57 protein-coding genes (2 of these 57 only partly in view) are annotated in these 57,671 nt (G+C 34.4%); 1 reads left to right on the top strand and 56 read right to left on the bottom strand.

Features of this window, described 5'->3' with window-relative positions; translation table 11 throughout:
• The 56 genes from ispH to I6760_RS12000 form a co-directional block, all read right to left on the bottom strand.
• Positions 1-253 carry the 5' portion of a 4-hydroxy-3-methylbut-2-enyl diphosphate reductase gene (gene ispH, locus I6760_RS12275; RefSeq protein ID WP_196594683.1) on the bottom strand. The gene continues 596 nt to the left of window position 1, outside the view, so the window shows 253 of its 849 coding nt (coding positions 1-253); the start codon lies at positions 251-253; its stop codon lies beyond the left edge, outside the window.
• Between the two features lie 50 nt (positions 254-303).
• Positions 304-903, bottom strand: coding sequence for a lysophospholipid acyltransferase family protein (locus tag I6760_RS12270; protein WP_196594682.1), 600 nt, complete (start codon positions 901-903; stop codon positions 304-306).
• A gap of 12 nt (positions 904-915) precedes the next feature.
• Positions 916-1,575: a (d)CMP kinase gene (cmk, locus tag I6760_RS12265; protein WP_196594681.1), complete on the bottom strand. Its 660-nt coding sequence runs from the start codon at positions 1,573-1,575 to the stop codon at positions 916-918.
• A gap of 26 nt (positions 1,576-1,601) precedes the next feature.
• Complete coding sequence (aroA, locus tag I6760_RS12260) at positions 1,602-2,903, bottom strand: 3-phosphoshikimate 1-carboxyvinyltransferase (RefSeq protein WP_196594680.1); 1,302 nt, start codon at positions 2,901-2,903, stop codon at positions 1,602-1,604.
• Between the two features lie 133 nt (positions 2,904-3,036).
• On the bottom strand, positions 3,037-4,269 hold the full coding sequence (locus I6760_RS12255) for a BaiN/RdsA family NAD(P)/FAD-dependent oxidoreductase (RefSeq protein ID WP_196594679.1): 1,233 nt from the start codon (positions 4,267-4,269) through the stop codon (positions 3,037-3,039).
• Between the two features lie 2 nt (positions 4,270-4,271).
• A complete protein-coding gene (locus I6760_RS12250; protein ID WP_196594678.1) occupies positions 4,272-4,997 on the bottom strand; it encodes a pseudouridine synthase in 726 nt (241 codons plus the stop codon).
• Positions 4,998-5,106: 109 nt separating this feature from the next.
• On the bottom strand, positions 5,107-5,691 hold the full coding sequence (locus tag I6760_RS12245; RefSeq protein WP_196594677.1) for a DUF6115 domain-containing protein: 585 nt from the start codon (positions 5,689-5,691) through the stop codon (positions 5,107-5,109).
• A 17-nt stretch (positions 5,692-5,708) separates the two neighbouring features.
• Positions 5,709-6,038, bottom strand: coding sequence for a hypothetical protein (locus I6760_RS12240; protein WP_196594676.1), 330 nt, complete (start codon positions 6,036-6,038; stop codon positions 5,709-5,711).
• A gap of 18 nt (positions 6,039-6,056) precedes the next feature.
• Entirely contained in the window at positions 6,057-7,676 is a 1,620-nt protein-coding gene (locus tag I6760_RS12235; protein ID WP_196594675.1) for a FapA family protein, read from the bottom strand.
• A 340-nt stretch (positions 7,677-8,016) separates the two neighbouring features.
• Positions 8,017-8,775 (bottom strand): FliA/WhiG family RNA polymerase sigma factor, encoded by a 759-nt coding sequence (locus I6760_RS12230; protein ID WP_196594674.1) that lies wholly within the window; start codon positions 8,773-8,775, stop codon positions 8,017-8,019.
• Between the two features lie 91 nt (positions 8,776-8,866).
• Positions 8,867-9,232, bottom strand: coding sequence for a hypothetical protein (locus tag I6760_RS12225; RefSeq protein WP_196594673.1), 366 nt, complete (start codon positions 9,230-9,232; stop codon positions 8,867-8,869).
• 3 nt (positions 9,233-9,235) lie between these two features.
• On the bottom strand, positions 9,236-9,721 hold the full coding sequence (locus tag I6760_RS12220) for a chemotaxis protein CheD (RefSeq protein ID WP_196594672.1): 486 nt from the start codon (positions 9,719-9,721) through the stop codon (positions 9,236-9,238).
• 1 nt (position 9,722) lies between these two features.
• The gene (locus I6760_RS12215; protein ID WP_231036570.1) at positions 9,723-10,328 is read right to left on the bottom strand and encodes a chemotaxis protein CheC; all 606 of its coding nucleotides are present in this window, start codon (positions 10,326-10,328) and stop codon (positions 9,723-9,725) included.
• 21 nt (positions 10,329-10,349) lie between these two features.
• Positions 10,350-10,826 (bottom strand): chemotaxis protein CheW, encoded by a 477-nt coding sequence (locus I6760_RS12210; protein ID WP_196594670.1) that lies wholly within the window; start codon positions 10,824-10,826, stop codon positions 10,350-10,352.
• 19 nt (positions 10,827-10,845) lie between these two features.
• Positions 10,846-12,897 (bottom strand): chemotaxis protein CheA, encoded by a 2,052-nt coding sequence (locus I6760_RS12205; protein WP_196594669.1) that lies wholly within the window; start codon positions 12,895-12,897, stop codon positions 10,846-10,848.
• A 23-nt stretch (positions 12,898-12,920) separates the two neighbouring features.
• On the bottom strand, positions 12,921-13,964 hold the full coding sequence (locus I6760_RS12200; protein WP_196594668.1) for a protein-glutamate methylesterase/protein-glutamine glutaminase: 1,044 nt from the start codon (positions 13,962-13,964) through the stop codon (positions 12,921-12,923).
• A gap of 13 nt (positions 13,965-13,977) precedes the next feature.
• Positions 13,978-14,667 (bottom strand): flagellar brake protein, encoded by a 690-nt coding sequence (locus tag I6760_RS12195; RefSeq protein ID WP_196594667.1) that lies wholly within the window; start codon positions 14,665-14,667, stop codon positions 13,978-13,980.
• 17 nt (positions 14,668-14,684) lie between these two features.
• Positions 14,685-15,569: a MinD/ParA family protein gene (locus I6760_RS12190; protein ID WP_196594666.1), complete on the bottom strand. Its 885-nt coding sequence runs from the start codon at positions 15,567-15,569 to the stop codon at positions 14,685-14,687.
• A 4-nt stretch (positions 15,570-15,573) separates the two neighbouring features.
• Entirely contained in the window at positions 15,574-16,902 is a 1,329-nt protein-coding gene (flhF, locus tag I6760_RS12185) for a flagellar biosynthesis protein FlhF (RefSeq protein WP_196594665.1), read from the bottom strand.
• Entirely contained in the window at positions 16,903-18,972 is a 2,070-nt protein-coding gene (gene flhA / locus I6760_RS12180; protein ID WP_196594664.1) for a flagellar biosynthesis protein FlhA, read from the bottom strand.
• Between the two features lie 33 nt (positions 18,973-19,005).
• On the bottom strand, positions 19,006-20,145 hold the full coding sequence (gene flhB, locus I6760_RS12175; protein WP_407947302.1) for a flagellar biosynthesis protein FlhB: 1,140 nt from the start codon (positions 20,143-20,145) through the stop codon (positions 19,006-19,008).
• Positions 20,099-20,881 (bottom strand): flagellar biosynthetic protein FliR, encoded by a 783-nt coding sequence (gene fliR / locus I6760_RS12170; protein ID WP_196594663.1) that lies wholly within the window; start codon positions 20,879-20,881, stop codon positions 20,099-20,101. The genes flhB and fliR overlap by 47 nt, the downstream gene beginning before the upstream one ends.
• A 76-nt stretch (positions 20,882-20,957) precedes the next feature.
• Positions 20,958-21,227 carry a flagellar biosynthesis protein FliQ gene (gene fliQ / locus I6760_RS12165; protein ID WP_196594662.1) on the bottom strand — a complete coding sequence of 90 codons (270 nt, stop codon included), beginning with the start codon at positions 21,225-21,227 and terminating at the stop codon, positions 20,958-20,960.
• A gap of 10 nt (positions 21,228-21,237) precedes the next feature.
• Positions 21,238-21,954, bottom strand: coding sequence for a flagellar type III secretion system pore protein FliP (gene fliP / locus I6760_RS12160; protein ID WP_196594888.1), 717 nt, complete (start codon positions 21,952-21,954; stop codon positions 21,238-21,240).
• A 50-nt stretch (positions 21,955-22,004) separates the two neighbouring features.
• Positions 22,005-22,556, bottom strand: a complete 552-nt coding sequence (gene fliO / locus I6760_RS12155) for a flagellar biosynthetic protein FliO (protein ID WP_196594661.1) — start codon at positions 22,554-22,556, stop codon at positions 22,005-22,007.
• Positions 22,556-22,918, bottom strand: coding sequence for a response regulator (locus I6760_RS12150; RefSeq protein ID WP_196594660.1), 363 nt, complete (start codon positions 22,916-22,918; stop codon positions 22,556-22,558). Before I6760_RS12150 ends, fliO begins: the two co-directional genes overlap by 1 nt.
• Positions 22,919-22,988: 70 nt before the next feature.
• Positions 22,989-24,233 (bottom strand): flagellar motor switch phosphatase FliY, encoded by a 1,245-nt coding sequence (gene fliY / locus I6760_RS12145; RefSeq protein WP_196594659.1) that lies wholly within the window; start codon positions 24,231-24,233, stop codon positions 22,989-22,991.
• Positions 24,226-25,239 carry a flagellar motor switch protein FliM gene (gene fliM / locus I6760_RS12140; RefSeq protein ID WP_196594658.1) on the bottom strand — a complete coding sequence of 338 codons (1,014 nt, stop codon included), beginning with the start codon at positions 25,237-25,239 and terminating at the stop codon, positions 24,226-24,228. The genes fliY and fliM overlap by 8 nt, the downstream gene beginning before the upstream one ends.
• 68 nt (positions 25,240-25,307) lie before the next feature.
• Positions 25,308-25,811 carry a flagellar basal body-associated FliL family protein gene (locus tag I6760_RS12135; RefSeq protein WP_196594657.1) on the bottom strand — a complete coding sequence of 168 codons (504 nt, stop codon included), beginning with the start codon at positions 25,809-25,811 and terminating at the stop codon, positions 25,308-25,310.
• Between the two features lie 73 nt (positions 25,812-25,884).
• On the bottom strand, positions 25,885-26,085 hold the full coding sequence (locus I6760_RS12130; RefSeq protein ID WP_196594656.1) for a flagellar FlbD family protein: 201 nt from the start codon (positions 26,083-26,085) through the stop codon (positions 25,885-25,887).
• A 114-nt stretch (positions 26,086-26,199) separates the two neighbouring features.
• Positions 26,200-28,191: a flagellar hook-basal body complex protein gene (locus I6760_RS12125; RefSeq protein ID WP_196594655.1), complete on the bottom strand. Its 1,992-nt coding sequence runs from the start codon at positions 28,189-28,191 to the stop codon at positions 26,200-26,202.
• Between the two features lie 79 nt (positions 28,192-28,270).
• Entirely contained in the window at positions 28,271-28,654 is a 384-nt protein-coding gene (locus I6760_RS12120) for a TIGR02530 family flagellar biosynthesis protein (protein WP_231036272.1), read from the bottom strand.
• Positions 28,655-28,686: 32 nt separating this feature from the next.
• Positions 28,687-29,178 carry a flagellar hook assembly protein FlgD gene (locus tag I6760_RS12115; protein WP_196594654.1) on the bottom strand — a complete coding sequence of 164 codons (492 nt, stop codon included), beginning with the start codon at positions 29,176-29,178 and terminating at the stop codon, positions 28,687-28,689.
• Between the two features lie 12 nt (positions 29,179-29,190).
• Positions 29,191-30,816 (bottom strand): flagellar hook-length control protein FliK, encoded by a 1,626-nt coding sequence (locus I6760_RS12110; protein WP_196594653.1) that lies wholly within the window; start codon positions 30,814-30,816, stop codon positions 29,191-29,193.
• Between the two features lie 29 nt (positions 30,817-30,845).
• Positions 30,846-31,493: a MotE family protein gene (locus I6760_RS12105; RefSeq protein WP_231036270.1), complete on the bottom strand. Its 648-nt coding sequence runs from the start codon at positions 31,491-31,493 to the stop codon at positions 30,846-30,848.
• Positions 31,494-31,552: 59 nt separating this feature from the next.
• The gene (locus I6760_RS12100; protein ID WP_231036268.1) at positions 31,553-32,173 is read right to left on the bottom strand and encodes a lytic transglycosylase domain-containing protein; all 621 of its coding nucleotides are present in this window, start codon (positions 32,171-32,173) and stop codon (positions 31,553-31,555) included.
• Positions 32,173-32,634: a flagellar export protein FliJ gene (locus I6760_RS12095; RefSeq protein WP_196594651.1), complete on the bottom strand. Its 462-nt coding sequence runs from the start codon at positions 32,632-32,634 to the stop codon at positions 32,173-32,175. The genes I6760_RS12100 and I6760_RS12095 overlap by 1 nt, the downstream gene beginning before the upstream one ends.
• A gap of 64 nt (positions 32,635-32,698) precedes the next feature.
• On the bottom strand, positions 32,699-34,018 hold the full coding sequence (gene fliI, locus I6760_RS12090) for a flagellar protein export ATPase FliI (RefSeq protein ID WP_196594650.1): 1,320 nt from the start codon (positions 34,016-34,018) through the stop codon (positions 32,699-32,701).
• A complete protein-coding gene (locus I6760_RS12085; RefSeq protein ID WP_196594649.1) occupies positions 34,002-34,877 on the bottom strand; it encodes a FliH/SctL family protein in 876 nt (291 codons plus the stop codon). Before I6760_RS12085 ends, fliI begins: the two co-directional genes overlap by 17 nt.
• Complete coding sequence (gene fliG / locus I6760_RS12080; RefSeq protein ID WP_196594648.1) at positions 34,870-35,886, bottom strand: flagellar motor switch protein FliG; 1,017 nt, start codon at positions 35,884-35,886, stop codon at positions 34,870-34,872. The genes I6760_RS12085 and fliG overlap by 8 nt, the downstream gene beginning before the upstream one ends.
• 21 nt (positions 35,887-35,907) lie before the next feature.
• Positions 35,908-37,503, bottom strand: a complete 1,596-nt coding sequence (fliF, locus tag I6760_RS12075; protein ID WP_196594647.1) for a flagellar basal-body MS-ring/collar protein FliF — start codon at positions 37,501-37,503, stop codon at positions 35,908-35,910.
• Between the two features lie 66 nt (positions 37,504-37,569).
• Entirely contained in the window at positions 37,570-37,878 is a 309-nt protein-coding gene (fliE, locus tag I6760_RS12070; protein ID WP_196594646.1) for a flagellar hook-basal body complex protein FliE, read from the bottom strand.
• Between the two features lie 11 nt (positions 37,879-37,889).
• Entirely contained in the window at positions 37,890-38,333 is a 444-nt protein-coding gene (flgC, locus tag I6760_RS12065) for a flagellar basal body rod protein FlgC (RefSeq protein WP_196594645.1), read from the bottom strand.
• An 18-nt stretch (positions 38,334-38,351) separates the two neighbouring features.
• A complete protein-coding gene (gene flgB / locus I6760_RS12060; RefSeq protein WP_196594644.1) occupies positions 38,352-38,777 on the bottom strand; it encodes a flagellar basal body rod protein FlgB in 426 nt (141 codons plus the stop codon).
• 570 nt (positions 38,778-39,347) lie between these two features.
• Positions 39,348-40,124, bottom strand: a complete 777-nt coding sequence (codY, locus tag I6760_RS12055; protein WP_196594643.1) for a GTP-sensing pleiotropic transcriptional regulator CodY — start codon at positions 40,122-40,124, stop codon at positions 39,348-39,350.
• Between the two features lie 128 nt (positions 40,125-40,252).
• Complete coding sequence (hslU, locus tag I6760_RS12050) at positions 40,253-41,635, bottom strand: ATP-dependent protease ATPase subunit HslU (RefSeq protein ID WP_196594642.1); 1,383 nt, start codon at positions 41,633-41,635, stop codon at positions 40,253-40,255.
• 12 nt (positions 41,636-41,647) lie between these two features.
• Complete coding sequence (hslV, locus tag I6760_RS12045; protein ID WP_330997973.1) at positions 41,648-42,184, bottom strand: ATP-dependent protease subunit HslV; 537 nt, start codon at positions 42,182-42,184, stop codon at positions 41,648-41,650.
• Positions 42,185-42,475: 291 nt separating this feature from the next.
• Positions 42,476-43,795 (bottom strand): methylenetetrahydrofolate--tRNA-(uracil(54)-C(5))-methyltransferase (FADH(2)-oxidizing) TrmFO, encoded by a 1,320-nt coding sequence (gene trmFO / locus I6760_RS12040; RefSeq protein ID WP_196594640.1) that lies wholly within the window; start codon positions 43,793-43,795, stop codon positions 42,476-42,478.
• 31 nt (positions 43,796-43,826) lie between these two features.
• Positions 43,827-46,055 (bottom strand): type I DNA topoisomerase, encoded by a 2,229-nt coding sequence (topA, locus tag I6760_RS12035; protein ID WP_407947301.1) that lies wholly within the window; start codon positions 46,053-46,055, stop codon positions 43,827-43,829.
• The gene (dprA, locus tag I6760_RS12030) at positions 46,055-47,152 is read right to left on the bottom strand and encodes a DNA-processing protein DprA (RefSeq protein ID WP_196594639.1); all 1,098 of its coding nucleotides are present in this window, start codon (positions 47,150-47,152) and stop codon (positions 46,055-46,057) included. The genes topA and dprA overlap by 1 nt, the downstream gene beginning before the upstream one ends.
• Before the next feature lie 346 nt (positions 47,153-47,498).
• Entirely contained in the window at positions 47,499-48,941 is a 1,443-nt protein-coding gene (gene gatB, locus I6760_RS12025) for an Asp-tRNA(Asn)/Glu-tRNA(Gln) amidotransferase subunit GatB (protein WP_196594638.1), read from the bottom strand.
• Complete coding sequence (gene gatA, locus I6760_RS12020; RefSeq protein WP_196594637.1) at positions 48,941-50,401, bottom strand: Asp-tRNA(Asn)/Glu-tRNA(Gln) amidotransferase subunit GatA; 1,461 nt, start codon at positions 50,399-50,401, stop codon at positions 48,941-48,943. The genes gatB and gatA overlap by 1 nt, the downstream gene beginning before the upstream one ends.
• A gap of 57 nt (positions 50,402-50,458) precedes the next feature.
• Positions 50,459-50,746: an Asp-tRNA(Asn)/Glu-tRNA(Gln) amidotransferase subunit GatC gene (gatC, locus tag I6760_RS12015; protein ID WP_196594636.1), complete on the bottom strand. Its 288-nt coding sequence runs from the start codon at positions 50,744-50,746 to the stop codon at positions 50,459-50,461.
• Between the two features lie 118 nt (positions 50,747-50,864).
• Entirely contained in the window at positions 50,865-52,865 is a 2,001-nt protein-coding gene (ligA, locus tag I6760_RS12010; RefSeq protein WP_196594635.1) for an NAD-dependent DNA ligase LigA, read from the bottom strand.
• Positions 52,866-52,954: 89 nt separating this feature from the next.
• Positions 52,955-55,186, bottom strand: coding sequence for a DNA helicase PcrA (gene pcrA, locus I6760_RS12005; protein ID WP_196594634.1), 2,232 nt, complete (start codon positions 55,184-55,186; stop codon positions 52,955-52,957).
• A gap of 184 nt (positions 55,187-55,370) precedes the next feature.
• The gene (locus tag I6760_RS12000; protein WP_196594633.1) at positions 55,371-57,020 is read right to left on the bottom strand and encodes a putative manganese-dependent inorganic diphosphatase; all 1,650 of its coding nucleotides are present in this window, start codon (positions 57,018-57,020) and stop codon (positions 55,371-55,373) included.
• A 175-nt stretch (positions 57,021-57,195) separates the two neighbouring features.
• Here I6760_RS12000 and I6760_RS11995 point away from each other — a divergent pair, with 175 nt between their 5' ends.
• A protein-coding gene (locus tag I6760_RS11995; RefSeq protein ID WP_196594632.1) for a tRNA 2-thiocytidine biosynthesis TtcA family protein crosses the window boundary here: on the top strand, positions 57,196-57,671 show its 5' portion. Its footprint extends 298 nt past the window's final position; 476 of the gene's 774 nt are visible here — the first part of the coding sequence; it begins with the start codon at positions 57,196-57,198; its stop codon lies off the right edge, out of view.

Raw genomic sequence — 57,671 nt, 5'->3', positions numbered from 1 at the left:
TTTCCGAAGCTCTTTTATAAACAGATGGTCCTACACCATGAGATCTTATAATAACAGTGCCCTTGTCTATTTCATCAAGACTATTGACTAATCCAATACCCTCGTCAGCCAATTGTTTTACCATTTGAGGGTTATGTATAATAGGACCCAGCGTAACAACCTGTTTATCCTTTCCAGCCTGTTCACGGGCAAGTTTTATTGCTCTTTTTACCCCGTAACAGAATCCTAGATAATCTGCTAATATTATATCCATATTTCCACCATTAATATTATTATCTTCCATAGTATAACATAAAAATTCCCCTATGTCTTGTAAGAATTTAGCAAATCTTGAATTCGCTGCATGATTTTGTTAGTAAATCTTTGCAGCGCTGCCTTGTCAATCGAATTTTCCTTGTAATAAAGCGGTTCGCCATATATTACTTTTAGCGCAGGACAAAAACTTTTAAATATTCTATTAGTATTTATAACGGCTGTTGGTATTACAGGTACGCCTGATTTTGCAGCAATCAGTGCAACACCTGAAGCAGCACGCTGAAGTTTCCCATCTTTGCTTCTATGTCCTTCAGGGAAAACTCCCATACACTCACCTGTATGCAGTTTATTGATAGCAACTCTGATGGCCCGTCTATCAAAAGTTCCTCTGTGGATGGGAAACGAATGTAATACCTTTAGCATAGTACCAAGAATTGGTATTTTAAATAATTCCTCTTTTGCCATATAGCCAACACATCTGTTTAGAAAACAGCTTATAAGCATCGGATCCCAGTTACTAAGGTGGTTAGCAGCAATTATCACGCCTCCTTTTTCTGGAACATTTTTTACATTATAAGCTTTAGCTGAAAATAATACGGTATATAAGAGATAAAAAAAAGCATGTAAAAATCTATAGCCTAATTCCATTGTTTGCATCTCCTATAAGGATAATTCTAATATTTTGGCAACAACGGCGTCAATTGTCATGCCAGTAGTATCTATCAAAACAGCATCACTTGTTTTGATTAATGGTGCAATAGTTCTTTCACTGTCCATTTTGTCACGCTTTACAATATCCTTTTTTAATTCTTCCAGACTTAAATTATAGCCTTTTTTCTGCATTTCCTGAAAGCGTCTGTTGGCTCTTTCTTGAACAGAGGCCGTTAAAAATATTTTTAAATCAGCATTTGGTAGTACATTGCTGGCAATATCACGACCATCCATTACAACAGCTCCATTTCTAGCCATTAAGCGTTGCAGATATACCATTTTTTCTCGTACTGATCTTAATTTTGCCACTTGTGATACTATTTTATTAACTGCGGGAGTTTTAAGCTCACTAGAAATTTCCTGTCCATTTACATATACTTCTGTCTTATTATTTTTGTAAGATAATCGGACATTTATTTTTTTTACTGTATTTATTATATCATTATCAGTCAGCTTATCTATTGGAACATGCTGCAAAACTTTCCAGGCAACAGCTCTATACATAGAGCCGGTATCTATATATGTATATCCCAGGTAATCAGCAGTCATTTGCGCAACAGTACTTTTGCCAGCTCCAGCTGGACCATCAATGGCAATTATTTTTTTCATCTTTTTCCCCTTTATAATCATAAATTTTACTTATTAGTTAGATTATGAAGTGTTTTATAAAATTCAGGATAAGATATATCTACACATTCTGCTTTATCTATATTTATGCCGCTGCCAGCAGCTCCTGCTATTGCAAGTGACATCGCAATGCGATGGTCATTATGAGAATTGCATTCAGCATATTTTAAGGAGCCATTGCCCTTTATTATAAAGCCGTCCTTTTTTTCTGTAATATTTGTTGATAGCTTACTGAATTCATTATAAACTGTCTTTATACGATCACTTTCTTTTACACGTAGCTCCTGGGCACCACTTATTGTAGTGATACCATCTGCTAATATTGCAGCTACTACAATCACAGGAATTTCATCAATAAGGCGAGGAATTATAGTTGCTTTAATGTCTATTCCGTGCAGCTTAGCAGATTTTACCCGCACATCAGCAAAAGGTTCTCCTCCTGTTCGGCGTAAATTTAAAATTTCTATATTTGCTCCCATTTTTTTAAGTACATCGATAATGCCAGTTCGTGTTTCATTAATGCCAACATTTTTTATAAGGATATCACTATTTTTTATAATTGATCCAGCGACAAACCAATATGCAGCAGAACTTATATCACCAGGAACCTCAATATGCTGGGGGGCAGTAAGTTCTTGAATTGGATTAATTTTTATGTTATTGCCGCTTGAATTTATATCTGCACCAAAAGCTGATAACATTTTTTCAGTATGATTACGGGAAGGATATGGTTCTGTTATAGTAGTTGTACCTTTGGCGTAAAGGCCGGCCAGTAAAATTGCCGATTTTACTTGGGCACTGGCCATGGGCATTTCATATTCCAGACCAATCAATTTATTTGTCTGTGGTATTACAGTTATGGGGAGTAAGGTATTTCCCCTTCTGCCGACAATATGGGCCCCCATTTTTGCCAAAGGTTTTATTACGCGATCCATAGGTCTTTTACTCAACGAAGAATCACCAGTAAATGTAGTCAAAAATTTTTGCCCCGATAATATTCCCATCATTAGCCTCAGAGTAGTTCCCGAATTACCTGCATCAATCACCGATGTTGCTTCTCGCAGACCGTGCAGTCCTTTACCACAAACACTCATATCTCCGTTTGTTGTTTCCACGATATCAACACCAAGCGCTTTCATGCAGGTAACCGTTGACATACAATCCTGGGCATGTAGAAAATTAGTAATATGGACAGGTGAAGTACATAATCCGGCAAACATTATGCTGCGGTGTGATATAGATTTATCTCCAGGAACAGTTATTTCTCCGTGTAAACCTGTAACTGCTGCTTGAATAGATTTAGTTGTCATGTACACTTACCCTTCAATTAAAATTATTTTGCTATGAATAAATTTTCTCTATTACTTATTCATTATACTATAAGAAAACAATTACTTACAAGTATAAACCCATATGTATGATTGATTATGATAGTAGAAAAAGTCAGCGTACAGCCATTTGTCCAGCAGTATATCCCATAGAAAAAGCCGCTTGTAGATTAAATCCGCCTGTATAGCCGTCTATATCCAGGACTTCTCCGGCAAAATACAGATTTTTAACTAGTTTTGATTGCATTGTTTGGGGATTTATTTCTTTAACCCTTATGCCGCCGCAAGTTACAATAGCTTCCGCTAATGGACGTGTCTTAGTAATGTCAAATGAAAGATTCTGAAGTATTACCGCAAGTTGCCGCCGTTCTTTTTTCGTTACTTCGCTGACTGATTTTTCTGCATCAATATATGATAAATCTAGTATAATGGGAATTAATTTATGTGGTAGTAGATCAGTCATAGCATTTTTTACTTGTTTATGCTTATATTTTTCAAAATCACGCTGTATTCGTAAATCAACCTGATGTGAATTGAGTGCTGGTTTTAAATTTACTGATAAGTAAACTTTTTTCCCTTTATTCATATTGAGCGCGATAGCTCTGCTGGCGGATAATATTATAGGACCTGTTACGCCAAAATGGGTAAACATCATTTCACCAAATAATTCATCACTTTTTTTATTGTTAGTAAAAACACTCAACTTTACATTTCTTAGGGAAAGTCCTTGAATTCCTTTTATCCATGGTGCATCGCTTTCTAAAGGCACTAATGCCGGTGTCAGTGGTGTAATGGTGTGTCCAACTTCTTGCGCTAATTTTATGCCAGATCCATCTGAACCAGTCAAGGGATAACTTGCTCCACCAGCACATAATATAACAGCATCTGCTAATATAATTTTTCCTGCCCATGTTTCAATGCCAGTGACACAATTGTCCTTCAAAATTAGTCTGGCAACACGTGTATTTAAAAGCAGAGAGATGTTAGAGTCGTAAAGCTTATTTTTTAAGCCATTGACAACATCAAACGCACTATCACTTTTAGGAAATACTCTACCACCGCGTTCTACTTTAGTTTTAACCCCAATAGTTGTAAAAAATTTAACAACATCATCATTAAAAAAATTTTTAAAAGCACTGTACAGAAATTTACCATTACCAGGAATATTTTTTATAAAAGTTGTTAAGTCTGCTGTATTAGTTATATTACAGCGTCCCTTACCAGTAATCATTAATTTACGCCCGATCTTATCCTTTTGCTCAACCAAGGTAACCTCAGCTGTTTTAGCAGCTTCTATAGCGGCCATTATTCCTGCAGCACCAGCACCTATTACTAATATTTTTTTCATAATTAAAAACTGATTACTTTTATCAGTTGTTCTAATTCCTCCTGCGATAATAAACGATATTGTCCTCTTTTTAATCCATATAAACTTAATCCGGCAAATTCAATACGTTTCAAGGATATTACAGGATGATTAACTGTCTCAAACATGCGTCGTATTTGGCGATTTCTTCCTTCATGTATGCTGATATGAATTTTACTTCGGTCAATTTGTTCATTATAATTTATAATTTTTACTTCTGCGGGAGAGGTCATTCCATCTTCTAGTTTGATACCATGTCGCAACTCGCCTAAATCAATACTGCTCAATTTACCTTCTATATTGGCAGTATAAGTTTTTTTAACTTTAAACTTGGGATGAAGCAGTTTTTGCATTAATTCCCCATCATTCGTCAGCAGCAACAGTCCTTCTGTATTATAATCCAGCCGGCCTATAGGAAATATTCTTTGTGTGATATTTTTTACCAGTTCCATGATGGTTTTTCTATTATGTTCATCTTTTACAGTAGAAATATATCCTTTAGGTTTATTGAGCATAATATATACTTTTTTCCCCGTTTCTCTTATTATTTTTCCATCAAATTCAATGGTATCATTATTTGGATCTATTGTTATACCCTGCTGATTGATTATTTTCCCATTTACACGCACTCTGCCCTGGCTTATAAGTTTTTCTGCAGAGCGTCGTGAAGCGATACCACAGGCCGCTATATATTTTTGTAGACGTTCCAAAGTATACCTCCATTTATTATCTTAAGCAATACAAAAATTAATTTTCTCTGAAAATTTCCGATATAAAAAGACTAATACTTATTGCTATAAATATTAGTCCTGCGCATAACTATTTATTTTTTTTGTACATTTGTATGATCATATCTACCGCACCACGTCCAATAGAGAGCCTGCGACTTATTTCTCCTGGTTCAATATGTTGATTTAAAAGGGCAAAAACTTTTTTCGCTGTTTCTGATAAATCATCCTGTAAAACATTTTCCTTTACAGCATTTTCTTTTTTATCCGTTGACTGTTCATTATCATTACCAGCTACAATATCAATAGATCCTCCATAAGTATTTTTAGTTGCTGTTGTCAAAGCAGAATTAAAAGTCGTTGCAGCAGTACTTTTTTTCTCGCGGGACATTTTTTGTAATACATTTTTATTTTCATATTCAGCCAATAAAGCATTATAATTTTTTAATTCGACAATTTTCTTATCAAGTTTATTCATGGACAATTCCATTTCATCCATTTTTTGATCCATTTTTGCTAAAATTTCATTGCCAGTTTTTTCTAAATCTTTTTGCAGATGAACAGCACCTGAGTTTATTTTCTTATCATTAGCACTTTCATTTAATGTATTATGTCGTAATATTAAAATAAATATAATGCCAATAATAATTATTACACCTAGTATTTCCGTAAACATTATACACCTCTAAAACATTATAATTTTATATCAATATTATGTCCACGAATAGCATCTGATAATTTGTCTTCAGTATCATCGTCAGCTGTTTGATGTTTTGGTTTTTTTTTATTAAATAATTCATTTCTACTTTGGGCATCTTTTTGTCCATCATTGCGAATTTTATTATCTTCAACTTCATCTTTTGCCTGAACCTGTAATTGCTTTTGTTCTGATTCTTGCTGTAGTTTCTCATTACCAAAGTTTTGTGCAGCGTTGACCTGCTGAGTCATTTTATTTTGCATTTTACCAACTTCAGAACTATTAGGCAGCATCGCCTGTAAATTACCTATAGGATTTACTGACATTTTTTCCCCTCCATAAACTTAATATGGACTAATCTTTACTGTTCCACAGCTTTCATCTGCTAAAAATGTGCAATGTTTAGTTTCCGTCTGAACAGTGTAAAGACAAGAAGATACCACTAATTTTACACCTGGATAGGCTACATCATTAACTCGTATGTAGGCATGTTTCATATTTTGCAGCTGTTTTGATATTATAGAAAGTTCTTTTTCCTTTCTCTCTATTTCTCCGGCTAAGGGGAACTGTGTGCGTTTGAGTTCACTAAATTTCATTTTCTGCATGGTAGTTAATTTGTCGGCTTTTTCATTAAAGATTATTAAAGCATTTTTAATACTTTTTAATTGCTTTTTTGCTTTTTCAATATTACTTGCTAACGCTTTATATTTATTATTAATAATAGGATTAATTCCCACTTCTACTTTTGTAGCAACATTTACTATATTACCCAAAACCTTGACATCAATTGACATTCCGGCAATAGCATATCCACCAACAATCTGACCACGTTTTTCTGTTATAATAATTTGTTTTCCCGCATTTATAAGAGAATGCAATGAAACATCAGAAATATATACATTTCTTTCTGCAGTTATATCAGCATTTTCAACAAATGTAGTATGGATATCTTCCCTGGCCAAAACCTTTCCTCGACGCATTCCCAATATTCCACCATTGACATGAATATTACGTCCCTCCACAGTGCCGCCACTGACAGTTCCGCCTATTTCAATATCACCTTCAGCTTTTACAGAGAACCCATCCTGAATGTTGCCTCGTATAAATACACTACCATTAAAATCTATATTACCTGTCGATAAATCAACATCACTATTAATATCTAATTTAGGATCTACTGAAATTCGATTTCCTTCATCTACTGCTTGTCCATCAATAGCAGCTATTAAAATATTTTCGTTTAACAATTCCGTATTTTTCCCTTTAACAAGAGGAATTGGCTTTCCTGGTCGGCAGGCAATTTCTTGTCCCATAACATTCATGCCTTTTTCTCCTTTTGTCTGAGGAATGCGTTCAGATAGCACATCGCCCTTTGAAACCAGAAAAAATAAATTAAGATCCTTATAATCTACTTTACCATAATTACTTTCACTAGGGCGCCCCTTCCGGGAAAAATCTACATGATTTTTTATATAAGCATTTTTACCGTTAACAGCATGTTTTCCTCTCGCTATTACAATTCTCTGGGTAGGATATTTTATAAATTCCTCAATGGCTTTTTCATTTATTCCATAAGTAATTTTTTTATCACTAAGCTGCTGCAATATATAGTTTTTATCAAAATGAAATGCATCATCGCCGCCTTCAAAATATATAGCAGCTTTCATTCTATCCTTACTTATTTCAATAACTGGAATTAATTCTTTTTTTTCAATTACTTCTTCAGAAGATGCTTCTATACCAGTTATTTGTGTACGGGTACCATCATGTTTTTGTAAAATTTTTAATAAATATTTTATGTTGTAATCTTTTATATTATGTTTTTTTAGGATTGCACATAATAATGTGATATCCGTAAACAAAGGAATTTCATTCTCAGGCGGAAAGATTGTCAAAAAAACTCCTGTATCTAAGAATTCAAGTAAATATCCCTCGCTTTTACTTCCTATTGTGGTATCAGGCATATTAAATCCTCCTAAAGTTAGAACGTCTGGTATGAATATTCAGTGACTAATTCATTCTATGCTTACATCCATATATGCTATATGCTGATGAAATTTTCTTTATTTTTAACTAAGAATTATGACATCCCCAATTAATTGAAAATAAGCTTTTAAGCAATGTATTATATATTTCCCAAAAATAAACATGGCTGTAGTGATACATTCTTACCACTTAATATTATGGCATTTAAAATGGTGACTTTTGGTTTAAAATAACTTATATTAAAATATAAGTTAGCTACCATTATAATCTTAACAGTTTTACAATTTTTCTTATTACCTGTTTCCACTTAGAGATAAATTAAAATAAATCTGCTTTAGAACGTGCTAAATATCCTCTAAGTCTAAGAACGGCTTTTTTATGTAGCTGACTTATGCGGGCTTCTGATAATTTCAATGTAAATCCTATTTCTTTTAAAGTCAATTCTTCAGAATAATATAAAGCTATAACCAATTTTTCTTTCTTTGGCAGTTTATCAATAGCTTCTGCTAATTTTTGTTTTATAAAATCACGGTTTATTTTCTTTTCAATATTATTATCTTGATTTAGAACATATTCACCGCTTATATAATCCTCTAACGGTGTCAGAGTAGCTGCATTAATATTAACCTCTAAACGATGCAAGTCATCAAGATTCATTGACATGGCATCAGCCAATTCTGCTTTTTGCGGCATTCGTTGTAGCTTTACTTCCAATTTTGTATATATTGTTTCATAAAGTTTGATTTTTTTACGTAATGATACTGACAACCAGTCTTTAGAGCGCAGGTAATCAAGAACAGCTCCTCTTACACGACTTTTAGCATAAGTTTCAAATTTTATTCCCAAACTAATATCAAATCGCGCAATTGCATCCATTAAACCAAAAAAACCACTACTTATTAAATCATCGCGCTCTATATGCGCGGGTAAATTATATGCGATATGTCCTACTACAATGTTCACCAATGGTAAATAATTCTCAATCAAGCTGTTCCTTGCTTTTATATTATCATTATTTTTATAATTCTTCCATAAATTAGCAACATCGGCGGCAGAAAGAGGTTTGTCTGTTTGCAAATTTCGTGCCTCCTTAATATACTAGCAAATGTATAATATTCATAGTTATATATTATCTAGCTTCATACACTATATTCAGTACATCGTACAGTTAAGTCGTTTTTGCCAATCCAGCATCACTCTTGATATTTTGTTCAGCTTTTTTTGCAGAATTTACTTCGTCAGGCATATCATTTGAAACTGTTTTGTTGCTATAATGTTTTGCCATATATGGAAGAATAATTGCAAAAAATAATAATAATAAAAGAAAGCTCCAGCTCAATGTAATAATGAACATAAAAATCATTCTTTTAAAAATCACAAACATTGATATATTTTTTGTTATACCGGCAGTTACAACAGCCAATACCGATATACAACCTAATATTATGGATATAATAAGCACCTGGAGCCAGCCATTTTTCAGTCCCCGGATGATCATTGCTCTGATATCCATCATATCTGCCATTTTACTCACCTGTCAAATAATTTTTTCACCCTTATTTATAGTCTTTATTTTATAAAGACCTGTTTCCAAATCTATTTCTACAGTGCGTCCGTATGTTCCACCTAAATCTTCCCCAACTATTTTTATATTACATTCGGTTAAAGTTTTTTTCGCCAGTTCGGCATTTCTTAAACCAATGGACATAATATCAGAAGCACCGGCAAATTTAAACATCTGGGATCCACCAGCTAATTTTGCAACTAGGCGTGATTTTATAGCACCTAATGCCAAAACCTCCTTTAGTAAAAGAGGGATACCCGTGTTAGCAAATTTTGCTGGATTTTCTGTAGCACGGGCCTGTGTACTGTCAGGCAGCATAATATGAACTAATCCACCAATTTTTGCTATTTTATCATATAATGTTATCCCTATGCACGATCCTAAACCATAACTGATAATTTTGCTGGGGGCTTTGCCTGTTTTATAATCGGCTATTCCAACTTTTAATAATTCAGCCATGTTATTTCACTCCTACCGCATTTAAAATTGTTTGGAGCGAACCAGAATCAGGAATTAGGAAAAAATGTCCATTTATTCCGTCATCTTCGGATAAAAACTGTGTTTCAATTACTAATGCGTGATCCCCCATTTGACCTAATTGAACTATTACAACATTTAGAATAGCACCAGCCATATCAACAGCCATAGCAGGAATGGATGGTAATAATGTTAATTTTGTATAGTATGACAATGCATTCAAATAAGCACCTGCAAGTATATTGCCAATTTCCATCAATGCTGACTGATCCATTTCGTCTAATTCGCCATCACTATTTTTGGGCTCGCCTAATAAATGTTCTACCAAATAAAAGGCACTTTCTTTAGGCATTAAAAATAAAACACTGCCCGGCGCTTTGCCATATACACGTAAAAATATACCTGCTACCATAGTGTCAGGACCACCAACTAATTCTGGAACATCAGCTAAAGGAACTACAGAAACGCTAGGAACATCCATATCAATTTTTTTATTTATAAGCTGAGATAATGCAGTAGCAGAATTCCCCGCGCCGACATTACCAATTTCCCTTATAGCATCCAATTGCATAGCTGATAAATTCAACATATTGTCCGACACGTTCTCACCTCATTTATTTTCACTGTTAAGACCTAAAATTTCCGGTAGATTTAACAAAATAACCAGTCTGTTATTTAAATTGCCAATACCAGTTATAAATTTATTAGATTCAGAATGTGCTTCACTTTCTGTAGAAGTTATTTGTTTGGAATTTGTTATATTAGCACTATCTATAGCCAAAACTTCTGTAACTGCATCAACGATCATTCCGACAGTAATATCTTCTAGCTTTACAACAATAATTCTGGTTGCATCGGAATATTCAGCATCTGGCAGACCAATGCGTTTTTTTAAATCAATTACAGGCAGGACACTACCTCTTAAATTCATAACTCCTTTTATAAATTCTGGTGTAAACGGAACGCGAGTTATATCTGTAAGACGCTTTATTTCTTCTACATTTAAAATACTTATTCCATATTCTTCCCGTTTTAATTTAAAGGCAACTATCTGTACTTCACTTGATGAAACTTCCTGCTGATCCATAATAACATCCCTCCTAAAATTACTGCATCAAAATAGCTACATCTAATATAAGGGCAATTTGTCCATTGCCTAAAACAGTTGCGCCAGATATAACTTTTATTCCTGATAATAATTTTCCTAAAGTTTTAATGACTATTTCCTGTTGACCTATGAGTTTATCTACCATAATACCACATTTTTTATCGCCTATGTGTACCACAACTACATATATTTCTTCGGTTTCTTTATTTTCGTCAATATGTTTTACATTAAGTGCTTTATCAAGCCGCACAATAGGAATTATTTCTCCCCGAATGACAATGGTTTCTTTATTTTGAATGGTTTTAATATCTTCAGGAGTAATATTAATTGTACTGTCAATGGCTGCCAGCGGAATAGCATAAATTTCTTCTTGAACATTTACCAATAATGCCTGGATTATAGCAAGTGTCAATGGTAATTTTATCTTAAATATGCTTCCTTCATTTTTCTTGGTTTCAACGTCAATGACCCCACCTAAAGCTTCAATGGTAGTTCTGACTACATCCATGCCTACACCACGTCCAGATACATCAGTTATAACTTCAGAGGTAGAAAAACCTGGCAGGAATATCAAGCGAACTGCTTCAGCATCAGTCATATTATCAGCATCTTCCTGTGTGATAATATTTTTTTCCACAGCCTTATTGCGGATAACAGAAGCATCTATTCCAGCTCCATCATCAGTTACCATAATGATTACGTTATTTCCTTCATGTCTTGCTATAAGTCCAACTTGACCGACACGTGATTTGCCTTTTGCTTCACGATCATCAGGATGTTCTATTCCATGGTCCATTGAATTACGTATTAAGTGAACTAAAGGATCACCTATTTCATCAATAACTGTTCTGTCTAATTCAGTATCTTCACCTTCTATGGTGAGATTTACTTCTTTGTTAAGCTCTTTAGCCAAATCACGGACAACACGAGGAAATCTATTGAATACTTGTCCAACTGGTACCATCCTTACTTTCATTACTATAGACTGCAAATCTCCAGTTACACGATCCATTTGTTCAACAGTTTCTACTAATTCAGCAATACGGTGTGTATTACCTATTTGTTCCAAACGGGTCTTATTAATTACCAGTTCTCCCACTAAATTCATTAAGGAATCTAGTTTTTCAATACCAACACGTACGGACTGACCACTTTTTAAATTATCATGATGTTGAATTGCCTGTTTCTTTTTAACTGGAGCCTTTGGCTTAGAAGCGGCAATAGGTGCAGGAGCATTCTTGGAAGTTTCTTTTTTAGCAGAATTATTTATCTGTATTAAAGTAACAGTTACATTTTTTATTTCTGATATTCTTTCTATTACAGATTCAACTTTTGTTTCTTCTTCACCGGTTAATAATACCAAATCAAAAGTATAATCAAATTTTTCTTGTTCCAAATCTTCGGCAGCAGGTATAGATTTTATTACTTCACCAATTTCATCCAATGCAGACATTACCATATAGGCACGGACTGCCTTTAATACGCATGTATCTGCCAATTCAATTTTAACATGCAAAGCACGCAGTCCGGATTTTTTGGCATTTTCAATAAGATCCATATCAATATCTGTTAAATCAATATCTGTTTTGGGAACATTTTCCTTGGGTACTGCAGCAGCTGCTTTATTTTGAGAAGGTACAGGTGCTGCAGGTTTTGCAGCATTGGCATTACCTGACGCAATAGCATTCAATTTATCTACTAAGGCTTTTACATCGACAGCATCTTCAGGATCACCGTTACTTACATTATCAACCATCTGCTGCAAGGCATCAATACATTTAAATAATACATCGACAATATCTTCATCAGCAGTTAGCTTATCATTACGAATTAGATCTAAGACATTTTCCATATCATGCGTAAGTTCTGCAATTGTAGTGTACCCCATAGTTGCTGACATACCTTTTAAAGTATGAGCACTTCTGAATATTTCATTTATGGCATCAGAATCTGTGGGGTCTTTTTCAAGATCCAGAAGATGTTCATTAAGTGACTGTAAATGATCGCGTGATTCTTCTAAAAACATCTCCATGTATTGATTAGTATCCATTTTTTATTCCCCCAAAACTATATTTAAATTCTTTTTATAGCATTAACTATTGCATTGGCTATTTCATCTATAGGCAATACTTCATCAGCTATACCAAGATCTACAACTGATTTAGGCATTCCATATACTACTGAAGTAGCTTCGTTTTCAGCAATTATGTAACCATGAACTTTTTTTATATGCTGCATTCCTACAGTACCATCATTTCCCATTCCAGTAAGTATTACTGATACAAGATTCTTGCCGAAAGGAACAACTGAATCAAATAAAGCATTTACTGAAGGTCTATGATTTCCTATAGGAGGATTTTGATTTAAAGTAATTATATTGCCGCGAGTATCTTTATTTACAAGCATATGATAATTACCAGGGGCTATATAGACATGTGCTGGTTTTATACTCTCACCATTTTCTGCTTCTTTCACAGTAACTTGTGACATTTGATTTAACCTGTCTGCTAGTGATTTTGTGAAACCAGGCGGCATATGCTGGACAACAACCACTCCACAGGGCAGATCAGCTGGTAATTTTGTGATTACATATTGTAGGGCTTTCGGTCCTCCTGTTGATGTACCGATAGCAATTAGTTTATTGGAACTTAAAGAAGGGAATAATAACTTTTTCCTTTTTGATCCTAGATTAGATAAATTTGCTTGACGCATAGCTGAGCGTAAATTTGCTCGAGTAGCTGCATAACATTTTTCTATTATTTCATTACTTATAGTATCCACGCGTGATATACTGCCACCTGTTTTGTTAATAAAATCAACTGCACCTAGTTCCAAGGCCTTTATAGTTTCATCAGCTCCCGCCTTAGTAAGGCTGCTTATCATAACTACTGGTAAGGGACATTCTTCCATTATTATTTTCAATGCCTTCAATCCATCTAAAACCGGCATATTAATATCAAGGGTAAGAATGTCCGGCTTTAATTTTAAAACTTTTTCTATAGTATCTTTGCCATTTATGGCTGTACCTACTACTTCAAAATCTGAATTTGCCTTAAATAAATCTGACAAAATTTTTCGCATAAAGCTAGAATCATCTGCAATTAAAACACGAATCAATACTATCCCCTCCTTATTTTAGTTTAATACCTTTATTAATAGTTTCTCTTTGTTTTGCAAATAAATGTTTAACTAATTTATTTTGAATTTGCTTTGGTAGATTTATAAATTTACAGCCTAATAAATAGTGTAACTTATCCTTCGTCAAAGAACATCGTTTTACCTCTACAAAAGTAGAAATTCGTCCAACTAAAGGAATAGGTTCTGTATCCAAAACTAATTTTGCTGCCAATTTTATTTTCTTATCAGTCAAAAATGATATACCATTACCACTTATATCTACACTCATTGCCTTAAAAGGCTCTCCCATACTGCCATCGCTATTGGTAATAATCAATTTCAACGAAAGATGGGTTTTAACTCTGACAAATTCTCTATTTTGTGACTTAATTACTGTGTCAGATATATTAACTATCCATACTGGAATAGGAATATTGCTTATTTTATTGTAGTGTGCAGTAAAATTATACACACACTCATCTTCAATAATACGTCCTGCTATAAGTTCATTTTTAAGAGGAATTACAGGGCATAAACGATAGTCCACAGGAAGAGCTAAAGATACTTCATTGTCTTTTATATCTTCTACTCTACTGGTATATGTCTCTTCTATGTCAATTTTTTCTTTGCCAATTTCAGTTATTTCTACTCTTTGTCCGACTTTTAAGATCTTTTTTGTTTTAAAAATATCAAGGCATCTCATAATAATCCCTCCACAAATCATTTGGAAAAAATTAAACGGTGTAAAAAATCATGCCAATTTCGTTTAATTTTTATGTTGCCTCCGTGCAATATTGAGTTTGCTATTTGTGATATGCACTTTGATGCAATGGTATCAGGATACGATAGTAAAAGGGGAATTTGTTTCTTTATAGCATTAACCATATTATGGTCATCATATACCATACCTAAATTTTTTATAGTTACTTTTAGAAATTTTTCTGCTGTCATGCGTAATTTTAAACTCACCTCATCCCCCTCATCTTTATCATAAATCTTATTTATAACAAGCTTTATATTTGGTACCGTTGACCGAGCCATATATGCTTTTATTACCGCATATGCATCCGTAAGAGCTGTGGGTTCTGGTGTAGTAAGCAAAATAATTTCATTAGCTGCAATTAAAAAATCAAGAACATTTCGTCCCACACCCGCACCTGTATCTACCAAAATTATATCAGCAACTTCTTCACAAGCATATAATCTATGTATCAATAGGGATCTATCTTCAATCGATAAATCAGATAATTGTTCCAACCCAGATCCACCTGAAATATACTGGATTCCTGCCGGACCCTTCAAAATAATTTCTTCTAGTGATATATTTCCATTAAGTAAATCCATCATGGTGTATGGTGATAAACATCCCATAATAACTTCTACGTTTGCCAATCCCAGATCCGCATCAATTATAAGTACTTTTTTCCCTAGCCGGGAAAGTGCTATAGCCAAATTCACTGTAAAATTAGTCTTGCCTACGCCTCCCTTGCCACTAGTTACAGCTATTATTCTGGGAGAATAACTAGATTTATCATGTATATGGCTACTTCCATATATTTTTTTATGTTCAATCATTTTCCTTAATTTAGATGCTTGGTCAATCATATATTTACCTCAATAAAAGATCAGCTAAATTTTCTGGTTTCGCCGGAAAAATATCATCCGGTACACTTTGCCCATTAGTAAAATATGACAGAGTGATCGGGTACTCTTCCAGCAAATTGACAATCATACCCACACTGCGTGTTTCATCTGTTTTAGTAAAAATGATTTTATCAGGAGCGCATAAGGAAAATTTTCTGATTATATCTACAATGTCTTTATATTTAGTAGTAGCACTTAAAACTAAGTGTTTTTCTATATTTTCATTAACTGCAAGAAAATCATGCAATTCTGTAAGCTGATAATCATTATGTTGACTTCTTCCAGCTGTATCTATCAATATAAGTTGTTTATCATTATGTTTATCTATCATATTTTTCAACTCAATAGGCGAATAAACTATTTCTAGTGGTAATCCAATTATATCAGAATATGTCTTTAATTGATCAACAGCAGATATTCTATAAGTATCAGCAGTAATTAATGCAGCTCTTAATCCCTGTTCCAACACAAATCGTGAGGCAATTTTAGCCAATGTAGTGGTTTTGCCAACACCTGTAGCACCAATTAAAGCAACGACCTTAGCATGACCTTTTTCCATTTCTATTCCAGCAGAATCACTCATATAACCCCTTAAATATTTTAACAAAATATTTTTAGACTGTAGCGAATTTTTGAAAAGGTTCTTGTTTTCGTCACCATTATTATCTATGTTTAAAATTTCATTTATTAAAGTTTTTTTTATTTCCTGTTCATTTAAAGCATCACTTAATAATATTTCTTTTGAAGCTCCTGTTGAGTTTTGTCCTTGCAAAACTTTATTTAGCATAGTTTTCATTTGTGCTAGTTCTTGCTGAAGCTGTTGTATTTTTTTTTCTTGTTTTTTTTCAACAGAATTACTTTTTTCTAAATCAGTTATATTATTAGAAGCTTTTATTATTTTAGAAGTTTTTGCTGCTTTAGTTTTTGTTTGGAGAATGGGAACCGGCATATCCTTAAGCGAAGACATTTCTCCATTACTTTTATAGTTTTGCAACACTTGCTTTGGCAATACCATTTTTGCTGGTTCAGGTGATACTGTTAAACTGTCTTTATTATTGGCAGGGTGAGAAATATTTGTCTTTTTTGCCGGAAGAATCACTTTCGGCAAAATCTCTTGTTTGGGTATATCTTCAACAGCAGCAGTTATTTCAACCATTTTTTTTCCACCATAGCCAAAAATTCCTCCAGTAGTATATTTTTTTGTATGTAAAATCACAGCATCTGGACCCAATTCCCTGCGAACTTTGTCCATTGCCTTTTTTGCGGTATGTTCTTTGAATACTTTAATCTGCAATTATAATTTCACCACCCCAAGAATTTGAATCTCTACACTTGGCTCTATTTCTGCCTGAGATAATACTATAATTCCCGAAATTGAACGTTCAACTAATTGTCTAAAATATGGACGTACAGCCGGTCCCGTTAAAACAATCGGCTGATATCCCATATCAGTTAATTTTTGTAAAACATTATTCAAGGAAACTATTATGTTTTTTGTTATATTAGGATCAAGATTAATAAATGCACCTCGATCTGTTCGCTGAATAGAAGAAGCAATCTTATTCTCAACATCAGGATCAAGAGAAACACAAGGCAGTGTGTTATTCTGTACGTATTGATTAGTAATCTGCCTAGCTAAAGCGTGTCGTACGTATTCTGTCAATATATCCGTATCCTTCGTTACTCGCGCATAATCCGATAACACTTCTAAAATTGTTCCCATATCACGTATGGATACACGTTCATGAAGTAAATTAGCCAGGACTTTTTGTATTTCTCCCACAGTAAGGAGATCGGGAATAAGTTCCTCTACCACAGATGGACTTGTCTTTTTAATATTATCAATAAGATTCTGCGTTTCTTGTCGTCCGAGTATTTCATCAGCATGTGCTTTGATTTCTTCTGTCAAATGAGTAGCCAAAACCGACACTGCATCTACTACAGTATAACCATTAAGCTCTGCTTGTTCTCTTTGCGCCTCTGTAATCCAAATAGCAGGTAATCCAAATGCTGGTTCTGTTGTTTCAATACCTTCTATTTCTTCTACTACAGTTCCTGAATTCATTGCTAAATAGTGGTCAAGTAATAATTCGCCCTTAGCTATTTCAATTCCTTTTAATTTTATTATATATGCATTAGGCTTTATCTGGATATTATCACGTATTCTTATAGTAGGTACAACCAAACCAAGTTCTAAAGCACATTGACGTCGAATCATTACGATTCGTTCTAGTAAATCACCACCCTGTCCTGTATCAACAAGGGGGATCAAACTATAACCGATTTCCAATTCCATTGGATCTACTTGGAGAAGTGATACCACATTTTCAGGCTTTTTAATGGCCTCTTTATCCTTTTCTTTCTGCTTAACTTGACTTGTAGCTAAACTTGTTTTTTGCGACTTATACAGGAAATAACCTATTGTTAATGCAATTAAAGCTAAGATACAAAAAGGTACTCCTGGTAGACCCGGAATTATAGCCAAAAATAACAAAACTGATGATACAATGAAAAATATCCGGGGATTTCTAAATATTTGACTAGTTAAATCACGTCCTAAATTTGCATTAGAGGCAGCTCTTGTTACTATGATACCAGTAGCGGTTGATATAAGCAGGGCTGGTATCTGATTTACTAATCCTTCTCCTACGGTCAACAATGTATATTGCTGTAGTGATTGGGCAATAGTCAGATGCCTTTGGGCCATACCAATTATAAAACCACCAAAAATATTAATAATAATTATTATGATAGCCGCTATAGCATCACCCTTGACAAACTTACTGGCCCCATCCATAGCACCATAAAAATCTGCTTCACGCTGTATTTTTTCGCGTCTTGCCTTTGCTTCAGCATCAGTAATTGCACCTTGATTTAAATCTGCATCAATAGCCATCTGCTTTCCAGGCATAGCATCTAATGTAAAACGGGCAGAAACTTCTGCAACACGTTCTGCCCCCTTTGTAATTACGACAAATTGTATAATTATCAAAATTACGAAAACAATAAACCCAACTACTGGATTACCTCCAACAACAAAGTTACCAAAGGAAGTTATTATCTCTCCGGCATATCCGTCTAGTAAAATCAATCTTGTTGAAGATACATTTAATGCTAAACGAAACAATGTTGTAATTAACAGCAGCGATGGAAAAACAGAAAAATCCAATGGTTCAACATTATAAATAGTTATCATAACAATAGTTAGAGCTAATGTTATATTTAAACATAACAATAAATCCAGCAAAAAAGTAGGTAATGGAATTATCATCATAATGACAATTGTAACAATGGCTAAAGCAACGACGATGTCACTATATTTATGTATAAAATTTCCTGCTGCTGCAGAAGAAGGTATGGACATAATATACTACTCCTTAAAAGTCTTATTAAAATATTAAGCTAATTTTTTCTTTTTCAAACGGTATACATATGCTAAAACTTCAGCAACGGCTTTATAAAGTTCCTGAGGAACAACATCCCCTATTTCTGTAGATAAATATAATGCACGTGCTAATGGTTTATTTTCAACGATAACTATATGTGCCTCACGGGCAATAGCTTTAATTTTCTGAGCAACAAGATCTTGTCCTTTTGCTATTATAAGCGGTGCTGTCATTCCCTGCTCATATTTTAAGGCAATCGCGAAGTGTGTAGGATTTGTTATTATAACATCCGCCTTAGGAACTTCATGCATCATTCTCTGTATAGACATTTGTTTTTGTTTTTGTTTGATTTTTCCTTTAACCTGCGGATCTCCTTCACTTTGTTTAAATTCATCTTTTATATCTTGTTTACTCATTTTTAATTCCTGTTTATGCTGCCACTTCTGATACATAAAATCAATTATGCCTAGTATCAATAAAACAGCACATATTTCAAATGCCAATTTAAAAATAATATTTACAATTGTTATGAGTGCCATTTGAAGATCCATAAAGATAAGTTTGGGCATTTGAATAACTTCATCTATAATATATAAATAAACAAAATATCCTACAATCAAAATTTTGGCAATAGACTTAAAAAGCTCCATAAGCGAACGCTTAGAAAAGATACGTCCCATTCCTGTTATCGGATTTAAGCGATTTAGGTCAAACGATAATGGTTCCACAGTAAAAATAAATCCAACTTGATAATAATTTAATGCTAGTCCTGCAAGTAAAATAGCAAGCATGACGGGCAATACCGTTTTAGCCAATACTCCCATAGTTTCAAAGAACAAATGAATAATATACTCAGTGTCTATTACAAGTGGCATATTCATAAAAATGAAGGCCATAAACTGAGTTATTTCTTCATACATATATTGGCCATAGCCCCATAAAGTAAAAAAACCAATTAATATGACAATTGATGCTGACAAATCCTGACTTTTAGCAACCTGTCCTTTTTTATGAGCATCAGATAAACGCTTTGTTGTAGGATCTTCAGTTTTTTCCCCCGCAAATAATTGTAAATCAAACTTGGGTTGATTTACATTGCAGCAGCTAATAAATTGCCTGCAGCATGGTCGTAATACTGCCATATAATTCATTAAAAATCACATCCAAAAAAATAACATAAAAAGGCAACATTATGCCGATAACAAATATACCAACAATTATCTGAGCCGGAATTCCTACTACAAATATATTCATCTGTGGCATTGTCCTTGCCAGGACACCTAATCCTACATTGGTAAGTAAAACAGCAAATAAGACTGGCAAAGCCAACTTTATTCCGGTAGAAAAAATATTTCCTACCATGTTTATAACAAACATAACAATTTTACCATCAAAGTGTGCCGTCATAGGAGGGATAAGAGAGAAACTTTCTACTAAAGCAGAAAGAATAATATAATGTCCATTAGTTGATAAAAAAATCAATATGCATAAATTGTATAAAAAACTGCCAACAAGAGGAACAGTTTGCCCTATAGTAGGATCTAAAACATTCACCATGGCAAAACCGATTTGCATGTCTATTAGCTGTCCACTAAGGTTAATTGCTGAAAATAAGACAAATCCTACAAAACCAATAAGCCAGCCTATTATAAGTTCAGTGATTATCAGCATGGAATACGCCAACAGACTATTGGGCAGCATAGCTGTTCCCTGTAAATCAATAACTGGGAATAAAACTATTGTTATAAAAAAAACTGCCCCAGCTTTTATTTGCATAGGTATATTAGTACTGCCAAAAAAAGGGGAAATTAAAAAAATGCCACTTGTTCTTGCCAATACTAAGAGAAACACACCTATATGATTTTGTAACATATCAAATAAGTCCAACAAACAAATCTGCCTTTAAAACAATGTAATTACTATTGTTCGGCTTTTCCTTTCCTAAGATATTAACATTTTACTGCTAGCCAATATAATGTGGCAGATCGATAAAAATACGAGCCATGTAATCGACCATCATTGTAAGCATCCAAGGCCCAAAAATAAGAATAGCAACAAATACAGCTACTATTTTAGGAATAAAAGCTAAAGTTTGTTCCTGAATAGATGTTGTAGCTTGGAATATACTTACAAGCAATCCGACAAGTAAGCCTAGTCCAAGCATTGGTGCTGAAATCAGCAGTACCATTAATAAAGCATTTTGACCTAAATTTATTACTGTATCTCCAGACATATGCAAGCTCCTATTTAAAACTAACAATAAGTGAATTTATTAAAAGATGCCATCCATCAACCATTACGAACAAAAGTATTTTAAACGGCAAGGATATCATCGTAGGTGGTAGCATCATCATTCCCATAGACATCAATGTACTAGCTACTATCATATCTATTACGATAAAGGGAATATATATCATAAACCCTATCTGGAATGCTGTTTTCAATTCACTGATAATAAATGCTGGTATCAATGTAAAAGTTGATACATCAGCTTGAGTTTCCGGACGTTTAGCTTGTGATAGATTAACAAATAATGCTATATCTGATTCACGAGTCTGTTTAAACATAAAAGTACGGATAGGTTCAGCTACTTTTTGCAATGCTTCAGTTTGCGAAATATTCCCTGCCAAATAAGGCTGAATACCATTTTGATTGGCTTGTGACCAGTAAGGTGACATAATATAAAAAGTTAGAAATAATGCTAAGCCAATAATAACCTGTGTTGGTGGAACATTTTGTATAGAAAGAGCATTACGTAGAAAAGACAAAACTACGACAATACGAATAAAAGCTGTGGTCATTACTAAAATTGCCGGAGCAATTGATAAAATTGTCAACAAAGCCATTATTTGTAAAGTAATAGCCATATCATGTGGATTATTAGATGTTCCTATTCCAATATTAATACTAGGTGAAGGTACAGGAGCTGCAAACACCTGCGTTGGAACAGCTATAATCATTAATATTATTAATATTTTAAGGTATTCTTTCAAAACATGAAAACCTTTCTCTATTTATGGTATTTATTCTTAAACAGCCCAGGAATTCTTTTAGAAATTTTTTCTAAAGAATTAAATTGCTGTCCAAATACACCCAATATATCTTTTTGATGTATTTTATTTTCGGTTGCTAAGCGTAATTTAGTAATTTCCTCGTCATCAGTTATTTCTTTTAATAAGGAAATATTATGATCTGTAACTCCTAATATCAGAATATGACCGGCAATATCCACTATGCAAATAGAGCGATTTGGCCCCAGTGAAAAATGTGAGAGTAAAGAAATATTATCACTTTGAGTCGTAGATTTAGCAAAATGACCGCCTAAATAGTGTGATACATAATAGGCCAATCCAACAACAAAGGCAAAAATTGCTATTAAACTTAGCAAATAGCCTAATGTTGATATCCACGAAACACTGGTAGGGTGTGGATTAGTATTTTGATATTGAGATAAATAGCCGCCTGATGAAGAATCACCGGCGGCCAATACCGTATATACAGGTACAAACCAACAAAATAGAAAAATAGCCGCAGATAAAGCAATAGATTTATATTTTTTCATCAGCCTACAACTTTACGAACCGCTTCTAGTACTCTTTCTGGCTGGAAAGGTTTAACGATAAAATCTTTAGCTCCTGCCTGAATAGCTTCGATAACCATTGCTTGCTGTCCCATTGCACTACACATAATAATTTTAGCATTGGAATCTATTTTTTTTATTTCTTTTACTGCTGTTATTCCATCCATTTCCGGCATAGTTATATCCATAGTTACTAGATCTGGTTTTAATTCCTGATATTTTGATAATGCTACAGCACCATTTTCAGCTTCCCCTACAATCTCATAACCATTTTTTGATAAAATATCTTTTACCATCATACGCATAAATGCTGCGTCATCGACTACCAAAACTTTTGTTGCCATGTTATATTCTCCTTCACAATATAATTGTTATAAAAATATGCTTATAAATATTATTTTATTTCAAAAAAAATTATAAATTTTTAGCTCTTTCTGCAGGACTTGCTATATCAGTTATACGTACTCCAAAATTTTCATCTATAACAACAACTTCACCTTTTGCTAATAATTTACCATTAACTAATATATCAACAGGTTCGCCTGCTAATTTATCTAATTCAATAACAGAACCACTAGATAATTCCAAAATATCCTTTATACTCTTTTTAGTAGAACCAAGCTCCACGGTTATTTGCAAAGGAACATCTAAAATTAATCCTATGTTTGCATTATTTACCGAAACAGGACCTGTTACTAATGGAGTAAATTGTGCTGGCTGCACCGGAACATTTGAAACAATAGCTTTTGAACTCGGAGTTGGTGTATGTACTTGCGAAGCTATCTGCGATTGTCCTTGCAGTGGTGTTGCTGGAATCTGTTGCTGTGGAGCGGCAGGCTGAGACACACTTGGTGCCAATGGTGTCGAAGAAGCTGCTGGTTCACTTACTTTTGCCTCTTCATGCATAGCTGAATCCTCTGCCATTTGATGAGTAGATTTTGTCAAATTTTCCACTAATTCTCTTGAAACTTTAACGGGAAGTATCTGCATTATTTCACTATCAATAATTCCTTCAACTTCCATTTTAAAAGAAATTTTTATAACCGGATCTGTTTGGCCCCAAAAATCAGTTACTTTATCAGCAACAGCCATATCAACTACATGAATCTGGGGGGGAGAAATGTCTATTTTTTTATTAAATATCTGTGATAATGATGTGGATACTGAACCCATCATTTGATTCATTGCTTCGCTGACAGCACTCTTACGAATTTCATCTAATTCATCATCAACATTTGTTCCATCTCCTCCCATCATTAAATCAGCTATGACTGCGGCATCTGATGCCTGGATAGCTAAAATATTATTGCCATCTATCCCCGTCGTATAGCTAACGCCTACTATAAGATAAGGCATAGGATAATGCGCCTTTATATCAGCCATTGTTTCCAAGCTGACATTAGGTGTAGTAATTGACACTTTATGGCCTAAGAGCAGTGATAAAGTGGTTGCAGCACTTCCCATTGAAATATTACCAATTTCACCTAAAGTATCTTTTTCAATATCGGTAAGAGATGCAGTATTTTGAAGTGAATTGCCTTCATTTGCTGCTGGTAAATCCTTTTCTTCTGTTGTTGGAGTACTTGCTTGCGGCGCATCCGGAGTAATGCCCTTTGTCAAGGCATCTATTTCCTCTTGCGAAAGCGTTCCATCAGCCATCCTTTTTTTCCTCCTCTTCCTCTTCTTGTTCTATTACTTTTGTTATTTGTACTGCTGACCTTTTTCCTATAGTGCCAGGACGACAATAAAACTTAGGTTTTGCTCCAACTATTACCATGAGGTCATCATTCACTTTACTATCAAGGCGTAAAACATCTCCCATACTCAGAGACAGAAAATCATTTACTGTTATACTCACTCTTCCCAATTCAATACTAACAGGAATTTTTGCCTTGCGTAATCTCTTTTTTAATGCTTTTATTTCTTCAGGATGTTCCTGCCGTCCAGTCGAAGATGAAACCCAAAAGGTAGTAGTCAATTTAGGTACAATAGGCTCTATGACAATATAAGGAATACAAATATTAATCATTCCCTCAACACTGCCTATTTTTATTTGAAGGGTAATAATAACTACCATATCACCTGAAGGAACAATTTGTGTAAATTGTGGATTAGATTCCATGCTTTCAAGATTAATGTCAAAATCTTCCACATCATGCCATGCTTCTTTTAAACTGTCCATTATTTTGCCCATCATTCTTTTTACAACAGTTTCTTCTATATCTGTCAATGTCCTGGTTTTTAATTTACTTTCATCGCCTGTACCACCAAAAAGACGATCAATGATGGCAAAAACTATATTTGTATCCATTTCAAAGATGATATTACCCTTTAGTGAAGATAGAGATAATATGCTGATGACACTTGGATTCGGCAAGGAACGTATAAATTCTTCATAAGTGAGCTGATCGACAGAAGCAACTTCTATTTTTACCAATACACGTAAATGTGTAGAAAGATACGTATTCAGAATACGAGCAAAATTCTCGTGTAACATAAACATTGTCCGAATTTGATCTTTGGAAAATTTATCCGGTCGCTTGAAGTCATATATTTTAATCTTTTTCTGCTCATCAGCTTTAACTTCATCGGCTGAAACAACACCTGTTGAAATAGCTGATAACAATTTATCAATCTCTGCCTGCGATAAGACATCTTCTGGCAATCTCCATTCTCCTTTCACTAATATTCTTATATTTATTATACTAAAAACTAATTAGCAATAAATGCAATTTATTGTAAAACGAAACTTGTTATATATACATTGTACACAGAGCTTTCACCAATAGAAGCGTTTATTTCCTTTTTCATTGCCTCTTTTAGTTTGCCTTCATTTGCAGCATCAAATTGATCCAGCTGCTGACCACGCAAAGTTCTCAATATTGCATCAAGCACCTTTGCTTTTGCCGGTTCCGTCATTTTGCCATCCTTAAAATTAATTTCATCAGCAGGATTCATCTCCAGAACAATACCTATTTTTAGATAACGCCCTGATTTTACACCACCCACATTGACCACCATACTATTGTCCTTGGGATCGCCTACTTTTACAAAAATTCCAGGTTCTCTTTTTATCGGCGCACTAACATGAGACTTACTTACTATTTTGGTAGTAACAAAATATGAAATGCCGCCTGCCAAAGCTAATCCAATAAGAACCATAACTAAAATTAAAACTACAGGCTTTTTCTTTTTAGTACCTTTTCCATCGACATTTGCGACTTCCTCTTCCGCCATTTTATCCACACCTTCCTTGAATGCAGCTCTCTATATAAAAGACAGTATCGAAATACCGTATTATTTTCATAATTCAATATTTGTGTAATGCCCGACGATATGTCATAACACGACGTACCACTTCATCCATTCTTTCATCTACAATTAATTTTTTACCATTTAATAAGGTAATCACTGTATCTGGGGTTTGTTCTATAGTTTCTATTATTTCCGCATTGAGGATAAATTCCCCTTTTTTATTTGAATCCGAATTAAATTTTGTAAGTTTTATCATATCAATACTCCATTATAAGGATAGATTTGTATTCCATTAAAATATATTAAAACATATAAGAACAAAAGGCAAGGGGAGAACAAACTCTCCCCGCCTATATTTGATTATCTAATATCAGCGTTTCATATTAACTAATGTTTCTAACATTTCATCAGAAACAGTAATTATTTTTGAATTTGCCTGGAAACCACGCTGTGTAACGATCATATCACTAAACTGCTGAGCAGTATTGACATTGGACATTTCTAAGGCAGCTGGTGTAACAGTAACACCATTGGCAGCAAATGTTCCTACTTTAGCCGCGCCTGAATTATTGGAAGAGGCATATAAACTACCGCCTTCTTTAGATAATCCCGCTGGATTATTGAAATTGGCAATAGCAATTTGCCCACCTTCCTGCTTTTCTCCATTGGTATATGTTAAAGTAATAATACCATCGGATCCAATAGACATATCTTTATAAAACCCTGCTGCATATCCATCGGAGCTACTTGTTGCAGTATTTTCTCCACTATATTGAGTAAGATCTAAATTTACTCCTGTAATTTGATTCATCATCGCTCCGTTAGGATAAGGAATGGATAAATTTATATTGAATGAACCACCTGATGATAATTTACCATTTGTTCCATCAAATTCAATATCTTGTGAAACAGCTCCGACTTGCGCCCCATCATATAAACCACTTGGAACTTTTAGTGTCCATTTATCAGCATCAGTTTTTTGTATATAAACTGGTATTTTGTGTGCAGCTCCTAAACTATCGTATATTGTTGCGGTTGTTGTCTGTACTGGATATGATGATTGACCTTCTGAATAAGTTTCATCTGGAAACCCGGTTTGTGTAGTACCATCTTTCATTGTTAATGATAAACTTTTTACCTCTTTACCATTATAAGTGTTAACTAAATTTATTGTTCCATCTAAACCATCACTTTTTTGAGCAGTAATAGTAGTTGAAGCATCTAAATTATATTTTCCCGCTGCTGCTGAAGGAACATCTGCTAAATCTATATTACTGCCATCTTCAAAATTTAATATAGCGGGATTTCCATTAGTATCACCGGAAATTACTGTAGCCTGTACGGAAAAACTATCGCCTACTTTATATGCTCCAGCAGGTGCATTGCTAACAGTAAAAACCCCTTTATCAGTAGTAATTTTAAAATCCGTTGAGCTTATAGGATCTACTTTTGTAATTGTTCCGAAATCAACACGAGTTTTTCCATTTACTTCATATGTTCCTGATGTTTCTTGATAAGGACCACTAGAATTTAAAGTAACTGTCCCTCCCTTAATTCCAGTGGCACTTGTATTAAAATACACCTCAATTGGTGAGCCAGTTGCAGTTATTGATTGTAAGTTTTTATTATTTATAACAGTACCAATGTAATTACCATCATTGTCAATACTGCCTCCATTTGCATTTAATATGGAATAACTTTTACCAGACTTTCCTTTTAAAACTGCTTTTGTGGTACTTGCAGGTGCATAAGCTCCTGTAACATTTTCTGATGTTCCATCAGTATATATTACTTTTATTCCAGAAATTTCTGCTTCTTCATCATCAGCTGATAAATTTCCTGTATAATTGACATTAGAAGTAGCTTTTGGTTGCATAGTAGAATCTTTATCAATTTTTAGGTTTTCTGTCGCTCCATTTGGATTAACGCTACCATTAACACCATTCCAGCCTTGCACATGAAGGCCACTGCCATTCATTACTAAATTACCTTCATCATCAAGAGCAAAGTTACCATTGCGTGTATAATAGGTATCATTTCCATTTTTCACAATAAATAACCCTGCATCAGTATTAATAGCCAAATCGGTGTTATTTCCAGTGGAAGAAGCACTTCCATGTGTAAAATCTGTATCAATTGAAGATACCTTCATGCCAAGTCCTACCTGCTGAGCATCAGTTCCGCCTACATTACCATTGGCAGAGGAAGCTCCCATCAAGGTCTGGCTTAAGGTATCAGCAAATGTTACACGACTTGATTTAAAACCGGTAGTATTTACATTGGCGATATTATTACCAATTACATCCATTCTAGTCTGATGATTAGTAAGACCAGAAACGGCCGTATATAATGCTCTCATCATAATGTATCAAACTCCTTCTTTATTAGTGCAGTCGGCTGGCTCTGTCGATCACCAGCCAAAACTTCCCGAAGGTCCAGTTTTATAAAATAGCTGCACTATCAATATTTGTAAAAATGTTATCTTTTGCACTTACGCCGTCCATAGCAGTAATCACAGTTCTATTTGTTATACTTACAACAAATGCTGTTCCCTGTAAATACACCAGTCCCTCACGCGCTCCCTTTTGCGCCATTTTAGCAACCGTATTATTAAGCTTTTCTATAAGATCGTCAGTAAGTTTTATATTACGATCTTTTATTCGGGCTAAAGCATGTTGGGAAAAAGTAACTGGTTTTGCTGTTTCTTTTAATATAGAGGCAAAACTTGATTTTGCTGTAATATTTTTTGTTGCTAAACTGGTATCAGTGTTTTGATTACCCAGCGGCATAAGCGGCTGTAAATATACATTTGAATTAATCTTCATTTGTATTATGCCTCCCGCCGTAATTTTTTAAATTATTCTTTTTCTAAACCTGTATTTCCTATTAATGTCAAATCACTGACTTTAACAGTTGTTACCACACTGCCATTTTTCACTACAAGGGAAGGAACACCATCACTTATGGTAACACCCTGAGCTGTTCCTGAATTTTGTACTTTTTGTGTTGATGTTTCACCATTAGAATCGGTTAGTGTCTTAGTAGTCATCCATGTGACTTTTTTGCCGATCATTGAGCTAAGCTGTCCCACTAATACTGATGTATTAAGGTTATCAACAATACTCGACATTGTGTCCATAGCTGTGGCCATTTTTGATGTCTGTTCTGTTGCAGTTAATTGTGATAATTGTGATATATACTGTGTCCCATCTAAAGGATTTAATGGATCCTGGTTTTTCATTTGTGCCACTAAAAGTTGCATAAATGTATCTTCATTTGCCAAGCTAGCTGAACTAACTGCACTTGAAACTGTATTAGATGTTCCTGATGATACGGGATTAATTGACATGATTTTTCTCCTTTATATTTTATAATCTATACCATTACTGGTATACTGTGAACTTTGCAAAGCAACTGGAACTATCCGCAAATCTTCCATTTGTCCAGCAGCTTCTATCAATTGATGAATACGATATGATGATTTTTTCTTTTCTTTATTAAAATTTCCAGAATTATTCTGACCATTTGACAATAAATCATTTAAACCGCTGTATACATTGATATTGTCTACCTTAATACCTTGCTGCTGTAAGTCCTGGCGCAGTTGGACAATTGATGATTGAAGTAAATTTCTTACCTGTGCATTATCACTGTGGAAAGAAGCATTTACTACACCATCAGCTTGTACACTGACTTTTACAGATAATTCACCTAAATGCTCAGGCTGCAAGTTTATGACCATCTGCGAATTTTCATTAGCTTTTAGAAGATGGGCATTTTTTATTATCTGACCTGCTATATCGTAAGAATCCTGTGCAGTTTGTAGCGGAGTATTTACCTGTGTATTATTTGTAATATTGGTGTTAGTATTTTTGCTTAATTGAGTAGAAAAAAGATTTAAATTATTAGTAGAATTATCATTATTATTTTGTTGTGTGACATTCTTATCATCTTGATGATCTGGCAAATTCAAATTATTAAAAGGTTTTCCTAATAGTATAGTTTGCGCATTTTTTTCGGCAGAAAGTCCTGTTATATTACCATTATTTTTATCTTGCCCCCTAGTAGTAAGATCAATAACGTCAACCAATGCATTCTTGAGAGTTGCATTATTTTTTGCAGAATTATCTTTTAGACTTTTTTGCTTTAAGTTGGTATTTTCACTTGAAGTATCACTGGTAATTGCCTGCAATAATGATGCAAGCTGCACTTGCGGTGAGTTAGTCTTTCCTGCTGACGTTATAGCAGTAGTTTGTTCTGTATTACCTTTGTTGTCAGCTGTTGCAGAAAAATTTAATAACTGCTTAATAATTTTTTGTTGGTTAACTGTTTTTAAATTTTCAATGTTATTTCCCGTAGTTGATATATTACTACCTTTATTTTCTGTAGAGTTAGAAGTTGATATATTTGTTTTTTTATTTTTCCACAGAGAAGTGGCTAACGCTATATTTTTAGTTTTATTAGTTAATGTATCGGTAGTTTCGTTATTAACAGAAAAACTACTGTCAGTGATAAATCCCGCTGACGATAGAGTTTTCCACACTGCTGTATCCTGCCCTAATAAATTGCTGGATATTTTTTCAGTTTTGTCTTGTGCCAACATTGCTGCCAGTACATTTATATCAATGACATTTGTTAAATTCTGCGTAGAAATTGTTTTATTGTCATTTTGTTTAGAGATATCTTTTCCTTTATCCTGAGCACTATTATTTTTATTAGTAGACTTTTTTACGACTTTTTTTACTAAATTTTGTTTATCTTTGTCATTGGCAGTATTATTATCAAGTGGCAATTTCCCAGTAGATTTATTATTAGGAATATTATTACTAACAGCTACTTTCCCAGTATCATTGTCATCATCCTTAGCATCACCAAGTATATCATCAAACTGTTTTTTTTCGGTAACTTTATCAGTGGCAATTTTTTTATCAATAGTCTTAGCAACAGTTTGCCTTGCCTCTAACAATTCAGTTATTTGTGTTGTCATTTTATCACCTCCTTTCAATATTAGAAAGATCATTGATTCGCTGCATTAGCAGCACCATTTAATTGAGGCATTGTCGGCGGTGTAATCCCATCATACATGGTCTGTGTTATTTGCGCACTTCTGGCTGGAACAAAATTTTCCAGAATTTTAGCAGATTGTCCTGGATCCATCTTTTGTAAAATAGAAGCAACTACATTATCATCTAGTTTTGTCAGTATAACCGCTGCTTTAGGGGGATCCATTTGTGCATATATGCGGGCAACTTTACCCACTCTTCTTTTAACTTGTTCATCATAAGCTTTTTTTTGTTTTTCCAATTGTTTTTTTGTTAAAACCATTGGTTTTGAACTATCGTTTGGATTTTTGACATCTGATCCTGTGGCCAGATTGTTATTAGTTGCATCAGAACCAGAAGAAACATTGACTTTTTGTTCTTTTGTCCCTGGCGGATTATTTTTTTCTGTTGGTTTTTCAAAATAATTTCCTATTATTGGCCAATTATATAGGTGCATTGAACTATTCATCTTATTTGGATCCAGAACACGCAGATATATACCAAGAAAAAAACCTCCAGCCAATAAAATTAAGATTAAGATTATAATTATAATTTTTTTTATAGTACTTTTTACTTTTTGTCCCTTGGTTTTACTATTTACTTGTTCAGAATTTATATTCATAGAAGACTTTGCCATTTATTCACCCGCCTTATCGAAAATAACTGTATTAAAATAGATACTTATTGATAAAGATCTAATACATGTTTTACATAATTTTTAGTTTCATTGTAAGGTGGTGTTCCTTTATATCGCTTTACTGCCTGTGGACCAGCATTATAAGCGGCAACTGCATCGCTTACATTGCCATTGAAATCATTTAAAAGCTGTCGTAAATATTTTGCTCCGCCATCAATATTTTGTTCGGCATCATAGGGATTTGCTACGCCAAGATCAGCTGCTGTATTAGGCATTAGCTGCATAATTCCAATGGCTCCGGCTGAAGATTTGGCATTGGCATTATAATTTGATTCAGTCTTAGCTATGGCCGATAATAATTTGGGGTCAACATTATATTTTTGGGCAGCTTTTGCAATATAGTTGTTTATATCAGCCTTATCAGATTTGATTGTATTACTTGTATTGTCCCCCTTACCAGTAGTAGTATTACTAAAAAGCTGTTCATTTTTTATATTATTGCTATTGTTTATCTTTTGTTTGTATATATTGGAAAAATTTGCATTTACAGAAGTAAAATTTATATTAAATTTATTTTCTATTTCCTTAATGCGCTGTCTGACTCTATTTACATCAGAAGAAACACTGTCAACTTTTGTAACAGACGCCATATTATGCATTTGCATTATGATTCCTCCATTATAATTTTACGCATATGTATCTGTAGACCAATTTCATCAATCTGTTTTTGTTCTTCTGCAAGCATTTCATATTTATATTCATCAAACCGTTTCTGGCGAATCTGTTCCAAACTTTTTACCTGTTTTTCATGTTTTAATAAATTAACAAGACATTCCTTTTGTTGTTTTTCTGCTTTTTTTATAGCAGTTTTCTGTAAATCAATTTGATAGCGTTTCCAGGAAAAAAAATCACCATATATCTGCAACAAATTTACATTTACTTTATTTTTAAGCAAAATCTGCTCATATTCCATTAAACTATTAGCTAATTCTTTTTGTAATGACAAATGTATCTCGTTTTGTTTTTGAAAATTTTTAACAGCCATAGCCATGGCTATTTCAGCTTTTTCCCGTTCAATTTTTGATATTTTTAAAAAAGTTTCTAATTGAAATACAAATTTTTTCATATATTATCTCCTGTTATACAGAAACATGAAAATATAATCCTTACCAATTACTCTAATAAAAATATTAACTGCTCCCGGCAATTTTTATAAGTTCTTTTTCTGTATCAGTATAACTTGTTACCTCAAAAACTTCTTGACAAAGGAATTTATTTATAGCATCAATCTTCTCTATGGCGGCATCAATATTTTTATCAGAACCATTGACATATGCGCCAATTCTGATTAGATCAGCGGCTTCATTGTATGTTGCCAAATATGATCGCAACATTTGTCCTGCTTTTAAATGTTCTTTTGTAACAACATCTATCATAACACGACTTACACTGGCTAAAATATCTATAGCTGGAAAATGATTTTGCGAAGCAATCTTTCTTGATAAAACAATATGTCCATCTAATATACTTCGTACTGCGTCCGCTATTGGTTCATTCATATCATCGCCATCAACAAGTACTGTATATATACCGGTTATACTTCCTTTGCTGCTTGTTCCAGCCCGTTCTAAAAGCCGTGGCAAAAGTGCAAATACTGAAGGTGTATAGCCTCTGGTAGCAGGAGGTTCTCCAATTGTAAGACCAACCTCGCGTTGTGCCATTGCAAAACGTGTAACTGAATCCATCATGAGAACAACTCTTTTACCCTGATCACGAAAATATTCAGCTATGGCTGTAGCAGTCATAGCCCCTTTTATTCTCACTAGTGCTGGTTGATCAGATGTAGCAACCACAACAATAGATCGTTTTAATCCTTCTTTACCTAAATCACGTTCAATAAATTCTCTTACTTCTCGGCCACGTTCACCAATCAGTGCGATAACATTGATATCTGCCTCGGTATTTCTAGCAATCATACTAAGCAAAGTAGATTTTCCTACACCACTTCCTGCCATGATACCTATTCTTTGTCCTGAACCAATAGTAAGCAATCCGTCAATAGCTCTTATCCCAACATATAACGAATCATGTATCCGTGGCCTTGATAAAGGTGATGGCGGTGAGGCATGCAGGGGATATTCTTCCATATCAAGTGGCAAAGCACCTTTATCATCAATGGGATTCCCTAATCCATCTAAAATCCTTCCCAAAAGTTCGTTGCCGACTTTTGCTTTAAGTGTTTTCTGAGCTGCAATAACATCACATCCCGGACCTATTCCCTGCATTTCACCAATTGGCATAAGAAGAATATTACCATTGCGAAAACCAACTGCCTCAGCAGGAATTGGCTTGGTACCTGTCTTAGAACAAACATAGCATAGCTCACCAATACTGACATTAGGACCTTTAGACTCTATTACCAAGCCGATGACCTGGACTACTTTCCCTGACATCCTAATCGGATCACAATCTTTTATTATTTCTTTAAATTTATCAAGCATCAGGTTCATATTTACCGACAACTTCCTTTAAAGATTTTTTCATTTCATTTAACTGAGATGAAAGTCTGGCATCTATACTTCCTTCTGGTGTTTCTATCCAGCAGTCACCATCTGAAAGGCTGTCATCAGCTTTTATGTTGAGCCGGACATTGCCGCTAAGCATGCTCTGAAGTTCAGTTTTTGCTGCTAGGACTAATTCATAAGTATTATTAGAAGTCCTTACTTCAATATCTGTTTGATTTTTAACTTTTTTTAATGCAGTTTGTACTACTGGAAGGATTAGTTGCGGATTATCGGCAAATTGCTGAGGAATAATTTTTTTACTCACTTCAATTACTAAATTGACTATTTCATTTTCTACACTTTCAAAATAACTTTTTACCTGTTTCTGCGCAGTTAATAAAGTCTGTTCAGCTTTTTCATTAGCTGTTTTTATTATTGCAGCATGTTCTTTTTTGCATTCTTCAAGACCTGCAGTATATCCTTCATCATGTCCTTGTTTATTGCCATCTTCTCTTGCCTTAGCTGTTATTTCTTCCACATTTTTCTTAGCGTCTTCTATCAAACCTGCTGCTGTAATCTCTGCATCTTTCAGTAATGAAGATTTTTTTTGTTTAGCTTCATGGATAATATTATCAGCTTTTGTCTTTAAATCATTCAGTTCATTATTTTTATTACTTAATTGATTATTTAATAATTTTATATCATTTTCGAGTGATTCTTTTTTCTTTTGCGCTGTTTCAAGACTGTTTTTATTTTTCTCGGTCTTATCATACTTTTGCGCATTTTTAATAGTAAAAAGAGAATCAGGAGCCTTTATTACACGTGGGTTATTTTCCAAAATAGCTGATTTAATAACCTTATACAATCATTTCATCACCTTTCCCGCGTGATACAATTATGTCACCTTTTTCTTCTAGTTTTCTAATTATATTTACAACTTTCTGCTGTGCTTCCTCTACATCGTGGATTCTAACAGGTCCCATATATTCAAGTTCTTCTTTTAATGCCGCCGCTGCACGTTTTGACATGTTTTTGTATATCTTAGCTGCAACTTCTTCAGAAGTTCCTTTCATTGCCAGTGATAATTCTTTAGAATCAACTTCACGCAAAACCAGTTGAACAGCCCTGTCATCAAGCATAACAATATCTTCAAATACAAACATTAGCCGTTTTATTTCTTCCGTCAGATCTGGATTTTCTATTTCCAGATTGTCTAGAATTGTACGTTCTGTAGTACGATCTACACGATTAAGCATTTCCACAACAACTTGTATGCCGCCAGCATCTGTAAAGTCCTGTGAAGACATAGATGATAATTTCTTTTCTAAGACTCTTTCTACTTCTCGCAGAACGTCTGGCGAAGTCCTGTCCATTAAGGCAATCCTGCGTGCAACATCGGCCTGATTTTCTGCCGGTAACGAAGATAAAACTGTAGCAGCCTGTTCTGGATTCAGATACGCTAAAATCATTGCAATAGTCTGAGGATGTTCATTTTGGATAAAATTCACAAGTTGTGATGGATCAGTTTTACGTAAAAAATCAAATGGGCGCACTTGCAAACTGGCTGTCAGACGGTTGATGATGGTTGCCGCTTTATCTGAACCAAGTGCCTTTTCTAAAACTTTCTGCGCATAATCCAAACCACCATGTGATATATAGGATTTTGCCATAAGTAGTTGATAAAATTCACTTATAACGCTGTTTTTCTGTTCTTGTGTCACTTGTTGTTGACTAGCTATCTCTAATGTTAATTTCTCAATATCCTCATCATCAAGATGCTTAAATAATTTTGCTGAATACTCAGGACCTAATGCAATTAACAAAATAGCTGCTTTTTGTTGTCCCTTTAATTCAGCTGCACTTGGTTCATACATTTTATCCCACCCACTATTTTTTTACTCTTCGGCAAGCCATGTTTTTATCAACTCAGCTACTTGTTCAGGTTCCTGATCAATCATTTTTTCAACTGTCTGCCGTTCATTCAATTGAGTTTGTTCTTCTTCTGAAAGTTCTTCTTCGGCCTCCGATGTTGAAGAAGCATTTTCTGCATTTCCCATAGCAAGCCTTTCTTGTTCCATTTCAGCCTGATGTTCCATTTCTTCCTGCGCCGCCTGCGCTTCAATCCGCTTTCTCTTTTTATAAATATAATAGGCAATTGCTAAAAGCATTAATGGCAGTACTATAGCCGCAATTTCTAAATAGAACATTCTTGCTGCAGCATCACGAGAAGCTTGTTCCTCCTGTGCTCTCTTATCAGCAGCTGCTGTACTGAATGGAACTGGTTCTACAGAAATAGTATCCCCACGATCAGGATCAATCCCTGCTGCTGAGGCAACAGCTCTTGCAATAGATTGCTGCTGTTGTCTGGTCATTTTATCACTTACAAGAACAGCGATATTCAATCGTTTAATAGTACCTGGTGCTGATATAACTTTTTGATTTTGTTCATTTATTTCATAATTTTTTGTTGCTTCCTGTTTTGAATATTGGGCATTAGTATTATTATTAGCAACGTAGCCTGGTGTATTTGAAGTCATACCAGCAGGGCCACCAGGTGTTGTAGATGTTCCCTTATATGATTCTGACGTTTCCTGTGAACTACGTAATATACCAGCATCATCAACAACAGGTGAAAAAGTCTGCTTATCTGTTTGTTTTTGATCAAAATCAAGCGCAACATTAACTCTTACGAATGCATTTCCCTCACCTAAAGCATTATCCAGCAAAGTCTGAACTTCAGTCTGCATTTGCTGGCGTACTCGCTGAGTCATTTTTATCTGTGTAAGTGTTATATTTCCTAATGTATTTTTATCATCAGTACCATTATCATTAGGATCATTTAAGATTCTTCCATGGCTATCTATAATAGTAACATTTTCGGCTTGCAGTCCTTGAACACTATGCGCTGTCAGATTCACAATACCTTTGATTTCTTTTTTATTTAATTCTTTACCAGGCTTTAACCGTAATAAAATCGAAGCTGTAGCTGGTTTTTCATTTTTCTTATATAAACTGTCCTCTGGGAGGACTATATGTACTCGGGCGCTTTGAACCGCATCAATTTGTTCAATAGTTCTTGTTAATTCTCCCTGCAGTGCCTGGAGATAATTGACTTTATTTTGAAAATCGGTTACGCCTAATTTACTGTTATCAAATATTTCAAATCCCTTTGTACCACGTGGCAGTCCCTGTACTGCCATATCTAGACGCAGTTTGTGAACATCTTTTGCTGGAACCAATATTGTAGTCCCCGATTTATTTTCTTCTATTTTATATTGAACTTTTTCTTCTTTTAGCTTTGCTGCTACCTCTCCTGCATCTTTCGTTTCCATATTAGTAAACAGTGGTTGCATTTCTGGTTCACTGCCATAAAAAAAACTTGCCCCTATTAAGGCAAAAATAAGCAGCGCACCCACACCAGCTATGATATATTTTTGCCTTTTACTAAGTTTTTGCCAAAACTGCAGATACCGTTCCTTCCAGCCTGCCATTATCTCAATCCCTTCGCCTATTGATTCTATTTTTTTTAAGACGCCGGTGTTAACAGTATTTAGTCATCACACCTGCATACGCATTATTTCTTTGTAAGCATCAATTGCTTTATTTCGTATACTCATTGTCAAATTTAAAGCAATTTGAGCTTTTTCTGATGCAACAACTACTTTAGAAATATCATCTACTTTTCCTGCGGCTAAGGCTATATCCATTTTAGCAGCATTTTTTTGCAAATCATTTGTTTTTCTCAATGCATCTACCAAAAAGCTGCCAAAAGTTTTTTCAGGTTTTAATGTATTATCATCAACTTTATCAGTAAAAGGCTGCCCGGCCATTTTCACCGGTGTCATTTGTAATTGTTCTATTTCCATATTATCCCTCACTATTTACCAATATCCAAGGTTTTCATTGCCATACTTTTAGCCGAATTTATTGCTGTAACATTAGCTTCATAAGCTCGTGATGCTGTAATCATATCAGTCATTTCTGTCACAATATTTACATTCGGCATTTCAACATAACCCTGTTTATTAGCATCAGGGTTAGATGGATCATATTTTAATTTAAATGGACTGCTATCTTCCTGTATTTTGACTGCTCGTACACCATTTCCCGGTTTTTCCATTTCACTGGAGAAAACATTAAAGAATGATGGTGCGCTAGAATCAGTACGCGGTTCAAAAACAACATATTTGCGACGATAAGCAGTACCTGCCGCTGTCCTAGTCGTATTAACATTAGCAATATTATTGCTAATAACATCCATGCGTAGTCTTTCTGCCGTCATACCTGATGCTGATGTATCAATAGAACTAAATAATGCCATTTTTATCCTCCTAATTGACTATTCATCTTTTATAACAGTTTTTAAGTTGACAAAATTAATATTCATTTCTCTGGCTAAGGCATTATAATAGAGTGTATTTTTTGCCAGTGCTGCCATTTCAACGTCGGGATCAACATTGTTGCCGTCTGTACGCATATCAGTAGAATTGTCATCTCTTATTATTGGCTGCAGGGAAATTTTATCGTTATTGCCATTAAGAAAAAAATGTTTCTTATTTGTACGAACTAATTGCAGGTTGGATTCATTTTCTTCTGGATATAAAGCTTTTGCCAAAACACTTTCGAAAACTAATTCCTTCCTTTTAAAATTTGGAGTATTAACATTAGCAATGTTATTGCTTATGACCTGCTGCCGCAAATTTGAAGCATGCATTGCCATTTCCAATATATTAATTGCCGGGACATTTACAATACTTCCTAACATACTGTTATTCTCCTTTGATATTCCTTATAAAATTTAAATAAAGAAGAGGAATCCGAAAGATTTAACCTTCTTAAACCTTCTAAATTCCCCTCCGACTTTGTCGGTATTAACATACTCCTCGATATTTAAGCACGAGGAATTCTGGGATAGTGACATATGTGGCATATCCTTCTTGCTGAATATAGACCTTACAAATTCTCTATACAATGTATTAACTGTACCATATATTCTCATCATTAAAGGAAAAATGCTATAGTACACTAGGTAATTTTACACTGTATATAATAGTTTCGCTATATAAAAAAAATATCCTTTTATTTTTTTTTATTGTATTAATTTAATATTGCAATTATATTCGCATCGTAACTGAAACAATAATATATTAATCCCAAATATTACTATATAAAAATAAAATACCATAATTGTTAGGTGAATAGCAATGTTTTTATTAAATAAAATATTGCTATTATCCAAAATGAGTCTAAAAACCCAGTAAGATTTAACTGGATCTTCAGACTCATTCTAATATAATATATATTCTTTTTACTGATATTCATATTTTTATTATAATTATCTTCTTAGTTTTTGGACTTCATCCAATAAATGCTCATTGAGAACACGTATGTATGTGCCCTTCATTCCCAAGGATTTAGATTCGATTAATCCTGCTGATTCAAATTTACGTAATGCATTAACAATAACAGAACGAGTAATACCAACTCGGTCAGCAATTTTTGAAGCAACCAGCAATCCTTCCATCCCGTTTAATTCGCCTAATATATTGACAGCAGCTTCCTGTTCAGAAAATGATAGTGTAGACAAAGCAATTTTTACAGTGGCCTGCTTACGCATATCTTCTTCCATTTTTTCAGTATGATCACGTAGAATTTCCATTCCAACTACTGTGGCACCATATTCTGCCAATAGTAAATCATCATCAATAAATTCTTCATCAAATTTAGCAATAATTAATGTTCCCTTGCGTTCACCTATTCCGTATATTGGAACTACAGTAGTATTTTTCCCGCTGAACAAACATTTCGTGTTTTCTGTAAATGCACACATGCCAGTTTTCGATCTTATGTTAGCAGAAGTTTCATCAGCTTTTAATAGCCAATTGACATAATGTTTGGGAAATTGTCCTTGACTTACCACTTTGTCCAGCATGATGTCACATTCAAAATCATCGATAAATGCATATCCAAGTATTTTTCCTGTCGTAGAAACTATATAAACATTTGCATCAAGTACATTACTTAACACACATGATATACCATCATATTCTACATTATCTGATTTTTGTAATAAGCGATTGATTTTCCTAGTTTTTTCTAATAGAGTCGTCATTATTCAGTTCCTTTCTTCGTAATTCTATTACCGTATTATTATATCATACCTAATAATAAAAATACAGTTTTTTTAAAATTTTATAAATTGATATATTTTTCAACAAAATTACTACTATTAATTTATAATTAAAGAATAAACCGACTCAAATCTCTATTAGATACTATTTCTCCTAACTTATCATCAATATATGGTGGATCGATAGTTATATTTTTATTTTCCATTTCAGGAGCTTCAAAAGATAAATCTTCCAACATTTTTTCCATTATAGTATAAAGACGGCGTGCTCCGATATTTTCTGTTTGTGCGTTCACATCACAAGCTATCTGTGCCAGATGATCAATAGCAGCATCAGTAAATTTTATTGTAATCCCCTCCGTCTTAAGCAATGCGGCATATTGTTTTATTAAGGCATTTTCTGGTTCTGTAAGTATTCTCCTGAAATCTTCATGTGTCAGCGAAGTTAATTCTACCCGTATTGGAAAACGTCCCTGTAATTCAGGAATTAAATCAGAAGGTTTAGCCATATGAAATGCTCCAGCAGCAATAAATAGGACATGTTCAGTTTTTACTGGTCCATATTTCGTCACAACTGTAGAACCTTCCACTATTGGCAGGATATCCCTCTGTACTCCTTCCCGTGATACATCTGGTCCACCGGCGGCACCACCTTTAACAGCAATCTTGTCAATTTCATCAAGAAAAATAATACCATTTGTTTCAGCACTTTCAATGCCCTCTTTAGCTACTTCATCCATATCTATGAGTTTTTGTGCTTCTTCTTGTTGAAATATCTTACGGGCAGCAGCTATTGATACTTTGCGTTTTTTATGTTTTTTAGGAAGAATGCTACCCAGCATATCCTGTATGTTATTGGTCATATCTTCCATTCCGGCACCCGCAAACATTCCCACCATAGGTGAACTGTTGTCCTCAACATCTATTTCCAGTATTTCTTTTTCCAAGGCACCTGTCTTTAAACGTTTACGGCAAAATTCCCTCCCAGCTTCGTACTTTGGTTTTTCTTCAGTGGCCTGCTGTTCTTTATTATCGTTATCAAATAGATTACCTATAGGAGTTAGTGATTTGCCTTTTCGTTCAGGAACCAACATATCTAAAATACGTTCTTCAGCCATTTCTTTAGCTTTTTCGGCCACTTTCGCCATTTTTTCCTGTTTTATCATACGAACAGAAATTTCTACTAAATCACGTACCATTGATTCAACATCTCTGCCAACATAACCAACTTCTGTAAATTTTGTCGCTTCTACTTTGATAAAAGGGGCTTTGACCAGTTTTGCAAGTCTGCGGGCAATTTCAGTTTTACCTACACCAGTAGCTCCTATCATCAAAATGTTTTTAGGGATAATTTCTTCTTTCATACTGCCGGATAAATGCCGAGCCCGCCATCTATTGCGTAGAGCAACTGCTACTGCACGTTTTGCCTTATCCTGTCCCACTATATATTTATCGAGTTCCTCAACAACTTGACGAGGCGTTTGTTCGTTCAAAATGAAAACCTCCTATTTCAATTCTTCAACTAAAATATTGTGATTGGTATATACACAAATATCTGCTGCTATGGATAGCGCTTCTTTGGCAATTTGAGCTGCCGGAAGTTCAGTATGATTCACCATTGCTTTTGCTGCAGCCAATGCATAAAATCCACCTGACCCGATAGCCGCTACATCTCCATCAGGTTCTATCACTTCTCCATTACCAGACAAAAGCAGTAAAGTTTCTTTATCTGCCACTAAAAGCAATGCTTCTAATTTACGCAGGACTCTATCCGTACGCCATTCTTTTGCTAATTCAACAGAAGCACGGGTCAAACTCCCATTGAATTCTTCCAATTTAGCTTCAAATTTTTCAAATAGGGTAAATGCATCTGCCACAGAACCGGCAAATCCTGCTAGTACCTTATCATGATAAATACGCCGTACTTTTCGCGCATTGCCCTTCATTATTGTATTTTGACCAAAAGTGACTTGTCCATCACCGGCAATAGCAGTAGTTCCATTTTTCTTTACTGCTACAATTGTTGTTGCTCTAAACATCAATTTCACTCCCAAACTAAATCATAAGCATAACTAACTATCCTTAAGTAACATAATTCTATTATTTACGCTTGCCTATATCCAAAAAGCGGTAAATTTTCCTATTTTACATAACTAGTGTTGTAAGCATAAGGCAAGCAAACTCGTATATCATAAAGCTTTATGTTCTATCCATCACAATTCATTTTGCAGCTTTATAAATAGAAAAATCAACACCTGAATATTAAATTTATTACTTAAATTAATCTTCATTCCTAAAGCGCAGTATATTTATTATATACCATGAAAATAAAATCATTCAATACATTGTTTGAATTTTTTTATTTTTTCTAAAGCTCTATCAGCTAGCATTTGCTTTTTTATTTTTTTATCACGTATCTTTTCCGACAAAGCAGGCATTATACCAAAGTTCACATTCATAGGTTGAAATTTTTTTGCTGGAGGAGTCGTAATATACTTACACAGCGAACCATGCGCAGTCTCAAGTGGAAATTCAATCGGTTCCAAACCAGAAGCCAAGCGAAAAACATTTATTCCAGCTACCAAGCCAGATGAAGCTGATTCCACATAACCTTCAACACCTGTTATTTGTCCAGCAAATAATACATTGCTCTTTTTTTTAGTTTGCAGTGTCATTTTTAAAAATTCAGGTGAATCAATAAACGTATTGCGATGCATTACACCGTATCTGACAAATTCTGCATTTTCCAACCCGGGGATAAGAGAAAAAACTCTTTTTTGCTCCGGCCATTTAAGGTGTGTTTGAAATCCTACGATATTATATAAACTATCAGCTGCATTATCCTGTCGCAGCTGAACGACTGCGTAGGGATGAACATTTTCTCCGGGATAATTCAAGCCAACAGGTTTTAATGGACCAAACAACAATGTATTCTTACCCCGCGCTGCCATAACTTCAACAGGCATACATCCTTCAAAAAAAATTTCTTTTTCAAATTCTTTGACTGGAGTTTTTTCTGCTGCCAGCAATTCGTGCCAAAAATTTTCATATTGTGACTGGTTCATCGGACAATTTATATAATCTGCTGTACCCTTATTATATCTTGAAGCCCGATAAGCCTTATCCATATTGATGGATTCGCTAGTTACAAGTGGTGCTGCTGCATCATAGAAATATAAATAATCTTCGCCTGTGAGTTCAGCTATTTGTTCTGACATGGCTCCAGCCGTAAGCGGTCCTGAAGCTATGATTACAACAGTATCTTCATCATAAGGAATTTTTACGCATTCTTCATTTATTATTTCTATGTTAGAGTCATTTTTTATTTTCTTAGTCACATATTTAGAGAATCCGTAGCGATCGACAGCTAATGCCCCTCCGGCAGGAATTACATTATTATCGGCTGCTTCCATTATCAATGAATCCATTATGCGCATTTCTTCTTTTAATACCCCTACGGCATTCCCCAAATCTGCTGCACGTAAAGAATTACTGCATACTAATTCTGCAAATTCAGAAGTTTTATGTGCCGACGTCATTTTCTGAGGACGCATTTCATACAAACTTACTTTCAGTCCCCTGCGGGCAATCTGCCATGCTGCCTCACTTCCTGCAAGGCCGGCCCCAATAATAATAATTCTTTTTTGCTGCATAAACAAAAGCTCCCTGTATATTTTTGCTCAATTACTTAGTTTTATCTTTTTTATTTGCTGTTTTTACTTTTACTTTATTTAATTCTTCATTTATAGGATGGTCTTTCCTTGTTTCACAGTTTTCGTTGCCACAATAAAAAATAACTTTACCATTTTTATAGCGATGCTGGAATAAATTAGCCCCACATTTTTCGCATACTTTATCGGCTACAGGCATATCCCAGCTTACAAAATCACAGTTTGGATAATTTTCGCAGCCGTAAAAAGTCCTGCCGCGCTTGGTTTTCCGTTCTACTATTCTGCCACCACATTTTGGACATTTTGCGCCAGTATCCTTTAGAATAGGCTTAGTATTGCGACATTCCGGAAAACCCGGACAAGCAAGAAATTTGCTAAAACGACCTTGCTTAACAACCATTAAACGGCCACATTTTTCACATCTAACATCTGACACTTCTTCTGGTATTTCAATATGCCCTATTTCTGTTTCCGCTTTTTCTAATGTTTTTTCAAAAGGTGTATAAAATTCAGCAAGCAAGTTGTTTTTATCCATTAATCCTTCGGCTATTTTATCAAGACTATTTTCTAAATCAGCAGTAAATTTAGCATCTACAATGTTCTTAAAATATTGTTCCAACATATCAAGTACAATAAAGCCTAATTCCGTAGGTTCAAATTTCTTTTCGCGTCTTACAACATAACCACGTGCTAAGATAGTTTCTATTATCGGCGCATATGTACTAGGACGGCCTATACCTTTTTCTTCAAGTGTTTTTACTATTGAAGCATCATTATAGCGTGGTGGTGGTTCCGTAAAGTGCTGTTCAGGCAGTATCTTTTTTAAAACAACATTATCACCTATGGATACTTCAGGCAAAATAATATCCTTATCCTTTTTTTTATCATTATCTTCGTAGATGGCAGTGAATCCAGAAAATTTCAATACAGAGCCAACTGCCCGGGCCTTATATTTACCGCCTTTTATCACTATACTCATTGTATTATAAACGGCTGGAACCATTTGACTAGCCAAAAAGCGTTGCCATATAAGACGATATAATTTCAGCTGCTCTTTTGAAAGAAAATCTTCAACAATTGCTGGTAAAAGGAATACATCAGTAGGACGAACCGCTTCATGAGCATCCTGAGCATCTTTTTTGGCAGTGTATATTGGCGGCTTTTCCGGGATATACTTTTTATCGAAATTATCCAGTATATATTTTCTAGCATCGTTTTGTGCTAGTTCAGATACACGTGTTGAGTCTGTACGCATGTATGTTATTAAACCTACCGGGCCTTTTTTCCCAATATTTATTCCTTCATAGAGTTGCTGTGCTATCATCATTGTACGTCTTGATGTAAAACCTAATTTTCTGGCAGCATCCTGTTGCAAAGAGCTGGTCGTAAATGGTGCCGGTGCTTTACGTCGTCTTTCACTTTTCTTTACTTCATCAATTATAAAAGTTTCTTTTTCTAATTCTTTTTCAATTTTTACAGCATCTTTTTCCACTTTTATAGTTGCTTTTTTATCATCGATTAGACTAAGGGCAGCAGTAAAAGATTCTTGTTTATCAACTGTTGTATCAGTTTTCTTGAATTTTAGATCTATAGTCCAGTATTCTTCTGGTATAAATGCTTTTATTTCTCTTTCACGGTCACATATTATTTTTACAGCAACAGACTGTACCCGCCCGGCACTAAGTCCTTTTTTTACTTTTCGCCAAAGTAAAGGACTTAGTTTATAACCGACAATTCTATCAAGCATTCGCCGTGCTTGTTGTGCATCAACCAGATTAAGATTTATTTTCCTTGGAACTTTAACCGCTTCATTTATAGCTGGTTTTGTTATTTCATTAAATACTATACGACATTTTTCGTGATCATCAACGTCCAATAAATAAGCTAAATGCCATGCTATAGCTTCTCCTTCGCGATCAGGATCAGATGCCAGATAAATTTTATCAGCCTTTTTAGCTTCCTTTTTTAAAGCTTTGATTAAGTCTCCTTTGCCGCGGATATTTATATATTTGGGTGTAAAGTTATTTTCTACATCAATGCCGAACTGACTTTTAGGTAAGTCTCTCAAGTGCCCCATTGAAGCAAGTACTTCATACTTGCGTTTACCTAGATATTTTTCTATAGTTTTAGCTTTAGCTGGTGATTCAACTATAACTAATGTTTTCTTTATTGTTCTTGTAGTTTTTTTCTTGCGTTTGACTTTTATTTTTTTCTTAGATATGTCTTCTACTTTTGGTTCCACTAAATCCTCTCCTTAACAGATCGCACATATGTTCCCACTGCTGTTTCTTCTATTATTCCACGTAATTTCATTTGTAATAACAAAAAACTTATATTGGAAACATCGGATCGTAGTCTGCAGATCATTTCATCTATACCAACAGGTTGGTCAAAGGATAATATATCATATATTTTCTTTTCCTCAGATGACATTTTTATAGTGGTTTTTTGATTACTGCAACCTGACTTTTCAATAAAATTAATTTCATATTCTTCATATATATCTTTGGCACAGGTTACTAACTTTGCTCCTTGCTGTATAAGATGGTTACAACCTACACTTTGATCAGAATAAATACTTCCAGGAACAGCAAAAACATCCCGTCCCTCACTTAAAGCCATTTCAGCTGTAATCAACGAACCACTGCGTTTAGCTGCCTCTATGACAACGGTACCAAGTGCTAATCCACTTATAATCCTATTACGAGCGGGGAAAAAAGCGGCCAATGGTTGTGTTTGAGGTGCATATTCAGAAACGACTGCTCCCCGCTCGGCTATTTCATCAAGTAATTTTCTGTTTTCGCGAGGATAAGCAACATCTATGCCACAGCCAAGTACAGCAACGGTCATTCCCTTTAATAATGCCCCGCGATGTGCACAGGTATCAATTCCATGTGCAGCTCCGCTCACAATAATAAAATTTCTTTCAGCTAAATCGGCTGCTATTTTTTCTGCAATACTTTTGCCATAAACAGAAAATTTTCTTGCACCTACAATAGCAATATATTTTTTATTTGCGCATAGATTTCCACGAATAAATAAAACAGTTGGTGGATTATAAATATTTTTTAGCAGTTTGGGATAAAGTGGTTCAAAAATAGAAATTAATTTTATACTTTTTTTGTCCCATTCAGCAATATTTTTATGTAAGTCAAAAAATTTACGGTGTCTTAATAAATTCTTACATAAATTTACTGATAAACATTTACTTTCTAATATTTCATTTTCAGAAGCTTTCCATGTATTTTCAGCACTGCCAAAATAATCAAGCAGATGTTTTATATTAGCACTGCCTAAACCTGACACCATTTGCAATGCAGCCAAAAAAAATTTTTCCATATATTTCACCTGTAAAATGAACTTTGAAAATTAAATAAACTTCTTATGATTATAATTAAGTTTTTCCGCCCCGTCAATGACAATTTATTTATTGTGCAGGAAAAGTCTATTAATTTACAGCAAAAACCAGCTAAAATCTATTATAAGCAAAACTTATTTTCATAGGATAAATTCCAGAGAAAATAAAGAACTGCTGTCTGATAATCAAGCGACCGTCACATTTTTTCCGTAAGCATGAAAAACTGAGAACAGTTTGATTATCAGGCAAAATAAATGATTTTGCTGGTTTCTTTCATTAATATATAGCTTTTTATTAAAAATTTATATAAACTATATATTTGCATAATTAATCTAATTTCTCTTTTAATAATTTATTGACAACAACAGGATTTGCTTTTCCTTTACTTTTTTTCATAACCTGGCCTACTAAAAACCCAATAGATTTTTTATTTCCCTTTTTATAATCATCAACCGGTTTAGGATTTTGTGATAAAACTTCATCTACAATTTTTTCAATGGCAACTGTATCAGTTATTTGAACTAATCCTTTTTCTTTTACAATAGTTTCAGGTGTTTTTTTTGTCTGCCACATTTCACCAAAAACTTTTTTGGCAATCTTAGAAGAAATTGTTCCTTTTTGAATAAGTATTATCATGTCAGCAAGATTTTTTGCTGACACAGGTGATTCACTTATATTCTTATTTTCAGCATTAAGCTCCTTCGCCAAATCACCCATTATCCAGTTTGCAGCTAATTTTGCATCAGCACCTTTATTAGTAACTTCATCAAAATATTCAGCCATTGCCCGTGAAGTCGTAATAATACTAGCATCATAAGCTGATAAACCAAAATCGTTTATTAGTCTAGTACGGCGGGCATCGGGCAATTCTGGTAAATTCTTTTTATAAGCTGCAATTTCTTCATCTGTTGTAATTATAGGAACTAAATCTGGTTCTGGCATATAACGATAATCCTGGGCCTGCTCCTTGGTTCGCATCGATAAAGTAATACCCTTACCATCATCCCATGTCCTTGTTTCCTGAACGATACACCCACCATCTTCAAGAATTTCTTTTTGTCGTTCAATTTCGTAGTCAAGAGCATTTTCCACCATTTTAAAGGAATTTAAATTTTTCATTTCTGCTTTTGTCCCTAATTTTTCTGTTCCTACAGGACGTAAGGAAACATTGACATCAGCACGAAGATTGCCCTCTTCCATTTTACAATTAGATACATCTATATATTCTAATACAGATTTTACTTTTTCCATATAGGCACGAGCCTCTTCGGGAGTTCTCATGTCTGGTTCGGAAACAATTTCAATTAATGGCACACCCGTACGATTATAATCAACATTAGAACTTGCCGAATCTTTTATGGTGTTTCCTGAATGAACTAACTTACCGGCATCTTCTTCCATATGAATCCTTGTTATGCGAATTCGTTTTGTTTTTCCTTTTGTTTCAATGTCGATATAACCATATTCTGCAATTGGCAAATCATATTGAGAAGTCTGGAAATTTTTAGGTAAATCAGGATAATAATAATTTTTTCTGTCAAATTTGCTGTAATTATTTATTTTACAATTAAGGGCAATTCCTGCTTTTATTGCAAATTCTACTACTCGTTTGTTTATAACAGGTAATACTCCTGGTAGTCCCAGACATACAGGACATACGTGCGTGTTTTGCGGGGCTCCAAAGGTCGTAGCACAACCACAGAAAATTTTAGTATTGGTTTTTAGCTCACTATGTATTTCTAAGCCAATTACTGCTTCATAATTTGTCATTATTCCACCCCCGAAAATTTCTTATGAAAATCATTGCTTTGTTCATAAGTATAAGCTGTCTTTATTATAGTTTCCTCGTCAAGTGGTTTTCCAATAATCTGCATTCCTATAGGAAGTCCATCCCTGCTAAAACCACAAGGCAAGGAAATCCCCGGAAGTCCTGCCAGATTAAGAGGAACAGTACATATGTCTTGTAAATACATTTGCAGAGGATCATTTATTATAGATCCTATTTTATAAGCAGGTGTTGGTGCATTAGGTGCAACAATAATATCCACTTTTTCAAAAGCTTTATCATAATCCTCCTTAACCAGTGTACGTATCTTTAACGCCTTCAAATAGTACGCATCATAGTATCCTGCACTAAGGGCATAATTACCAATCATTATACGTCGCTTTACTTCATCGCCAAACTTAGCAGTACGTGTATTGGTCATCATTGCTACAATATCCTCACCTGGCACACGAGCTCCATAGCTAACTCCATCATAACGTGATAAATTGGTAGTTGCTTCTGCTGGAGCAATAAGATAATATGCTGCAATGGCATATTTCGTATGCGGCAGGGATATATTTCTTACTTCTGCCCCCATCGCTTCTAAATCTGAAACGGCTTTTTTTACAGCTGTATAAACTTCTTTATTCATGCCTTCTATGAAAAATTCTTTTGGAATACCAATTTTGAGTCCTTTTACATTTTGTACTAATGATTTTGTATAATCAGGAATGTCTTTTTTTATAGAGGTAGAATCTTTTTCATCATAGCCTGAAATTATATTCAAAATATTAGCACAGTCTGTTACATCACGCGTAAGCGGCCCAATTTGATCAAGCGAAGAAGCATATGCTATCAACCCATAACGGGATACTCTTCCATAAGTTGGTTTCATACCTACTATTCCACAAAAAGATGCTGGCTGCCTTATAGAACCGCCTGTATCAGAGCCCAAGGCCCATGCAGCTAGTCCACTGGCCACAGCTGCTGCTGAACCGCCACTTGATCCACCAGGTACATACTCAGTATTCCAAGGATTATGCGTAGTAAAAAAGGCAGAATTTTCCGTTGATCCACCCATAGCAAACTCATCCATGTTTGTCTTTCCTAATATTATGGCTTTTTCTTTGTTTAATTTTTCCATAACAGATGCATTATAAGGCGGTACGAAATTTTTAAGCATTTCAGATGCACAAGTTGTTTTTGTACCTAACGTACATATATTATCCTTAACTGCTCCAGGCAGTCCTGTCAAAAAATTTATTTTCTTGCCATTAGCTATATCAGCATCAACTGTTTCAGCTGTTTTAAGTGCAGTATCTGACATCTTTGTTATATATGCCCCTATTTTATTGTCAAAACTATTTATACGGGCAATAAAATTCTTCGTCATCTCAACTGCTGTTATTTCCTTATTTTCAAGCATATCATGTAAAACATGTGCTGGTTGTTTATATAAATCCACTTAAATCCCCCTCAAATCATGCTTAATTATAAACTATAAAAAAGTCGAGCAGACATATTATTCAATAATTCTTGGTACCTTAAAATATCCGTCTTCCTTTTCAGGAGCATTAGATAAAGCCGCTTCCCTATCCAATGATGGCTTTACTATATCATCGCGAAATACATTCTGGAGCGGTAATACATGTGCTGTGGGTTTTACATTTTCAGTATCAGCTTTCTGAATCACATCTACATATTCAAGAAAATTATTGAGATCGTTAATGTATTTATCCATTTTATCAGCAGAAACACTGAGCCTTGATAACACAGCTACATTTTCAACATCTTTTTCAGTAACTTTCACTATTGTCACCATCCCATTATTATTACAAACATCATTAATTATATCATATAACACATTAATATTCTTTAAATATCATTTAATCTAATAAACTATACTCATATATTGTTATCAGTATTATTTAAGATTGAAGCAACAACTTCAATTTAGTTTCATCTAAAATTTTTATATTTAATTTCTGCGCTTTTATCAATTTGCTGCCTGCATTTTCACCGGCAATTAAATAATCTGTTTTTTTCGAGACACTTCCAGTTATTTTTCCACCGGCAGCTTCTATCATCGCAGCTGCTTGTGCTCTACTAAAAGAAGACAATGTACCAGTTAATACAAATGTTTTTCCAACTAAACTGCCAGATTGAACTGATTCATTAGTTTCTTCCATGTTCACGCCGGCATTTTGTAATTTTTCCAAAACAATACGATTTTTTTCCTCTTGAAAAAAGCTGAAGATGAGTCCCGCACTTATTGTACCAATATCATTTACTTCCAAAATTTCCGCAACTGAAGCGTTACTAAGAGCCCTTATCCCATGAAAATATCTTATAAGCGCCTGTGCTGCTGCTTTTCCTACATTAGGAATTCCCAATCCTGCCAATAATCTCCAGGGACTATTTTTTTTCGAATCCTCAATTTTCTGCAAAAGTTTATCGGTATTTTTCTCCTTGCCAACTATTCCCTTATCTATAAGATCACTGCGATGCTCTTTTAAATAATATATGTCAGAAATATTATTTATATATTTTTCCGTAATCAGCCTTTTTATATATTTTTCGCCAAATCCCTTTATATCCATAGCATTGCGTCCCACAAAATTTATTAACCGGCCTTCTAACTGGGCAGGACAGTTAATATTAGTACACCGCACATCAGCCGTATTTTCATCACGTACTGCCAAAGCCCCGCATACAGGACAACGGTTGCCTATTTTGAAAACAGGCAGTTCCTTTGTTCTTCGTTTTTTTAATACACAGCGTATTTTAGGTATGATTTCACCTGATTTATATACTCTGATAATATCTCCTACACGAATATCGAGAGAATCTATAAAGTCCTGATTATGCAGTGTAGCCCTTTCTACTGTTGTGCCACATAGCTGTACAGGTTCAAATACAGCTGTAGGAGTAATGCGGCCTGTCCTTCCTACGGATAAATTTATAGCTATAAGTTTTGTATCCTTTTCTTCTGGTGGATATTTATAAGCAATAGCCCAGCGTGGTACTTTAGAAGTAGCACCAAGTTGTTCACGCTGCTTAAGGTTGTTAACCTTTATAACAGCTCCATCTATATCATAAGGCAAATTACCTCTTCGCCGGGCAATTTGCTCTATGGCGTTCCATACTTCTTCTTTTGTTTTGCAAACTGTATATCCATGAATAATGCTTAATCCCTGTTCTTTGAAATAACGGAATGTTTCATCATGATTTACAAATTGCTTTCCCTCTGCCTTTTGCAGATTAAATATAAAAATAGCCAGCTGACGCTCCTTTATTATACTGCTGTCAAGCTGTCTGAGTGTTCCAGCGGCACAATTACGCGGATTAGCGAATAATTTTTTTCCTAATGATAACTGTTTTTTATTCACAGTCTCAAAAGCTTGGCGTGTCATATAAACTTCACCACGGACTTCTAAATAAGGCAGTTTATCAATAAGATTCTTCTTTATTCCCTGTAAATTTAATGCGTTTATCGTTACATCTTCACCCTCAACGATTCCATCACCCCGGGTTATAGCCATTTTTAGCTGCCCATCATAATACCGTAAGGCTAATGATAACCCATCTATTTTTTCTTCCACAACAAATTTACAGCTGTCTAGTTCCTGCTGTAGTGAATCAATAAAATTTTCTACTTCACTACGAGAAAATACATCCTGCAAACTTAACATAGGTACGTCATGTTTTACTAAAATGCCCGCTTTTCGTTTAGCATTTCCGCCAACTCTCTGGGTAGGAGAATCACTTGTTACAAGTTCAGGATTTTCTCCTTCTAATTTCTTTAGCTGCAGCATAAGTTGATCATACTCATAATCAGAGATTTCCGGGGAATCATCATTATAATATAAATTATTATGATAATTTATTTTCCGTCGCAAAGCGTTGATTTGCTTTTTTATATCAGACACAATTACTCTCCTTTTATATTATAAATTAACAATTTATAATCATTCCAAAAGGGCCTTCAAACTAAATTTTAATAAAGATCAACCATATATTATACTTTTTTTATTGGAGCATATTTCTGCATTAATTTTTTTATTCCTAAATCAGGAAAAGCTATTGTAAGCTGAGTTTCTTCTCCGCTGCCGCTTACAGCAACTATCGTTCCTATTCCCCATTTACTGTGTTGTGCTTTATCGCCAGCTTTCCATTTTAAATTCATATCAGGCCTTACAACCGGACCTGTTTTCCCTTTTAAATTAGTTTTAGCAGCGGGTGGTGTCCGAAGATAATTTTTGTTATTCTTTATTTGTTCTTTTTTTACATTAACAAAACCACCAACGTTAGCCATAATCTGGGATTGCTTTTTTTCAACATATTGCGCAGGGATTTCCTGTAAAAATCTGGATGGAGGATACATTACGGTTCTTCCGTATATGGTTCTGCTTTTAGCATTAGTCAAATAAAGTTTCCGCTGTGCCCTTGTTATTCCAACATAACAGGTACGTCGTTCTTCTTCTATTTCTTCTTCATCCATCAGTGTCCGTGAATGGGGAAATAAACCTTCTTCCATTCCGGCCATAAATACTATTGGAAATTCCAATCCCTTTGCTGAATGAAATGTCATGAGAGTAACCTTGTCCTCATCAAAATCAGCATTATCAATATCTGCAACAAGCGAAACAGAATTCAGAAAATTTTCCAATGTAGGTGTTTCAGCGTTTTCCTTTTCAAAATCTTTGGCTACACTTAATAACTCTTTTAAATTTTCGATCCGCGTTTCATTTTCGATTTTTTGTTCAGCCTGAAGTTCAATCATGTAACCTGATTCATCCATTACCTGCTGGATAAACTCATTGACCGGCAATTCCGTCACAGATGCAATCATTTTAAAAATAAATTGTGAAAATGCCGCTAGAGCATTTCTAGCTTTAGTAGTCAATCCCGGTACTATGTCATTACTGGAAATAGCATCAAAAATTCCCATATTATTTGCTTGGGCAAATTCAATTATTTTATTTAAAGTAGTATTTCCTAAACCTCTCTTGGGAACATTTATAATTCTCATAAGGCTTACTGTATCTTCAGGATTAAATATGACTTTTAAATAAGCCATTATATCTTTTATTTCTTTTCGATCATAGAACTTCAGCCCGCCTACCATAGTATATGGAATTCCCGCGCGCATAAGCCCTTCTTCCAATGAACGTGACTGTGCATTTGTTCGATATAATACTGCAATATCATTATAAGAAATATTGAACAGTGTATTTTGCTTTAGCACATTATCCGCGATATAACGAGCCTCATCCCGTTCATTAAACGCTTCATACAAAGAAATCTTATCTCCCTGAGGATTTTCAGTCCACAAGTTTTTAGGCTTGCGATTCAGGTTATTTTGTATAACAGCATTGGCCGCTTCCAAAATATTTTTCGTTGATCGATAATTCTGTTCCAGTTTTATTACCTTGGCTTCAGGATAATCTTTTTCAAAATCCATTATATTTCTTATATCAGCACCACGCCACCCATATATAGATTGGTCGGCATCCCCTACCACACATATATTGCGATATTTTGCCGATAAAATTTTTGTCAATCTATATTGTGCCCCATTGGTATCCTGATATTCATCAACTAAAACATAATGGAACCTTTCCTGATATTTTTCCCGTACTTCCCTACTGTTTTCTAGTAATTCAACAGAGATTCTTAGCAAATCATCAAAGTCAAGAGCATTATTTTCTACTAAATGTTTTTGATACATAGTATATATTTCGGCGGTTTTTTGTTCAAAAAAGTCTCCTGCCTGCACAGTAAAATCCTTTGGCGCAAGCATCATATTTTTCGCATTGGATATTGCTGCCTGAATATTATAGGGACTGTATTGTTTTTCATCGAGATTCAATTCTTTCAGACAATTTTTTATCAAGGTCTGTGAATCTGCTGTATCATAGATAGTAAAATTTTTTTTATATATATTAGTATGTTCTATTTCCCTTCTCAGCATACGGGCACAGAAAGAATGAAATGTGCTGAGCCAAACATTTCTGGCATTATCACCGATCATTTTGTCAGCACGATCACGCATTTCAGCAGCAGCTTTATTAGTGAAGGTTATTGCTAAAATATTATATGGAGATATGCCTTTTTCCAAAAAGTATGCTATTTTGCATGTAAGAACCTTTGTCTTACCCGACCCCGCTCCAGCCATTATCAGCAATGGCCCGTCAACATGTTCAACAGCTTTTTTCTGTACTGGATTTAATCCATCAAATATACCCAAAATAATCTCCCTTTATTCTCTTATATCAATGCAGTAAATTTACTAATTTTTACTATACACACAATTATCCGCTCTTCATTTATTGCCTCAAAATTCAACAGTAATTTAAAGAGCGGACATAATTTGTCAAATAAAAAAATAAACGCTGCCACATTATCAATAGCTAATACAGCAGCGTTTAGTATTAATTATTTATATGTTTCTTAACCGCTTCTGTAAGCTGCGGTATAATTTGTTTTTTACGCGACATAACCCCTGGTAGATAAATCATATTCTGGGAAGAATCCTTATTAAAGGCTTCACCTATAATTGTATTTGGTTTTCCTGTGAATAAAAGATTTGTAGCTTCTTCCAAAATATTTGTGATCATGACCAGACTCATGTCATAATTATCTTTTTTACAAAGTTTATTCATATTTTCCAGTAGTTCATTTTTACGTTTTAAAATATCTCCACTATCCATTACTGAAGTTTGGCTGACAATTATTTTTCTATTTCCCAATTGAAATTCTTTCATGTCATTTTTCACTATTTCCATAGCCGTCATGTTTCCTATATCAGAACCCGCTTTTAAAAGTTCCATCCCATATTCTTCTATATTTACATCAGCTATTTGAGCCAGTTTTTCAGCATTTTCCCTGTCATGCGGTGTACATGTAGGCGATTTGAATAATACTGTATCAGAAATTATGGCAGAGAGCATTAATCCTGCTATTTTTTTTGGTATTGCCACATTATATTGAAAATACATATCGGAAATGATTGTATTAGTGCAGCCAACTGGTGCCTGCCTTGTAAATATAGGCTCACTCGTTTGCATACCACCTAATCGGTGATGATCAATTATTTCCAATACTTGTGCCTCTTCTATACCCTCTATAGCTTGTGTCGGTTCATTATGATCTACTAAAATAAGCTGTGTCTTTTCCGGAACCATAAGTTTGTCACTGCTTACCATTCCTATAACATGCTTATTTTCTATAATTGGATAACTGCGAAATTTTTTCTTTTCCATAACACCTTTTATATCACTAAGCATATCTGTAGGTTTAAAGCATGTAACATTCTTTTGCATAATTTGGCGAACAGGTACACATTGATTTATAAGCCTGGCGCAAATATAAGTGTCATATGGTGTAGATAATAAAATTATATTTTTCCGGCGGGCTTCCTCTATTACATCCGCAGAAATATTGCTACTCCCTGTGATAATAAGACAGGCTATGTTACGTTCTAGACAAGCCTTTAATGCGGTAAACTCTCTATCTCCTACTAAAACAATATCATTTGCTTTGATAAATTTATCTATTGTATGCTGACTGCCATCTGCAATACGTACTTCTCCCTTAATTACTTCGTTTTTATTTCCATCAACAATTATTTGCCCATCAACAACTGATAAAATATTGCTGATTGTTATTTTGGTATTAGAAAAACTCTGCATTCCCAAATCTTCAAAATAACGTCTGGCTAGGTCACTGACCGTAATTATACCGGTTAGTTCGTTTTTGTCTGATAATACTGGTACAGATTTCGCCCCCGTGTCATGAATTAATTTCCCTAATTTTCGTAAATTATCATGTTCATTTACTGTAACATGTGCTTCGGGGATAATATCACTTACGCGAGGATAAACATCTGTAATAAGTTCAGGTGCCTGCATAGCAAAATAACTTAAGGCAAACTCCGTTTCCTTATTAACTTTGCCTGCTCGCGCAGGTATAACGTTTTCTCCTAACGATTTTTTCAAATTTGCATAGCTGATGGCCGAACAAATAGAATCTGTATCAGGATTTCTATGCCCTATTACATATATCGGCTTTTTTTTACGCATAAAAAACACGACCCCCAAATTTTATATAAAAATGATATAATAATATATTTATTGTATATTATTATACAACAAAATAGCCCTATAACAAAAGGTTTATACAAGATTTTTCTTTAAATTAACTTGTTTTACAGTTTTTATGCTATAATCTGATAAAAGAAAAGGAGCAATTTGGTAAATGAAGATAAATATACCCCAGCAATACTTCAGCAAACTTATGCGTGCTATTGTGGAATTTGATCTAATAAATAACAATGACAATATTTTAATCGGTTTATCCGGTGGTAAGGACAGCTTATTTCTGACTTATGCATTAGCTGTTTTACGTGAACGTCTTAATAAAAAATTCCAATTACGAGCAATTACTATTAATCCGTTGTTTACAAATGATTTTAACACATCTACTTTATATGATTTTTGCTGCAAACTCGGAATAAATTACTCTGTTCATAAAGTCAATATAAAAAAAGCCATTACAGACAGCGGAAAAAAACCTTGTTTTACCTGTGCTTATTTTCGCCGCGGGGCAATAAACCGTATTGCTTTGGAAAAAGGATGTAATAAAGTTGCCTATGCCCATCACCATGATGATGCTGTAGAAACATTTTTTATGAATTTATTATACTCAGGGCAAATAAAGACTTTTACTCCTTC

This window comes from Pectinatus sottacetonis (assembly GCF_015732155.1).
GTDB lineage: Bacteria > Bacillota > Negativicutes > Selenomonadales > Selenomonadaceae > Pectinatus > Pectinatus sottacetonis.
Note: the sequence above shows the minus strand (reverse complement) of the source record. Positions and strands in the feature narration are given on the sequence as shown.

Excerpts from the sequence above, each read along its gene's own strand:
- I6760_RS12270 (WP_196594682.1), bottom strand. The coding sequence starts at position 903 with ATGGAATTAGGCTATAGATTTTTACATGCTTTTTTTTATCTCTTATAT.
- cmk (WP_196594681.1), bottom strand. The coding sequence starts at position 1,575 with ATGAAAAAAATAATTGCCATTGATGGTCCAGCTGGAGCTGGCAAAAGT.
- aroA (WP_196594680.1), bottom strand. The coding sequence starts at position 2,903 with ATGACAACTAAATCTATTCAAGCAGCAGTTACAGGTTTACACGGAGAA.
- I6760_RS12255 (WP_196594679.1), bottom strand. The coding sequence starts at position 4,269 with ATGAAAAAAATATTAGTAATAGGTGCTGGTGCTGCAGGAATAATGGCC.
- I6760_RS12245 (WP_196594677.1), bottom strand. The coding sequence starts at position 5,691 with ATGTTTACGGAAATACTAGGTGTAATAATTATTATTGGCATTATATTT.
- I6760_RS12240 (WP_196594676.1), bottom strand. The coding sequence starts at position 6,038 with ATGTCAGTAAATCCTATAGGTAATTTACAGGCGATGCTGCCTAATAGT.
- I6760_RS12235 (WP_196594675.1), bottom strand. The coding sequence starts at position 7,676 with ATGCCTGATACCACAATAGGAAGTAAAAGCGAGGGATATTTACTTGAA.
- I6760_RS12220 (WP_196594672.1), bottom strand. The coding sequence starts at position 9,721 with ATGGCTGAATTATTAAAAGTTGGAATAGCCGATTATAAAACAGGCAAA.
- I6760_RS12215 (WP_231036570.1), bottom strand. The coding sequence starts at position 10,328 with ATGTTGAATTTATCAGCTATGCAATTGGATGCTATAAGGGAAATTGGT.
- I6760_RS12210 (WP_196594670.1), bottom strand. The coding sequence starts at position 10,826 with ATGGATCAGCAGGAAGTTTCATCAAGTGAAGTACAGATAGTTGCCTTT.
- I6760_RS12205 (WP_196594669.1), bottom strand. The coding sequence starts at position 12,897 with ATGGATACTAATCAATACATGGAGATGTTTTTAGAAGAATCACGCGAT.
- I6760_RS12195 (WP_196594667.1), bottom strand. The coding sequence starts at position 14,667 with ATGAGATGCCTTGATATTTTTAAAACAAAAAAGATCTTAAAAGTCGGA.
- I6760_RS12190 (WP_196594666.1), bottom strand. The coding sequence starts at position 15,569 with ATGATTGACCAAGCATCTAAATTAAGGAAAATGATTGAACATAAAAAA.
- flhA (WP_196594664.1), bottom strand. The coding sequence starts at position 18,972 with ATGTCCATACCTTCTTCTGCAGCAGCAGGAAATTTTATACATAAATAT.
- flhB (WP_407947302.1), bottom strand. The coding sequence starts at position 20,145 with ATGAATTATATGGCAGTATTACGACCATGCTGCAGGCAATTTATTAGC.
- fliQ (WP_196594662.1), bottom strand. The coding sequence starts at position 21,227 with ATGTCTGGAGATACAGTAATAAATTTAGGTCAAAATGCTTTATTAATG.
- fliP (WP_196594888.1), bottom strand. The coding sequence starts at position 21,954 with ATGATTATAGCTGTTCCAACGCAGGTGTTTGCAGCTCCTGTACCTTCA.
- fliO (WP_196594661.1), bottom strand. The coding sequence starts at position 22,556 with ATGAAAAAATATAAATCTATTGCTTTATCTGCGGCTATTTTTCTATTT.
- I6760_RS12150 (WP_196594660.1), bottom strand. The coding sequence starts at position 22,918 with ATGGCAACAAAAGTTTTGGTAGTCGATGACGCAGCATTTATGCGTATG.
- fliY (WP_196594659.1), bottom strand. The coding sequence starts at position 24,233 with ATGGCTGATGGAACGCTTTCGCAAGAGGAAATAGATGCCTTGACAAAG.
- I6760_RS12135 (WP_196594657.1), bottom strand. The coding sequence starts at position 25,811 with ATGGCGGAAGAGGAAGTCGCAAATGTCGATGGAAAAGGTACTAAAAAG.
- I6760_RS12130 (WP_196594656.1), bottom strand. The coding sequence starts at position 26,085 with ATGATAAAACTTACAAAATTTAATTCGGATTCAAATAAAAAAGGGGAA.
- I6760_RS12125 (WP_196594655.1), bottom strand. The coding sequence starts at position 28,191 with ATGATGAGAGCATTATATACGGCCGTTTCTGGTCTTACTAATCATCAG.
- I6760_RS12120 (WP_231036272.1), bottom strand. The coding sequence starts at position 28,654 with ATGAAGATTAATTCAAATGTATATTTACAGCCGCTTATGCCGCTGGGT.
- I6760_RS12115 (WP_196594654.1), bottom strand. The coding sequence starts at position 29,178 with ATGTCAATTAATCCCGTATCATCAGGAACATCTAATACAGTTTCAAGT.
- I6760_RS12110 (WP_196594653.1), bottom strand. The coding sequence starts at position 30,816 with ATGACAACACAAATAACTGAATTGTTAGAGGCAAGGCAAACTGTTGCT.
- I6760_RS12105 (WP_231036270.1), bottom strand. The coding sequence starts at position 31,493 with ATGAATATAAATTCTGAACAAGTAAATAGTAAAACCAAGGGACAAAAA.
- I6760_RS12100 (WP_231036268.1), bottom strand. The coding sequence starts at position 32,173 with ATGCAAATGCATAATATGGCGTCTGTTACAAAAGTTGACAGTGTTTCT.
- I6760_RS12095 (WP_196594651.1), bottom strand. The coding sequence starts at position 32,634 with ATGAAAAAATTTGTATTTCAATTAGAAACTTTTTTAAAAATATCAAAA.
- fliI (WP_196594650.1), bottom strand. The coding sequence starts at position 34,018 with ATGAACCTGATGCTTGATAAATTTAAAGAAATAATAAAAGATTGTGAT.
- fliG (WP_196594648.1), bottom strand. The coding sequence starts at position 35,886 with ATGTATGAACCAAGTGCAGCTGAATTAAAGGGACAACAAAAAGCAGCT.
- fliF (WP_196594647.1), bottom strand. The coding sequence starts at position 37,503 with ATGGCAGGCTGGAAGGAACGGTATCTGCAGTTTTGGCAAAAACTTAGT.
- fliE (WP_196594646.1), bottom strand. The coding sequence starts at position 37,878 with ATGGAAATAGAACAATTACAAATGACACCGGTGAAAATGGCCGGGCAG.
- flgC (WP_196594645.1), bottom strand. The coding sequence starts at position 38,333 with ATGGCATTATTTAGTTCTATTGATACATCAGCATCAGGTATGACGGCA.
- flgB (WP_196594644.1), bottom strand. The coding sequence starts at position 38,777 with ATGTTAGGAAGTATTGTAAATGTCCCGGCAATTAATATATTGGAAATG.
- codY (WP_196594643.1), bottom strand. The coding sequence starts at position 40,124 with ATGACGACTCTATTAGAAAAAACTAGGAAAATCAATCGCTTATTACAA.
- trmFO (WP_196594640.1), bottom strand. The coding sequence starts at position 43,795 with ATGCAGCAAAAAAGAATTATTATTATTGGGGCCGGCCTTGCAGGAAGT.
- dprA (WP_196594639.1), bottom strand. The coding sequence starts at position 47,152 with ATGGAAAAATTTTTTTTGGCTGCATTGCAAATGGTGTCAGGTTTAGGC.
- gatB (WP_196594638.1), bottom strand. The coding sequence starts at position 48,941 with ATGACAAATTATGAAGCAGTAATTGGCTTAGAAATACATAGTGAGCTA.
- I6760_RS12000 (WP_196594633.1), bottom strand. The coding sequence starts at position 57,020 with ATGCGTAAAAAAAAGCCGATATATGTAATAGGGCATAGAAATCCTGAT.